At 66.6% G+C, this 57,211-nt stretch carries 50 protein-coding genes and 1 tRNA gene (2 of these 51 only partly in view); 25 read left to right on the forward strand and 26 right to left on the reverse strand.

All coding sequences use genetic code 11. The features are described from left to right. Nucleotides 1-325: the start of a TlyA family RNA methyltransferase gene (locus tag LRA87_RS09445; protein WP_230631101.1), read on the reverse strand. Its footprint begins 428 nt before the window's first position; the window shows 325 of its 753 coding nt (coding positions 1-325); its start codon is at nt 323-325; its stop codon lies beyond the left edge, outside the window. A 183-nt stretch (nt 326-508) separates the two neighbouring features. Between LRA87_RS09445 and LRA87_RS09450 the strand changes: the two genes are divergently transcribed. Further along, complete coding sequence (locus LRA87_RS09450; RefSeq protein ID WP_230631102.1) at nt 509-1,180, forward strand: RBBP9/YdeN family alpha/beta hydrolase; 672 nt, start codon at nt 509-511, stop codon at nt 1,178-1,180. 4 nt (nt 1,181-1,184) lie between these two features. Here the strand turns inward: LRA87_RS09450 and LRA87_RS09455 are convergent, their stop codons facing one another. The 6 genes from LRA87_RS09455 to LRA87_RS09475 form a co-directional block, all read right to left on the reverse strand. Then, nucleotides 1,185-1,376: a hypothetical protein gene (locus LRA87_RS09455; protein ID WP_230631103.1), complete on the reverse strand. Its 192-nt coding sequence runs from the start codon at nt 1,374-1,376 to the stop codon at nt 1,185-1,187. Between the two features lie 211 nt (nt 1,377-1,587). Further along, on the reverse strand, nt 1,588-1,815 hold the full coding sequence (locus LRA87_RS09460) for a hypothetical protein (RefSeq protein WP_230631104.1): 228 nt from the start codon (nt 1,813-1,815) through the stop codon (nt 1,588-1,590). Nucleotides 1,816-1,859: 44 nt separating this feature from the next. Next, a complete protein-coding gene (locus LRA87_RS18380; protein WP_268934845.1) occupies nt 1,860-1,988 on the reverse strand; it encodes a hypothetical protein in 129 nt (42 codons plus the stop codon). Next, nucleotides 1,985-3,910 (reverse strand): 1-deoxy-D-xylulose-5-phosphate synthase, encoded by a 1,926-nt coding sequence (gene dxs, locus LRA87_RS09465; RefSeq protein WP_230631105.1) that lies wholly within the window; start codon nt 3,908-3,910, stop codon nt 1,985-1,987. Before dxs ends, LRA87_RS18380 begins: the two co-directional genes overlap by 4 nt. 53 nt (nt 3,911-3,963) lie before the next feature. Continuing rightward, the gene (locus LRA87_RS09470; protein WP_230631106.1) at nt 3,964-4,428 is read right to left on the reverse strand and encodes a Fur family transcriptional regulator; all 465 of its coding nucleotides are present in this window, start codon (nt 4,426-4,428) and stop codon (nt 3,964-3,966) included. Between the two features lie 43 nt (nt 4,429-4,471). Further along, nucleotides 4,472-4,864 carry a MerC domain-containing protein gene (locus LRA87_RS09475; protein ID WP_230631107.1) on the reverse strand — a complete coding sequence of 131 codons (393 nt, stop codon included), beginning with the start codon at nt 4,862-4,864 and terminating at the stop codon, nt 4,472-4,474. 197 nt (nt 4,865-5,061) lie between these two features. On the opposite strand from LRA87_RS09475, the gene LRA87_RS09480 reads away from it, so the two are divergent. From LRA87_RS09480 to rpsI, 4 genes are all read left to right on the forward strand, one after another. Next, a complete protein-coding gene (locus LRA87_RS09480; RefSeq protein WP_230631108.1) occupies nt 5,062-5,454 on the forward strand; it encodes a hypothetical protein in 393 nt (130 codons plus the stop codon). A 52-nt stretch (nt 5,455-5,506) separates the two neighbouring features. Beyond that, nucleotides 5,507-6,547 carry a COX15/CtaA family protein gene (locus LRA87_RS09485; RefSeq protein WP_230631109.1) on the forward strand — a complete coding sequence of 347 codons (1,041 nt, stop codon included), beginning with the start codon at nt 5,507-5,509 and terminating at the stop codon, nt 6,545-6,547. A 135-nt stretch (nt 6,548-6,682) separates the two neighbouring features. Further along, a complete protein-coding gene (gene rplM, locus LRA87_RS09490) occupies nt 6,683-7,162 on the forward strand; it encodes a 50S ribosomal protein L13 (RefSeq protein ID WP_230631110.1) in 480 nt (159 codons plus the stop codon). Continuing rightward, nucleotides 7,162-7,710 carry a 30S ribosomal protein S9 gene (gene rpsI, locus LRA87_RS09495; RefSeq protein WP_230631111.1) on the forward strand — a complete coding sequence of 183 codons (549 nt, stop codon included), beginning with the start codon at nt 7,162-7,164 and terminating at the stop codon, nt 7,708-7,710. Before rplM ends, rpsI begins: the two co-directional genes overlap by 1 nt. Before the next feature lie 308 nt (nt 7,711-8,018). On the opposite strand, the gene LRA87_RS09500 is transcribed toward rpsI, so the two are convergent. Then, entirely contained in the window at nt 8,019-10,574 is a 2,556-nt protein-coding gene (locus LRA87_RS09500; RefSeq protein WP_230631112.1) for a TonB-dependent receptor domain-containing protein, read from the reverse strand. Between the two features lie 211 nt (nt 10,575-10,785). On the opposite strand from LRA87_RS09500, the gene LRA87_RS09505 reads away from it, so the two are divergent. Further along, nucleotides 10,786-13,011: a glycoside hydrolase family 3 N-terminal domain-containing protein gene (locus LRA87_RS09505; protein ID WP_230631113.1), complete on the forward strand. Its 2,226-nt coding sequence runs from the start codon at nt 10,786-10,788 to the stop codon at nt 13,009-13,011. Between the two features lie 105 nt (nt 13,012-13,116). Here the strand turns inward: LRA87_RS09505 and LRA87_RS09510 are convergent, their stop codons facing one another. From LRA87_RS09510 to LRA87_RS09535, 6 genes are all read right to left on the reverse strand, one after another. After that, nucleotides 13,117-13,719, reverse strand: a complete 603-nt coding sequence (locus LRA87_RS09510) for an ATP-binding cassette domain-containing protein (protein ID WP_230631114.1) — start codon at nt 13,717-13,719, stop codon at nt 13,117-13,119. Then, the gene (gene modB / locus LRA87_RS09515) at nt 13,709-14,398 is read right to left on the reverse strand and encodes a molybdate ABC transporter permease subunit (RefSeq protein WP_230631115.1); all 690 of its coding nucleotides are present in this window, start codon (nt 14,396-14,398) and stop codon (nt 13,709-13,711) included. The genes LRA87_RS09510 and modB overlap by 11 nt, the downstream gene beginning before the upstream one ends. Further along, nucleotides 14,398-15,150, reverse strand: a complete 753-nt coding sequence (gene modA / locus LRA87_RS09520) for a molybdate ABC transporter substrate-binding protein (RefSeq protein WP_230631116.1) — start codon at nt 15,148-15,150, stop codon at nt 14,398-14,400. The genes modB and modA overlap by 1 nt, the downstream gene beginning before the upstream one ends. A 125-nt stretch (nt 15,151-15,275) precedes the next feature. Further along, a complete protein-coding gene (locus LRA87_RS09525; protein WP_230631117.1) occupies nt 15,276-15,635 on the reverse strand; it encodes an excalibur calcium-binding domain-containing protein in 360 nt (119 codons plus the stop codon). Nucleotides 15,636-15,675: 40 nt separating this feature from the next. Next, nucleotides 15,676-19,050, reverse strand: a complete 3,375-nt coding sequence (locus LRA87_RS09530) for a glycosyltransferase (RefSeq protein ID WP_230631118.1) — start codon at nt 19,048-19,050, stop codon at nt 15,676-15,678. A 95-nt stretch (nt 19,051-19,145) separates the two neighbouring features. Then, nucleotides 19,146-20,123 (reverse strand): quinone oxidoreductase family protein, encoded by a 978-nt coding sequence (locus LRA87_RS09535; protein WP_230631119.1) that lies wholly within the window; start codon nt 20,121-20,123, stop codon nt 19,146-19,148. A 112-nt stretch (nt 20,124-20,235) separates the two neighbouring features. Between LRA87_RS09535 and LRA87_RS09540 the strand changes: the two genes are divergently transcribed. After that, entirely contained in the window at nt 20,236-21,660 is a 1,425-nt protein-coding gene (locus tag LRA87_RS09540) for an aldehyde dehydrogenase family protein (RefSeq protein WP_230631120.1), read from the forward strand. A 38-nt stretch (nt 21,661-21,698) separates the two neighbouring features. Here LRA87_RS09540 and LRA87_RS09545 read toward each other — a convergent pair whose 3' ends face one another. Continuing rightward, complete coding sequence (locus LRA87_RS09545) at nt 21,699-22,367, reverse strand: spermidine synthase (RefSeq protein WP_230631121.1); 669 nt, start codon at nt 22,365-22,367, stop codon at nt 21,699-21,701. 177 nt (nt 22,368-22,544) lie between these two features. On the opposite strand from LRA87_RS09545, the gene LRA87_RS09550 reads away from it, so the two are divergent. Next, nucleotides 22,545-22,895 carry a DUF6481 family protein gene (locus LRA87_RS09550; protein ID WP_230631122.1) on the forward strand — a complete coding sequence of 117 codons (351 nt, stop codon included), beginning with the start codon at nt 22,545-22,547 and terminating at the stop codon, nt 22,893-22,895. Nucleotides 22,896-23,180: 285 nt separating this feature from the next. On the opposite strand, the gene LRA87_RS09555 is transcribed toward LRA87_RS09550, so the two are convergent. From LRA87_RS09555 to LRA87_RS09565, 3 genes are all read right to left on the reverse strand, one after another. Then, nucleotides 23,181-27,299, reverse strand: coding sequence for a translocation/assembly module TamB domain-containing protein (locus LRA87_RS09555; protein WP_230631123.1), 4,119 nt, complete (start codon nt 27,297-27,299; stop codon nt 23,181-23,183). Then, on the reverse strand, nt 27,296-29,227 hold the full coding sequence (locus LRA87_RS09560; protein WP_230631124.1) for an autotransporter assembly complex protein TamA: 1,932 nt from the start codon (nt 29,225-29,227) through the stop codon (nt 27,296-27,298). The genes LRA87_RS09555 and LRA87_RS09560 overlap by 4 nt, the downstream gene beginning before the upstream one ends. 93 nt (nt 29,228-29,320) lie before the next feature. Further along, nucleotides 29,321-29,530, reverse strand: coding sequence for a hypothetical protein (locus tag LRA87_RS09565; protein WP_230631125.1), 210 nt, complete (start codon nt 29,528-29,530; stop codon nt 29,321-29,323). A gap of 178 nt (nt 29,531-29,708) precedes the next feature. Between LRA87_RS09565 and LRA87_RS09570 the strand changes: the two genes are divergently transcribed. Continuing rightward, the gene (locus LRA87_RS09570; RefSeq protein ID WP_230631126.1) at nt 29,709-29,879 is read left to right on the forward strand and encodes a hypothetical protein; all 171 of its coding nucleotides are present in this window, start codon (nt 29,709-29,711) and stop codon (nt 29,877-29,879) included. Here the strand turns inward: LRA87_RS09570 and LRA87_RS09575 are convergent, their stop codons facing one another. Further along, nucleotides 29,880-30,497: a S24 family peptidase gene (locus tag LRA87_RS09575; protein WP_230631127.1), complete on the reverse strand. Its 618-nt coding sequence runs from the start codon at nt 30,495-30,497 to the stop codon at nt 29,880-29,882. It abuts the gene before it with no gap. Between the two features lie 90 nt (nt 30,498-30,587). Here LRA87_RS09575 and LRA87_RS09580 point away from each other — a divergent pair, with 90 nt between their 5' ends. From LRA87_RS09580 to LRA87_RS09605, 6 genes are all read left to right on the forward strand, one after another. Further along, nucleotides 30,588-30,764: a hypothetical protein gene (locus LRA87_RS09580; protein WP_230631128.1), complete on the forward strand. Its 177-nt coding sequence runs from the start codon at nt 30,588-30,590 to the stop codon at nt 30,762-30,764. Beyond that, nucleotides 30,761-31,069: a hypothetical protein gene (locus tag LRA87_RS09585; protein ID WP_230631129.1), complete on the forward strand. Its 309-nt coding sequence runs from the start codon at nt 30,761-30,763 to the stop codon at nt 31,067-31,069. Before LRA87_RS09580 ends, LRA87_RS09585 begins: the two co-directional genes overlap by 4 nt. 24 nt (nt 31,070-31,093) lie before the next feature. Continuing rightward, the gene (locus tag LRA87_RS09590; RefSeq protein ID WP_230631130.1) at nt 31,094-31,876 is read left to right on the forward strand and encodes a tryptophan 2,3-dioxygenase; all 783 of its coding nucleotides are present in this window, start codon (nt 31,094-31,096) and stop codon (nt 31,874-31,876) included. A gap of 60 nt (nt 31,877-31,936) precedes the next feature. After that, complete coding sequence (locus LRA87_RS09595; protein ID WP_230631227.1) at nt 31,937-33,121, forward strand: acyl-CoA dehydrogenase; 1,185 nt, start codon at nt 31,937-31,939, stop codon at nt 33,119-33,121. Nucleotides 33,122-33,132: 11 nt separating this feature from the next. After that, entirely contained in the window at nt 33,133-34,242 is a 1,110-nt protein-coding gene (locus tag LRA87_RS09600) for a CaiB/BaiF CoA transferase family protein (RefSeq protein ID WP_230631131.1), read from the forward strand. Between the two features lie 90 nt (nt 34,243-34,332). Beyond that, the gene (locus tag LRA87_RS09605; protein WP_268934846.1) at nt 34,333-35,451 is read left to right on the forward strand and encodes a CaiB/BaiF CoA transferase family protein; all 1,119 of its coding nucleotides are present in this window, start codon (nt 34,333-34,335) and stop codon (nt 35,449-35,451) included. Nucleotides 35,452-35,467: 16 nt separating this feature from the next. On the opposite strand, the gene LRA87_RS09610 is transcribed toward LRA87_RS09605, so the two are convergent. Beyond that, nucleotides 35,468-36,772 (reverse strand): sugar MFS transporter, encoded by a 1,305-nt coding sequence (locus tag LRA87_RS09610; RefSeq protein WP_230631132.1) that lies wholly within the window; start codon nt 36,770-36,772, stop codon nt 35,468-35,470. Nucleotides 36,773-36,837: 65 nt separating this feature from the next. Further along, nucleotides 36,838-37,638, reverse strand: coding sequence for a DODA-type extradiol aromatic ring-opening family dioxygenase (locus LRA87_RS09615; protein ID WP_230631133.1), 801 nt, complete (start codon nt 37,636-37,638; stop codon nt 36,838-36,840). Nucleotides 37,639-37,714: 76 nt separating this feature from the next. On the opposite strand from LRA87_RS09615, the gene LRA87_RS09620 reads away from it, so the two are divergent. The 10 genes from LRA87_RS09620 (at nt 37,715) to LRA87_RS09665 (ending at nt 50,709) form a co-directional block, all read left to right on the forward strand. Continuing rightward, nucleotides 37,715-38,275 carry a (2Fe-2S)-binding protein gene (locus LRA87_RS09620; protein WP_230631134.1) on the forward strand — a complete coding sequence of 187 codons (561 nt, stop codon included), beginning with the start codon at nt 37,715-37,717 and terminating at the stop codon, nt 38,273-38,275. Between the two features lie 94 nt (nt 38,276-38,369). Next, nucleotides 38,370-39,320, forward strand: a complete 951-nt coding sequence (locus tag LRA87_RS09625) for an RcnB family protein (protein WP_230631135.1) — start codon at nt 38,370-38,372, stop codon at nt 39,318-39,320. Between the two features lie 99 nt (nt 39,321-39,419). After that, nucleotides 39,420-40,097: a 2OG-Fe(II) oxygenase gene (locus LRA87_RS09630; RefSeq protein WP_230631136.1), complete on the forward strand. Its 678-nt coding sequence runs from the start codon at nt 39,420-39,422 to the stop codon at nt 40,095-40,097. A gap of 108 nt (nt 40,098-40,205) precedes the next feature. Further along, nucleotides 40,206-41,960 carry a single-stranded-DNA-specific exonuclease RecJ gene (gene recJ, locus LRA87_RS09635; protein WP_230631137.1) on the forward strand — a complete coding sequence of 585 codons (1,755 nt, stop codon included), beginning with the start codon at nt 40,206-40,208 and terminating at the stop codon, nt 41,958-41,960. A 51-nt stretch (nt 41,961-42,011) separates the two neighbouring features. Continuing rightward, a tRNA-Glu gene (locus tag LRA87_RS09640) sits at nt 42,012-42,086 on the forward strand. Nucleotides 42,087-42,540: 454 nt separating this feature from the next. Next, nucleotides 42,541-43,701: a hypothetical protein gene (locus tag LRA87_RS09645; protein ID WP_230631138.1), complete on the forward strand. Its 1,161-nt coding sequence runs from the start codon at nt 42,541-42,543 to the stop codon at nt 43,699-43,701. Nucleotides 43,702-45,011: 1,310 nt separating this feature from the next. After that, nucleotides 45,012-45,323 carry a hypothetical protein gene (locus tag LRA87_RS09650; protein ID WP_230631139.1) on the forward strand — a complete coding sequence of 104 codons (312 nt, stop codon included), beginning with the start codon at nt 45,012-45,014 and terminating at the stop codon, nt 45,321-45,323. 96 nt (nt 45,324-45,419) lie between these two features. Beyond that, nucleotides 45,420-47,882, forward strand: a complete 2,463-nt coding sequence (locus LRA87_RS09655; RefSeq protein ID WP_230631140.1) for a beta-galactosidase — start codon at nt 45,420-45,422, stop codon at nt 47,880-47,882. 240 nt (nt 47,883-48,122) lie between these two features. Further along, the gene (locus LRA87_RS09660) at nt 48,123-49,376 is read left to right on the forward strand and encodes an MFS transporter (protein ID WP_230631141.1); all 1,254 of its coding nucleotides are present in this window, start codon (nt 48,123-48,125) and stop codon (nt 49,374-49,376) included. Nucleotides 49,377-49,458: 82 nt separating this feature from the next. Continuing rightward, nucleotides 49,459-50,709, forward strand: coding sequence for an arsenic transporter (locus LRA87_RS09665; protein ID WP_230631142.1), 1,251 nt, complete (start codon nt 49,459-49,461; stop codon nt 50,707-50,709). A 110-nt stretch (nt 50,710-50,819) separates the two neighbouring features. Here LRA87_RS09665 and LRA87_RS09670 read toward each other — a convergent pair whose 3' ends face one another. The 5 genes from LRA87_RS09670 to LRA87_RS09690 form a co-directional block, all read right to left on the reverse strand. Then, the gene (locus tag LRA87_RS09670; protein WP_230631143.1) at nt 50,820-54,644 is read right to left on the reverse strand and encodes a PAS domain-containing protein; all 3,825 of its coding nucleotides are present in this window, start codon (nt 54,642-54,644) and stop codon (nt 50,820-50,822) included. A gap of 54 nt (nt 54,645-54,698) precedes the next feature. After that, complete coding sequence (locus tag LRA87_RS09675; protein ID WP_230631144.1) at nt 54,699-55,163, reverse strand: DUF4126 domain-containing protein; 465 nt, start codon at nt 55,161-55,163, stop codon at nt 54,699-54,701. Nucleotides 55,164-55,234: 71 nt separating this feature from the next. Then, on the reverse strand, nt 55,235-55,825 hold the full coding sequence (locus LRA87_RS09680; RefSeq protein ID WP_230631145.1) for a nodulation S family protein: 591 nt from the start codon (nt 55,823-55,825) through the stop codon (nt 55,235-55,237). Beyond that, nucleotides 55,822-56,472, reverse strand: a complete 651-nt coding sequence (locus LRA87_RS09685; RefSeq protein ID WP_230631146.1) for a PIG-L deacetylase family protein — start codon at nt 56,470-56,472, stop codon at nt 55,822-55,824. Before LRA87_RS09685 ends, LRA87_RS09680 begins: the two co-directional genes overlap by 4 nt. Beyond that, on the reverse strand, nt 56,469-57,211 hold the 3' portion of the coding sequence (locus tag LRA87_RS09690) for an acyl-CoA dehydrogenase (RefSeq protein ID WP_230631231.1). It continues 238 nt past the right edge of the window; only the last 743 of its 981 coding nucleotides appear in the window; its start codon lies off the right edge, out of view — the gene reads right to left on this strand; it ends in the stop codon at nt 56,469-56,471. Before LRA87_RS09690 ends, LRA87_RS09685 begins: the two co-directional genes overlap by 4 nt.

Here is a 57,211-nt window from a genome sequence, read left to right on the forward strand (position 1 = left end):
CCGCATAGACCCGCGTCGCGCCGCGCGTCAGCAACACGTCGGTGAAGCCGCCGGTCGACGATCCCACGTCGATCGCCACCGCGCCGGTTACGTCCCAACCGAAATAGTCGAGGCCATGCGCCAGCTTGATGCCGCCACGCGACACCCAGGGGTGATCGCGACCCCGCACGTCGAGCACGACGTCATCGGCCAGCGCCTGCCCGGGCTTGTCGACCTTTTTCGTGCCGGCGAAGACCAGCCCTGCCATGATCAGTGCCTGCGCCCGCGTCCTCGATTCGGCGAGGCCACGGTCGACGAGCATCTGGTCAGCACGGATCTTGGCCATGCCGCCCCCTACCCCCAATCCGGTCTCCGCGTCACCCCGTTCGCTCCGCCGCCCGCGATCATCGCTTGGCCGCATCGCTATTGCCCATCATGTTGGTAGGATTATCTCGATGGGCATGGGGGCGTATCGAACGGTGTGCCTGAAGCACCGGTCGTCCCGCCTTCCCTGGAGGGAGATGCAGCCATGACCGGATTTTCCAGTTTCGACGCCGCGCAACCGACCATCCTGACCGTGCCGGGCCTCGGCGGGTCAGGCCCGTCGCATTGGCAGACGCTGTGGGAAGATGCGCGGCCCGATACCGTACGCGTCGAACTCGGCATGTGGAACACGCCGCACCGCAACGCCTGGGTGACCAAGCTCGATCAGGCGATCGCCCGCGCCGAGGCGCCGGTGATCCTCGCCGCGCACAGCCTTGGCTGCCTCGCGGTGGCGTGGTGGGCGGAACTCAGCCCGCAACCCTATGGCTGGCCGGTCGCCGGCGCGCTGCTGGTCGCGCCGGCGGACGTCGATCGGCCCGGCGCGCCGGACGAATTGCGCGCGTTCGCGCCGACGCCGAAGACGCCGCTGCCCTTCCCGTCGATCGTCGTGGCATCCAGCGACGATCCCTGGATCGGCATCGACCGCGCGCACAGCCTCGCGGCGCAATGGGGCAGCCATTTCGTCGATGCCGGACCGCAGGGGCATCTGAACGCGGCGAGCGGGATCGGCTGGTGGCACGAGGGGCAGGAACTGCTCGGCCGCGTCATCAGCGCCGGCACCGACGGCCACGGCCATCCGCGCCCACCCGGCGACGCCCGATCGATCCTGGCGATCAACGCGACCGACGCCGCACAGGCGCATTACATGGGGCGGTGACCGCTCACGTCGCGGGCGCGAACGGATTGACGATCCGCAAGCGCCCGTCGACGACGAGGCCGTCGTGCATGTCCTCCGAATAGAGGATGTCGCATTCTGCGATCAGCGCAGCGGCGACGATCATGCCATCGTAGACCGAGAGTTTCTGGCGTTCCGCGATGCGAACACCCAGCCGATGAAGGTCGAGGTCGAGCACGACGATCGAAGGGCATTGCTCAAGAACGAGATCGACGGCCGCCGTGTTTCAGGCCAACTCATCTTCTGCTTGCGCCGAAGGACGGTGGTCAGTTCGTTGAGCGACTGCGTACTGACCACGCCGCCCCGCTCGAGCAATGCATAAGCAACCGGGCTGCGCGCGTCGGAGGAAAATGCATAGACGAGAATGTTCGAATCGAAGAAAGCCCGGCTTACCGGGCGTTGGCTTCTTCGCGATCGAACTTGTAATCCGCGGGTAGAGGTCGTGCGAGACGCTTCTTTTCTGCGATCGCGTTATCGCGATCGTACTGAGAAACCACCAATTCGATGATGTTCGGCTTCGAGACCCGCACGACATCACCGTCACTCAGCCCCAGCGCCGCAACGACATCGTCGGGCACCTGCACCACATAACCGTCGGGGGTCCTAGTCAGCTTCATGACGCAAGCATACCACGTCGCCGCTACTCGGGCGAAAGTGGACGTCAACTGTCCCCGTTCTCCCGCCCCTTCGCCGTCGCCGCCTTCATCGCCCGGTACATCCGGATGTTCAGCGCGACGAGCACCACCACGGCGAGGCCGATGATGATCGCCGCCTTGACCGGCCCGCTCACGCGCGGGCGCCCTCGCTCACTCCGGCGCTATTGTGGCGCAGCGTCGTCAGCACGGTCTGCACGATGTGCTCGGCATCCAGCCCCGCCTCGGCATATTGCTTTTCGGGCTTGTCCTGATCCTGGAACGTGTCGGGCAGGCGCATCGTGCGGAGCTTCAGCCCGCCGTCGATCAGCCCCTCGTCGCTCGCCAGCGTCAGCACGTGCGCGCCGAAGCCGCCGACCGCGCCCTCCTCGATCGTCACCGCGACCTCGTGCGTGGTCAGCAGGCGGCGGATCATCGCCTCGTCCAGCGGCTTGGCGAAGCGCAGGTCGGCGACGGTGGTCGACAGGCCCTTCGCTTCGAGGACTTCGGCCGCCTTCAGCGCCTCTTCCAGACGCGTGCCGAGCGACAGGATCGCCACCGTCTTGCCTTCGCGGACGATGCGGCCCTTGCCGATCTCCAGCCGTTGCGCGACCTCGGGCAGCGGGACGCCGACGCCGTTGCCGCGGGGGTAGCGCACCGCGATCGGGCCGCTGTCGTGAACCGCGCAGGTGTGGGTCATGTGGACCAGCTCTGCCTCGTCCGCCGCCGCCATCACGACGAAATTCGGCAGCGTCGCCAGATAGGTGACGTCGAACGAGCCGGCATGGGTCGCGCCATCGGCGCCGACGAGTCCGGCACGGTCGATCGCAAAGCGGACCGGCAGGTTCTGGATCGCGACGTCATGGACGACCTGGTCGTAGGCGCGCTGGAGGAAGGTCGAATAGATCGCGCAGAACGGTCGCATGCCCTGTGCTGCCAGACCCGCGGCGAAGGTGACGCCATGCTGTTCGGCGATGCCGACGTCGAACGCGCGATCGGGAAACGCTTTCGCGAAGCGATCGACGCCGGTGCCGGACGGCATCGCCGCGGTGATCGCGACGATGGTCGGGTCGCGCTGGCCTTCCTTGACCAGCTGGTCACCGAAGACGTTCTGATATTGCGGCGGCCCCGGAGGCGCCTTGGCCTGCGTGCCGGTGATGACATCGAACTTCTGGACGCCGTGATACTTGTCCGCCGCCGCCTCGGCCGGGGCATAGCCCTTGCCCTTCTTGGTGACGACATGGACGAGAATCGGGCCTTCCTCGGCGTCGCGGACGTTTTCCAGCACCGGGATCAGATGGTCGAGGTTGTGGCCGTCGATCGGGCCGACGTAATAGAAGCCGAGCTCCTCGAACAGGGTGCCGCCCATCGTCATGCCGCGGGCGAATTCGTCGGTCTTGCGCGCCGCCTGATGGAAGGGACGCGGCAGGCGCCGGGCGAATTTCTTGAGGATTTCGCGCACCCCGAGGAATTCGCGGCTCGACACCATGCGCGAGAGGTAGGCGGACAGGCCACCGACGGGCGGGGCGATCGACATGTCGTTGTCGTTGAGGATCACGACCAGCCGGTTGCCCGCCTGTTCGGCATTGTTCATCGCCTCATAGGCCATGCCAGCCGACATCGACCCGTCGCCGATCACCGCGATGCCGCGCCCCGGCGTCCCCGCCAGCTTGTTCGCCACCGCGAAGCCCAGCGCCGCCGAGATCGAGGTCGAGCTGTGCGCGGCGCCGAACGGGTCGTATTCGCTCTCGCTACGCTTGGTGAAGCCGCTGAGGCCACCGCCCTGCCTGAGGGTACGGATACGATCGCGACGGCCGGTGAGGATCTTGTGGGGATAGCATTGATGGCCGACGTCCCAGACCAGCCGGTCGCGCGGGGTATCGAATACATAGTGGATCGCGGTGGTCAGTTCGACGACGCCCAGCCCCGAACCGAGATGCCCGCCGGTGGTGCCGACCGCCGAGATGGTTTCCTGCCGCAGTTCATCCGCGAGCTGCCGGAGCTGTTCGGGCTTGAGTTTTCGTAGCTCTTCCGGCGTCTTGACGGTATCGAGCAACGGCGTGTCGGGTAGTTCGGACATCCGCCGCGTCTACGCCCTTCGCGACAGACTGTCGATTGCCGGCATGCGTTCGATCAATCGCAGTCGGCGCACTTGCCCCGCACTTCGATGACGGGACGAACGGGTGAGAAACCAGCGGCTTGCGCGGCATTCCGTACACCATTCGTTACGACGTCATCGTCGAGGTGCACCGTCTGCCCACAGGAATCGCACACCAGAAAGATGCAATCGTGCAGGCAATCGGGGTGCGCGTTGGCAACATAGGCGTTCGAGCTCTCGACCTTGCGGGCAAGGTTCGACGCGACGAACACATCCAGGATCCGGTACACGCTGTTGGCGGCGACACGGCGCCCCTCACTCTTGGACAGCGCCTCTGCAATGTCATAGGCGCTCGCGGGCTTGGCGAAGCCGGCCAGCGCGGCGAACACGTTGGCCCGCATCTGCGTCCATTGTTCACCCGATTTCTCCAACGTCGCCTGGGCGGCTTTGGTCAGGTCGTCACCCTGCGGTTCGTTATGATCGTGATGCGCATGGGCCATGATCTTGATTTAGGATGCAGCGCCTTCGACGACAAGCCGCATGTCAGATCACAGCGCGCCGGTTCAGGTCATGGCCGAATGCCAGCAGGCCGACGCCGATCACCGTCCACAAGGTCTCCGCGCCATGCCCGCCCTCGTGCGGCAGCGACATCGCCCCCGCCATGATCCCGAGACCGAACGCACCCATTGCGGCCGGCATGACATAGCCATGCTCCATCACGCCACGCCCGAGCGCGATGGCGCCCAGCACGATCGCGATCGTCAGCCCCACTTCATGGAAGATCGGATTGAGCAGCAAACCGCCCGCCGCCGACAGCATCGCCAGCAATACCGCACTCGCGAGACAATGGACGACGCACAACCCCGACAACGCGATCGCCGCGCGATCGAGTCCGGCACCGCCGAAGCGGCCGATAAGGCGAGTCGTGTCGTTCATCCGTCGCCACCATCTAGGCCCGCCCGAGGCAGGTTACAACATCACATGATCGCCATCGGGCATTTATTCCTGCCGCTGCGCCATCCGAACCTCCGTTGCGTTCGAAGCGTCGTTCACCGACCGCTGGTATCGGCGGTTGTCGGCAACGACCCGGAATGCAATACATTGGCAACGCTGATTTCTTTTGGAGAGTCGACATGTCCGGATCGATCGCCGCGGCCCTGCTCATGACCATCGGGGCGGTCGCTACGGCGCCTGTTCAACCGACCGCGGACACCCCGCTCCAGTTGCGGACGGCCGACGTCGGCCGACTGATCGCCGCCCGCGTCGGTCAGGAAGTCCGGATCGTGCTGCCCCCCGAGCTGGGCACAGGCTATTACTGGCGCGTACGGCCCGACGCCGCTTACACGGTCGTCGATCAGGTCGACGCCCGCGCCGATCCCGATCAGCCGACGCGGGACGCCGCCATCATCCGCATCGCATTCGCCAGGCCCGGCGATTCGGTCGTCGTGCTTGATAACGTACCGCAGGGCGGCGGGGGTGGGCGCTCGTCGAACCAGCTGAAATACCGCTTCACCGTCGCGCCATGATGTAGGGCGCGGACGCTGGCCACCCCCGGCCGACGCGCGTATGATGCGAAACATGCTTCAGCCCAGTGCCGCCTTCCTCTCGCGTGCCCGGCCACGCAACGTCGCCCGGTGGTTGTTCGTCGTCGCCGGCATGATCGTGGCGATGGTCATCATCGGCGGCATCACCCGCCTGACCGAATCCGGGCTGTCGATCACGCAGTGGAAACCGATCAGCGGAATCGTGCCCCCGCTCAATGAGGCGCAATGGCAGGCCGAGTTCGCGAACTATCGGCGCATCCCCGAATATGCCGCGTTCAACCAGGGCATGACGCTCGGCGGATTCAAGAGCATCTTCTTCTGGGAATATGCGCATCGCCTGCTCGGCCGGATCATCGGACTGGCGTTCGCGCTGCCCCTGATCTGGTTCGCCGTTCGCAAGCAGATCCCGGCCGGCTATGGCTGGCGGCTGGTTGCGCTGCTGGCGCTCGGCGGTTTGCAGGGCGCGATCGGCTGGTGGATGGTCGCGTCCGGCCTGTCGGTGCGGACCGACGTCAGCCATGTCCGCCTTGCCGTTCACCTGTTGACCGCGCTGACCATCCTGGCCGGCATCGTCTGGACCGCGCTCGACCTCCTTGCGCTGCACCGGAACACATTGGCGCACCCCGCCCGCCTGACCGGAGTGGCGATCGCCGCGCTTGCGCTGCTGTTCGTCCAGCTCGTCTATGGTGCATTCACCGCCGGGCTGGATGCGGGCTACGTCTTCGCAAGCTGGCCGCTGATGGGCGATGCGATCTTCCCGTCCGGCGTACCGATGGTCGATCCGTCCTGGCGTAACGCTATCGACAATCCCGTCGTCGTCCAGTTCATCCATCGTTGGTGGGCGTTCGCCGCCGGCGTCGGACTGACGTGGCTCGCCGTCCGCGCCACCCGGACGGGACCGAAGGCCGGGTTCTGGGTGATCGCCTTGCTGACGCTGCAGATCGTCCTCGGCATCGCCACGCTGATGAGCGGCGTGCAGATCGACGTCGCCGTCGCTCATCAGGGCAATGCCGCGCTGCTGCTGATCGCAACGGTGTTCGCCGCCCACGCCTGCGGACGCCCGCAGCACCAATAGCCCGCATGGTATTATTTTACCCGTCAGCAAACCCGCCGTTTGCTTGACTTGGCGCCCCCTTTCGATCATTGGCCACGTCAATCACGCCGTCCCTCGGGGCGGCGTGCATCGTTTCAAACCGAAAGGTCTACGCCCATGAAGGCGCTCATGAAGACCACCAAGTCGGCCAAGCCGCACGAGGTGGAGAAGAAGTGGCACATTATCGACGCCACCGACCTGGTGGTCGGCCGCACCGCGTCGATCATCGCCAACGTCCTGCGCGGCAAGCACAAGACGTCGTTCACCCCGCACGTCGATTGCGGTGACAACGTCATCGTCATCAACGCCGACAAGATCCGCTTCACGTCGAACAAGGCGCAGAAGAAGATCTATTACAAGCACACCGGTTATGCCGGCGGCATCAAGGGCATCACCGCCGCCAAGGTTCTCGAAGGCCGCTTCCCGGAGCGCGTTCTCGAAAAGGCCGTCGAGCGCATGATTCCGCGCGGCCCGCTGGGTCGCGAGCAGATGCGCAATCTGCGCATCTTCAAGGGCACCGAGCATCCGCACGAGGCCCAGAACCCGGAAGTTCTCGATATTGCGGGCATGAACCGCAAGAACAAGGTGGGCGCATAATGACCGACAATCGCCAGTCCCTTTCCGACCTCGCGTCGCTGACGCAGCAGCCGGCACCGACCGCGAACGCCGCTCCGGCGATCACCACGGACGGTGAAGCGCCCGCCGCCCCGACGCAGGTCCTGCCGACGATGCCGCTGCGCGAGCAGATCCTCGACAAGTTCGGCCGCGCCTATGCAACCGGCCGTCGCAAGGACGCCGTCGCCCGTGTCTGGATCAAGCCGGGTTCGGGCAAGATCACGATCAACGGTCGCGATCAGGAAGTTTATTTCGCACGTCCGACGCTACGCCTCGTCATCAACCAGGTGTTCGGCATCACCGAGCGCGAAGGCCAGTATGACGTCGTCTGCACCGTCAAGGGCGGCGGCCTCTCGGGCCAGGCCGGCGCGGTCAAGCATGGCATCAGCCAGGCGTTGACCAAGTTCGAACCGATCCTGCGTGCGCCGGTCAAGGCCGCCGGGTTCCTGACCCGCGACAGCCGTACCGTCGAGCGCAAGAAGTACGGCCGTGCGAAGGCACGTCGCAGCTTCCAGTTCTCGAAGCGCTAAGCGTCTCTTTCAGTATTGCGTGTCGAAGGGGCGGTCCGGCAACGGGCCGCCCTTTTCGTGTGCGTGGTCGACGACCATGTCAGTCATCGTCGCACAGGCGGGTATCCGAATTCGCTGAAATTGGCCCTCTTCACGGTCGCGCAGCCATGAACGGATGCGCTGCCCCGAGCCCGCCCCCCGGTGTCACGTCCAACGTTCGGCGCTGCCCTCGCGCCCCGTCGTCACATCCCGCATCATAACGACCGTCATCCGCAAAAGGCAGGCGTTTGGGTACGGAGCGATGCCGGCTGATCGCCAGCACGCGATCGTCAGAACAGCTTCCGCACCGACAGCCGCACGATCCGTCCGTAGGGATCGAGAAACGCCGGCTGGAATCGGTACGGCACCGTCCCGTTGCGGTCGCGCACGGCGATCCGGTCGTTGAAGATGTTCTGCACGTTGAGCTGGAACGTCATCTTCTTCGCCCAGCCGGCACGCGGGGCCAATCGCGCGGCGTCGATCGTCGAATACAGCCCGACGAACATCTTGGCCGAAAAACGCAGGTCGGATGCCGCGATGTCGCTACGGATCCGCGTCGGGCCCTGCCATTGCGCATAGAACCCGCCCTGCACCGGCCCGTAGGACCCGCCGAGATTGCCCTGCGCCTCATAGCGGGAGCGTCCGCCGCTGCCATCCAGCGTATCGCCATCGAGCAGATCGAGTTCGGGCTGCCCCGGCCGCAACACCAGCCGGTCGTCCAGCCTGGCGGTCACCGAACCGAAACCATAGATCATCGGGCGCGGCTTCGGTGGCGGCGGCGGCGGCGCGTCCCTGGCGGGCGCACCGGCGGCGGGCTTGGGCGCCGGACCCACCGGCAGCCACAGCGATACCCTGCCCTGCACCTTGCGATCGGTCTCGCGCGTCAGGTTGACCGGCCGCAGATCGACCGACTGCAACCGCCCTGCCGCGTCCCGGACGAAGCGATCGGGAAACGCCGCCTGCAACGTCGGCGTCACAGCTTGCAGATAGGCGGTCTGCCCCTCGATCCGCGTTTCCGTATAGTCCAGGTTGAAGCGGACTTCCTTGGTCTTCATCGGCTTCCACGATGCACCGACCGTGCTGGTCCGCCGGCGCTCGGGGATCAGGTCTGCATTACCACCGGTCACCACCGTCACCAGCGCGCTGTCGCCGGTCACGAAGTCGAAATACGGGGCATTGGGTACCGTCACGACCGGTGTGGTGAGAATACCGATCGCGGGCGGCAGCTGCGTGACCGTGACCGACGCGGTGATCTGAACGGGGCCGCGCGGCGTCCACGTGACGCCGGCGTTGCCGCTCACCAGACTGCCGTAATCCGATACCGAAGATAACCCGATCGTGCCGTTCGCCGACAGCGATCCGATCCGGTCGAGCACGCCCCTGTCGGCCGAAGCGAGCGGTATGTCGAGATTGACGCTCGCGCCCCGCACGGCGCGCGCGAAATCGCGTGCCGGCCCGCTGGCGCCGACCAGCGATCCGCGGCTGGCCGAGCGGGCATAATCGCCCGTCACCGTCATCCGGGCGTCGCCTGCGGGCAATGCGAAGGCCTTGCCGTTCGCATTGGCCTTTACGGAATAGGTGTTCGTCACGGTTCGGCTGCGATCGACGATACGGTTCGTGATCTCGGCAGGCGTGAATGGCGCGAACGGATCGCCGCCGGCAGCGATCGCCGCCTGCCTCGCATCCGCCACCAGCCCCTGATCCACTGCGGCATCGGACCGCGACCGATCGTAATTGCCCGTGACCGACCATTCCCAGCGTTTGAGGCGGCCCTGAAACGTGCTGCCGGCATGCAGATCGAGATTGCGCGTCCGCTGCAACAGCGGGCCGGCCTCCTCGACATAGCGGTAGAGCAACACGTCACGTCCGAACGGCGATGCCGGATTGCCCGCCGGCACGCGCAGCAGCATGCGTGGCAGCCCGCTCAGCCCCAATCCCCGCTTCGCCTCCATCGTCAGGTTGAGCGATGCCGTCACCGACCGGCCGATCGGCATCGCATGCGTTCCGTCGACCTTCAGGGTATCCCGGCCGGGGATGGACTGGAACGGTGCGAGGTCGGTGACGCGCGGCGTGTTGGCGCCGGATGCATACCCGGCGAGCGTTCCCCTAATCGCACGGTCGACGGGCACCGCTGCGCTCGTCACCGCGCGCCCGGCCAGCGCGTCCAGCGCCGGGTCGATGCTGCCGCCGCCGGCCGGACCGATGTTGCCGACGATATCGAACAGGCTGCCGGCATCCGGAAAGACCGGCCGCCGCGAGGCGAGCAGCGGGTCCTGCCGATCGTAGGCGATCGTCAACGACTGGCGTGCCGGCCCCTCGATCCGGGTCGATCCGAATTGCAGCAACGCGATGCCGCCGCCGCCGTCCGTCGTCGTCCCCGCCCCCTCCTCCAGCGTCAGGGCGGAGAAATGCTTTTTCGTGATGAAGTTGACGACGCGCACCGTGGACGGAAAGCCGAGCCGTGCCGCTTCGACCTCCGGCAATATCTCGGTGCGCTCCATCGCTTCGGGGGGCAGCGACTGGATTTCACCATAGCCCGAGACGCGCCGCCCGTTGAGCAGGAACACCGGTTCGCTACCGTTCGCCGACGTGGTCAACGGTTTCAGCAGGCGCAGCATGTCCGTCAGGTTGGTGACGCCCATCGCCTGCATCGCAGCCGCATCCAGCACCGCCACCGGTTCGGCATCACCGATCACCGACCCGGGCAGTCGCTTGCCGGTGATGACGATATCGTCCCGCGTCGACGATGGCGGGGTATCCGGGGTCGGCGCCATGTCCTGCGCCGCGCCGCCGGCCGGCAAGGCCAGTGCGGCCGCTCCCGCGAGCCAATGCCATCGTTTCAGCATCGTCCCGCTCCCCAACCCCCATGCCACCGGTCGATCTACCGGGCGACATTCGCAACCTGACGTCACATTCGGGCGGAAACTTGGCGAAGCGTTGGTCGGGCGAAGATTCGGTCGCAATTCCGCCGTCCGGACACGCGGCAGGATGGTTGCCCTCGGCTGGCGCGGGGTATAGCCGCTTCGGGCAAGACAGATACGTGCAGGAGACACCGACATGCCCGCCATCCTCGATCGTCGTCAGATCCTCAGCGGCGGCGCGACCATTGCCGGGCTGACGCTCGGCGCACCGGTGTTCGCGCAAAGCGACAGGATCGAGAGCCTGATCGCGACGATGACTCCGCAGGAAAAGGCCGGGCAGCTGTCCTGCTTCTCCGACCAGATCCGCCCGATCGGCGTGCCGTTCAACCCGGGTCTCGCCAGCGGCGGCGCGAACGAACAGCTCGCGCGGATCAAGACCGGCGCGATCGGCATGCTGTTCAATGGTGTCGGCTATGCGGGGGCAAAGGCGGCGCAGGACGCGGCGATGCAGACGCGGCTGAAGATCCCGCTGATCTTCGCCGGCGACGTCATCCACGGCCTGCGCACCGCATACCCGCTGCCGATCGCCGAAGCCTGCGCCTTCGATCCCGATCTCGCGATGCGTACGGCGCGGGCGGCGGCGCTGGAAAGCACGGCGCTGGGCATCCACTGGACCTTCGCACCGATGGTCGACGTGGCGCGCGACCAACGCTGGGGCCGCGTCGCGGAAGGGTCGGGCGAGGACCCCTATCTCGGCACGCTGCTGGGCGTCGCACGCGTTCGCGGTTTCCAGGGTGAAAACCTGAAGGATGCGACCCGTGTCGCCGCCTGCGCCAAGCATTTCGCCGCTTATGGCGCGGTGTCGGGGGGCATGGAGTATAATTTTACCGAGATCAGCCCGTCGACGCTGCATGAGGTGCATCTCGCGCCGTTCAGGGCGGCGGTGGACGCCGGTGTCGCGACGCTGATGAGCGCATTCAACGACATCGACGGCGTTCCGGCATCGGGCAATCGCTGGCTGATGACCGACCTGCTGCGGGGCGAATGGAAGTTCGGCGGCATGGTCGTCGGCGACTATACCGCGGACGAGGAACTGATCGCGCACGGCTACGCCAAGGACGGCCGCGATGCCGCCAGGAAGGCGTTCATGGCCGGCATGGACATGGCGATGCAGTCCGACCTGTTCAACAAATGGCTCCCCGATCTGGTCGAGAAGGGGGAGGTGCCAGTCGCAAGGCTCGACGAGGGCGTCCGGCGGGTGCTGCACCTGAAGGAGCAGATCGGGCTGTTCGACAATCCCTATCGTTCGGTCAGCCAGAAGGCGGAGCGGACCAGCGTCTCCACGCCGGCAATGCTCAAGCTCAGCCGGGAGGCCGGCGCGCGATCGATCGTGTTGCTGAAGAACGAGGGCGACGTGCTGCCGCTGGCGAAGACGGCGAAGATCGCGCTGGTCGGGCCGTTTGCCGAGGATGTCGAGAATGTCGTCGGCACCTGGGCATTCATGGCGGACGCCAAGCTCAACGTCTCGATCGCCGCCGGCCTGCGCAACCGCAAGGCGAACGTGACGGTGGTGAAGGGATCGGACGTCGAGGCCGCGATCCCCGGCGGGATCGAGGCTGCGGTCGCCGCGGCGCAGGGCGCCGACGTCGTGCTGCTCGCAGTCGGCGAGACGCAGTTGATGTCGGGCGAGGCGCAGGCGCGGGTGGAGATCACCGTGCCGGACGCGCAGATGGCGCTGGCCGAGGCGATCGCAGCCACCGGCAAGCCGGTCGTGGTATTGCTCCGCCACGGTCGCGCAATGGCGCTGGAGGGCGCGGTGAAGACCGCGCCGGCGATCCTCGCGACCTGGTTCCTCGGCTCGGAAAGCGGCAACGCCATCGCCGACGTGCTGTTCGGCGACGTCAATCCGTCCGCCAAATTATCGGCAAGCTTCCCGGTCTACAGCGGGCAGGAGCCGTATTTCTACAATCACAAGGTCACCGGCCGGCCGCAGCCCGATGGTCCGTTGTCCGAATACAAGGCGCGCTATCGCGAAACACGGAACGAGGCGCTGTACCCGTTCGGTCACGGCCTCAGCTACACGCGTTTCGCCGTGTCGAACATCGTCGTGCCGACGCAGATGACCGATCGCATCGCGGTAACGGCAACCGTCGCCAACACCGGGCAGCGCGCCGGTGACGAGGTGGTGCAGCTCTACATCCACGACGTCGTCGCCAGCCACACGCGACCGATCCGGGAGTTGAAGGGGTTCCAGCGGGTTGCGCTGGCGCCCGGCCAGTCGAAACAGGTGCAGTTCACGCTGGCGCGGGATGACCTGCGCTTCTGGATAGACGGCAAGTGGGTGGTCGAGCCGGGGACGTTCCACGTGTGGGTGGCGACGAGTTCCGCGGGAGGCGAGCGCAAGGAATTCGAGCTGCTTTGAATTCCTGACCCGTATTCCGTGATGAAGTGCGCTGCTTACCTCCCCCTCCGTCACGCTCTGGCGAGCGCGCCACCTCCCCCTTGCGGGGGAGGAATTAGGTAGATTTCAGACCTGTACGATGCGGGTTGCCAGTCGTTCCGCTTCTTCGGGGTCGTGCGTTACCATCAGGATCGGAAGTCCGGCCTCGTCGCGGACGCGCTCGATCGCGGTCATGATCTCGCCACGTCGCGCGCGATCCAGCGAGGACAGGGGTTCGTCGAGCAGCAGGAACGCAGGGTCGCTCAGCAGCGCACGCCCGATCGCCACCCGCCGCGCCTCGCCACCCGACAGCGTCCGCGGCCAGCGATCGAGCAGGTGACCGATGCCCAGCATCGCAACCACCCCGGCCAGCCCCGCGCCGTCGGACGCACCGTACAGCAGGTTCGCCCGGACCCGCCGATGCGGGAAGAGGCGCGGTTCCTGAAAAACATAGCCCGCTCGCCGCCGCTGCGGTGGCACGTTCACACCGGTCGCGGCATCGAACAGCTCCCGCCCGGCCACCGCAATCCGCCCGGTATCGGGGCACAGCAATCCGGCGACCATGTTCAGTATGCTCGTCTTGCCGATCCCGGAAGGCCCGAACAACACGGTCAGCCCCTCGCCCGCCGTCAGGTCGAGCGACACCGAGGCCTCGCCCAGCCGCTTGTCGACGCGGATATCAAAGGACATGCAGCCCCCGTCGTACCCGCCGCGTCAGCAATTCCGACGCGATCAGCGCAAACAGACTGAGCGCCACGGAAATCGCCGACAACCGCCAGACCATCGCCTCCGCCCCGGGCTGCTGCAACGCGGAATAGATCGCCAGCGGCAGCGTCTGCGTCTGGCCCGGCACGTTGGAAACGAAGGTGATCGTCGCGCCGAACTCCCCGATCGACCGCGCGAAGCCCAGCACCATGCCTGCCAGGAGGCCGGGCAGGCTGAGCGGCAGCGTCAGCGTCCAGAACACCCGCCATGGCCCTGCACCCAGCGTCCGGGCGGCGTTCTCCAGTCGGCGGTCCACCGCTTCGATCGACAGCCGCATCGCGCGCACCATCAGTGGCAGCGCCATGATCCCCGCTGCGATCGCCGCGCCGGTCCAGCGGAACAGGACGGTGACACCGAACCAGCGATCCAGCAGGTTGCCGATCGGTCCGGCGGGTCCGAATGCCAGCAGCAGCACCCAGCCGGTCACCACCGGTGGCACCACCAGCGGCAGGTGCACGATCGCATCCAGCAACAGCTTGCCCGGGAAGCGCACCCGCGCCAGCGCCCACGCGAGCGCGAAGGCGATCGGCAGCACCACCAGCATCGCCACGCCACCGATCTTCAGCGACAGCGCGACGATCGTCCATTCGTCCGGGGTGAGCATCAGCGGGCGGTGAACCCGTAGCGGGCGAAGACCGCCTTGCCCCTCGCGCTGATCAGGAAGCGGCGGAACGCCTCACCCTCGGGATTGCGCGAACTCGCCAGCCGCGCGACCGGATAGGTGATCGGCGGATGGCTCGCCGCGGGGAACACACCGGCGATGCGTACCATCCGCGATGCCCTGGCGTCGGTGGCGTAGACGATCCCGAGCGGCGCGGCACCGCGCTCGACCAGAGTCAGCGCCGCCCGCACGCTATCGCCGCGCACCACCTTGGGCGCGACCGCAGCCCAGACGCCGAGCGTGCGCAGCGCCGCCTCCGCATAGCGACCCGCCGGCACCGGGGCGTCCGCCATCGCCAGCGGACCCGCGGCCAGCACCCGCGCCAGCGCGGCGGGAGGACGGACGGGGATGCGCACCGGATTGCCCTTCGCCGCGACCACCACCAGCCGGTTGCCGAGGAAGGTCACGCGCGTGTTCGCGACGATCAACCGCCTGGCGGCGAGCGCATCCATCCACTCCTGATCCGCCGAGACGAACAGGTCGGCATCGCCCCCGGCCTCTACCTGACGCGCCAGCGCGGACGAGGCGGCGAACGAGATGACCGGTTTGGGATGTCCCTGCTTCGCCCACGCATCGGCGGCGGCAGTCATCGATTCCTGCAGGCTGGCGGCGGCGAGCACCAGCGGAGGCTTGCTCTGCGCCAAGGCGGGCGTGGCAACCAGCAGTACGAGGATCGACAGCAGCGGACGGATCATGACGGCTCCAGGGCGAGCAAGCGGCTCCAGCGCGCCGTATACAACGTCAGGTCGATAAATCGATCCGGGTTTCCCCCGGACGTCACTTCATTCGAAGGATTGCCAGCCTCGGCGAGACGTCGCCGTCAATGTGACCGGCGCCGCCGGAACCCGCCCGTCATTCCACCCCCTGACGAACCGCCGCTGTAATTCTCGCACGCGATACCGTCGCCATCGCCGTCCATCTCCGATCGAAAGCCGGGCTCTCCGCTATATAACGGCGCCGTTCCTGCTGCCCGCGCATCGTTGCAGCCGCCCCATTGGTCGCCCGGCTGCGGATCGCGGGCGCGCTTGACCCCGGCCGCCACTGCTGCGGTACTGACCACGGCCGTCACCGCTTCGACGGGTGAAGCACTGCCGGGAGTGGTGGGGGCCGTACCCACGCCGACCAAGATCCCGACGACACCAGCGCCAGCCAGAACGGCGATCGTTGATTTCTCCACCATGCATGGTTGCTAGCAAGCCGTGGGTAAAGAAATCGTGCGCTCACGCGCTCGTCACACGCCCGGTGCGTTGCAGCTTTCCCCAGCCCACCATCGGCCCGCGCAGCGCCTGCGCGATCGCCTTCAGCACGACGTGATACATCACCTGCCGATAGCCGATCCGCTGCGGGATGAGCAGCCAGAGCAGTCGCCAGCGCTCGCGGCGTTCCAGTGCGAAGGCGATCGTCGCCGCGAGCAGGTCGATCGCGGTGAAGACCAGCCAGAATGCCAGCATCGTGTAGACGTCGTGGCTCGTCTGCGCCCAGCCGTGGGCTTGCACGTCGAGATAGGTGACGACGAAGCTGACCAGCAGCGCGAGGTCGATGATCGGGCTGATCGCCGCGAGCAGGATCTGGAATACGATCGCCTGCGGCAATCCGACCCAGCCGAGCCCACGCGGGGCACTGCGGCCGATCGCGGAGCGGTGCTTCCACAGGCATTGCAGCGTACCGAATGCCCAGCGAAAACGCTGCTTGGCGAGCGCACGCATCGTTTCGGGTGCCTCGGTCCACGCGACCGCATATTGATCGTATTGCACCCGCCAGCCGGCCCGCTGGATGGCGATGGTGAGGTCCTGATCCTCGGCCAGCGTGTCGTGCGGATAGCCGCCGACCGCCGCCACCGCCGCACGGCGCCAGGCGCCGACTGCGCCGGGAACCACGGTGATCGCGTTCAGCCGGGCGAAGGCGCGGCGCTCCAGATTCTGCGCGGTGATGTATTCCAGCGCCTGCCAGCGGGTGACGAGATTGACGCGGTTGCCGACCTTCGCGTTGCCGGCCACCGCGCCCAGTTGCGGATCGTCGAACCAGCGCGCCAGCCGCGCGATCGTCGTCGGTTCGAACTGCGTGTCGGCGTCGAGGGCGATGACGATCTCGCCCTTGGCCAGCGCCAGCCCGGTGTTGAGCGCCCGCGCCTTGCCGCCATTCTCCAGCGTCAGCAGCCGCACGCGTGGATCGTCGGAGAAGGCGGCGGCGACGACGGCGGACGTCGCATCCTTTGACCCGTCGTCGATCACGATCACTTCGATCTGCACCTCGGTGCTGGCGAGCACGCCACGCACCGCCCGCTCGATCACGCGTTCCTCGTTATAGGCGGGGATCATCACCGTTACGAACCGGTCGGGATCGATCGCGGGGAACACCGTCCGCCCCTCCCGCCGCGCCTGCACCAGTGCCAGCGCGGACAAAGCGAGCGCGCGCAGGATGCCGACGGTGATCGCGATGCCGAACAGCCAGTGCAGCGCCACCACCAGCCCGCCGAGCGTGATGAACAGCGCGAGGTCGGCCCGCGCGGCGAGCTGGTCGCTCGACGAGATCACCGGCATCGCCTGATCGCGCGAAATGCCCGCAAGCGTCGAAACCGGCACGAAGCTGTAGCCCATCGCGCGGAGCCGATCGATGATCACCGGCAGCGCGGCGACGGTCTGCGCGCGATTGCCACCGGCGTCGTGCAGCAGGATGACGTTGCGGCTGCAATCCGCATCGGCCGAATCATCGCAGGTCGCGGGAGCATTGGTGACCCGCGCGATCGTGGTGTCGATGATCGCCTGCACGCCCGGCCGCTTCCAGTCGCCCGGATCGACGTGCAGCCCGACCGAGACGTAGCCGCGCTGCTGCGCCTGCAACGCCGGCCCGATCTCGTCCGCAGTCGTCGGTTCGGCATCGCCGAAGTAGGGCGCACGGAATAGCCGCAACGATCGGCCGGTGAACGCCTGGAACAGCCGCTGGTTGGCGTTGAGTTCGAACCGCACCTGCCCCGCCGACACGTTCGCCAGATTGGGATGCGTATAGGTATGGCTGCCGATCTCATGCCCCTCCGCGACCATCCGTTGCAGCAGCGAGCGCTGGGTCAGCGCATTTTCGCCGACGATGAAGAAGGTCGCCTTCACCCCCTCGCGCTTCAGCACCTCGAGCACCTGCGGCGTCCACGTCGGGTCGGGTCCGTCGTCGAAGGTCAGCGCCAGTTGCTTGTGCCGATAGCCGGTCCGATCGACCTCATACGGCGATGGCAGGCGATCGAAGCGGATATCGACGATACCGCCGTGCGGCCCGGCGACCGCGCGCCGTGCCCCGACGACGGACGTCGCGCCGATCTTGAGGATTTCGCCCGCTCCCTCGATATCGACGTCGGTACCGGCGGGAATTGCGTCGATCGCCGCCACCGGCGGCAGTACGCGATGATCGCGGCCGAAGATCGACCACAATCCCGGGTCTTCCGATCCAAGCCGCCACAATGCCACGCTGCCTACGCCGGCGCGGTGCAGGACATCGATCTGGTTGTAGGCCGATGCCGCGTCGAGCAGCCAGACGACGTGGCGCACGCCGCCTTCGGCATAGGCGAACCCGCTGTTGCCGCTGTCCCGGTCGAACACCGGAACGGTGCCGGATTCCCGCGCGGCCTGCCATGCCTCCTCGACGCCCAGCGCATCGCCGCCCCGCCCGTGCCAGTCATAGGCGTAGGAGCCGATCGCCACGACCAGCTTCGCCGCCGGGATGCCGCGGGCGGCGTTCGCCACCTGCCCGGCGAACCAGCGTTGCGAGGCAATCGGCCCCGCTGGCCCGGCGGTCTCATGCTCGTCATAGGCCATCAGGAAGATCTTGTCGGTCACGCGGGCGTAGGCGGCCATGTCCCAATCGGGGTTGCCGACCGGCGCGGCGATCGACACCGACCAGCGACGCGGGCCGAACCGTCGCCGCGCCTCGCTGAGGAACAGGCGGTAATGCCCCTGAGCGGAGGCTGGCAGGTCTTCGAAATCGAAGAAGGCGCCGCCCGCATGATTCGCCGCAAGCCACGGCACCAGCCGATCTAGGAACGCGCCGCGCGCACGCGGATCGGCCAGCAGCGCCGCCGTGCCCTTCCCGTCCCAGTCGCCGCCGATCGCGTTCTGGATCATCGGAACGATCACCGGGCGATGCGCCGCGCGGTTCAGGATCGCCCGGCCGGCCGGATCGCGGAACACCGTGATACGATGATCGGCGCCGGTCACGGATACCCAGCCGGGGATCACCCAGTCGAGCTGCTCGACATGCCGGCCGAGGCTGGCGGCGCTCGACGGATCCCATGGCGTATGAAAGGCGATCGCAAGTGCCGGGTTGCCGCTTGCCGCAGCCTTTGACGTGCCGTGGCCGCCGAACAGCCGTGCGGCATAGTCATCCAGATTGCGCCGGGCACGCCGGATCACCCCGTGCGGCGCGGAGAGGCGATGGAATACGGGGCGTTCGGCCTCCACCGGCAACAAAGGCGCCGCGGGCACCCCGCCGATCGACACCACGAACACCGCGATCGACAGCGACACCAGCAACGCGAAAGCGACGATGCCGAAGGTGAAGCGCCGCTTTCGCCGGCCGCTGACGTCGTAGAATACGGGATGCTGGGACATTGGCGACACTCCAGCCCCGCCATTGCGACGGGATGGATGGCAGCATCGCGTCGCCGCCATGACAAAGGCGTCATCTGCCGCCAATATGCCTCAGCTCACACGTCGAACACGCTGCTCCCATGCGTCTCGCCAGCCTCCAGCGCGCGGTGCGCTGCCTCGGCATCCTCCAGCGCGAACGTGCGGCCGATCGTCGGCCTGATCGCATCGTTGCGCAGCATCGAAAACACCCGCTCGACGCCGGCCGTCCGCTCCTCCGCGGTCACATAATAGTCGAACAGCGTCGGGCGCGTGACGAACAGCGATCCCTTGGCCGCCAGCGTGCCGAGGTTGATGCCGTTAACCGGTCCCCCGGCATTGCCGTAACTGACGACAAGGCCGCGGCGTGCGGTGGCTGCCAGCGTCGCCTCCCATGTCGCCATGCCGACGCCGTCGAACACCGTGGCGACGCCGCGCCCGCCGGTGATCTCCCGTACCCGGACTGCGACATCTTCGTCGCGGTGAAGGATGACATGATCCGCGCCGGCCGCACGGGCGTGGTCGGCCTTGTCCGCATGGCCTGCCGTACCGATCACCGTCGCGCCGATCGCCTTCAGCCAGCCGACCAGCAACTGCCCCACGCCGCCCGCTGCGGCCCATACCAGCACCGTCTGCCCCGCCTGCACACGCGCGCATCGCTCGACCAGCGCCTCGGTCGTGCAGCCTTTCAACAGCAAGGCGGCGGCGGTCCGGTCGTCGACATCGTCGGGCAGGCGCAGCAACTGGTTCGCCGCGACGTTGCGCGCAGTCGCATAGGCGCCGCGCGACGGCCCGAACGTACCGACCCGATCGCCGATCGCGACATCGGTAACGCCCGCCCCCACCGCCTCGACGACACCGGCCGCCTCGCTGCCGAGGCCGGCGGGCAAATCCACCGGATAGACGCCACTGCGATGATAGGTGTCGATGTAGTTCAGTCCGACCGCACGATGGCGCATCCGCACCTCGCCGGGTCCCGGCGGCGGCAGGTCCACGTCGACCCACTCGATCACTTCCGGCCCGCCGGTCCGCGCGATCCGCGCCACCCGTTCACCCATCGCCCGTCACTCCATCGAAACCGCCGATCCAACGCCGACACGCGTTTCGGGTTGCAACCTTTCGGTCGCCGTCGCACATCGGGTGCAAAGCATAACGACGGAGAGCGACGCGATGAACAGTCACCTCACATTCTACATCGATGGCGCATGGGTGGAGAGCGAAGGCGGCACCGCGCATCAGGTGATCGATCCCTCGACCGAACAGCCGGTGACGGAAATCACACTCGGTACGCGGGCCGATGTCGACAAGGCCGTCGCCGCGGCGCGGACCGCCTTCGAAACCTTCTCACAGACCAGCCCCGAAGAACGCGCCGACCTGCTCGACCGCGTGATAGAGGCCTACAAGTCGCGCATCCCCGATCTCGCCAAAGCGGTCAGCCAGGAAATGGGCGCCCCGATCGGCTTCGCACAGGCGGCGCAGGCACCCGCCGGACTCGGCTACATCATGGGGACGGCCAAGGCCCTGCGTGAATTCACCTTCTCCGAACAGGTCGGCAAGGCACGCGTCGTCCATGAACCCGTCGGCGTCGTCGCGATGATCACCCCATGGAACTGGCCGCTCAACCAGATTTGCGCGAAGGTTGCACCCGCCATCGCCGGCGGCAATACGATGATCCTGAAGCCGTCGGAGGAAGCACCGCGTTGTGCGATGATCCTCGCCGAAATCCTTCATGAAGCGGGAGTGCCGGCGGGCGTCTTCAACCTCGTCAACGGCGACGGGCCGACCGTCGGCGCGGCGCTCTCCAGCCATCGCGACGTCGACATGGTCAGCTTTACCGGATCGACCCGCGCCGGCATCGCGGTCGCACAGGCCGCCGCCGCCACCGTCAAGCGCGTGCATCAGGAACTTGGCGGCAAGGCTCCCAATCTCGTGCTGGAGGGCGCCGACCTCGCCAGCGTCCTGCCGCCGACGTTGCAGGGCGTGCTGGCCAATTCGGGCCAGAGCTGCATCGCCCCCACCCGCCTGCTCGTCCACGACAGCCAGATCGACGAGGCGAAGCACGTCGCCAAGGCGATATTCGAAGCGACACCGGTGGGCGATCCGGCCGAGATGGGTGCGCACATCGGACCGGTGGTCAACAAGGCCCAGTTCGACAAGATACAGGCGTTGATCCAGTCTGCGATCGACGAAGGCGCGACCCTCGTCACGGGCGGGCCCGGACGCCCCGACGGGCGCAACGCCGGCTATTACATCCGCCCGACGGTTTTCGCCGACGTCACGCCAGACATGCGCATCGCGCGCGAGGAGACGTTCGGCCCGGTCGCGACGATCACCCGCTACACGACGCAGGACGAGGCGATCCGCCTCGCCAACGCAACCGAATACGGCTTGTCCGCCGCCATCTCCGGCGACCCCGCCGCCGCGGCGAAGATCGCACCACGACTGCGCGCCGGACTGGTGACGATCAACGCCTGGAGCGGCACGATCGGCACGCCCTTCGGAGGCTACAAGCAGTCCGGCAACGGTCGCGAAGGCGGCAAATACGGTATCGCCGATTTCATGGAGCTGAAGACGATCGTTGGGGAGCCGGGGTAAGGTAGCAATAAGAAGCCCCTCCCCTGAAGGGGTGGGACTTAACGCCCTGTCGCGAACCAGATCGTATGCATCGGCCCCTTGCCGTTGCTGCGCGCCCGCACCGTCACTTCGTCGACATCGAACCCGCCCTCGCGCAGCCGCCGGGCGAACGCGGCATCCTTCGCAGCCGACCACACCGCCAGCACACCGCCCGGCCGCAACGCCGCCCGTGCCATGGACAGGCCCCGCGCCGAATACAGCCGGTCGTTCACCGGCCGCACCAGCCCGTCGGGGCCGTTGTCGACATCCAGCAGAATCGCGTCATACGTCCCCCGCCCCGCCGCGATCACGTCCGCGACATCGCCGAACTCCACCGCCACCCGGGAATCGTCGAGGCAACCCGCGGTCAGCTCCACCATCGGCCCTCGCGCCCAGTCGACGATCTCGGGCACCAGTTCGGCCACAGTCACCCGCCCTTGCGGCCCCAGCTTCGCCAACGCCGCCCGCAGTGTGAACCCCATGCCGTAACCGCCGACCAGCAGATGCGGGGCGGAACTGCGCAAGCGATCGATCGTCATCGTCGCCAGCGCCTCTTCCGACCCGCTCATCCGGCTGTTCATCAGCTCGTTGCGTTCCAGCACGATCATGAAGTCCGCGCCCCGCCGGAACAGCCGCAGCGGCTCGCCACCCGGCACCTCGGCAGTCCCCAGCAATTCCCGCGGCGTCATGGCAGCGTCACTCCCGTATGCATAAAGCTCGCCCGTACAGCCGCCCGCGCCGCAAGGCGAGGCGCGTCGTCCGGGCACGTTTTTGGCAATTCGGGCGTTCTGCTGTAACGGACCCTTACGAGCCGGCCCGCACTTCGCGAGTCACTCGCCCGAACCGACAGGATCATCACGACCCACATGCCAGCCTACAAGCCCCAGACGTTCCAGGAGCGCGCCGCCCTTTCCGCCCAGGCCAAGCAGGCCGCGCTCGACAAATTGCGTGCCAAGCCCCCCATGGACCCGGCGATCGTCGCCGAGCGCAAGGCCGCCGCCGAAGCCAAGGAAGCCGCGCTCGCGCAGGCGCGTGCGGACAAGCAGGCCGCCCGCGAACAGGCGATCGCCGAGAAGAAGGCCGCCGCCGAGGCGGCAGCCCTCGCCGCTGCCGAAGCCGCCGCCAAGGCCAAACCCAAGATTCCGACCGAAGCCGAGATGAAGGCAGCGCGCGATGCCCGCTACGCCGCTCGCAAGCAGCGCGTCGGCAAGCGCTGACATGGCGCGCAAGCCGCTCGCCACCCGGCGAGCGGCTTCGGACCACGATCCGGTTACAGGCTGCGCTTATGGCGGCTAGCCGATGCTTGAAGATCGATAAGCATTCGATCACGGTTCGCCTTTGCTGGTGCGGGGCACCGGGCGTCGCCTGATCCTGTCATCCGCACGCAGGCGGGAATACTGCACAGCTGCACTGCACTACGGCGTGAGGCATATGCCTATATAGCTGCCAGCTTCCGCCGCGACACCGGGTGTAGAGTAGAGCGACCTGCGATCGCCTCGCCTTCAATAGTCCTTCGACACCCGGACGTTGGCGCTCTGCCGCCCCAGCGTCGAGATGCTCGACAATAGCGACAGCCACCGCGTCACCTGGAACTCCACCTGGGTCGCGGAATAGCCCTGCCCGTCGGTCACGATCTCGGCATACAGCCGCCGCGTCACGAACTTGCCCGCCGCGATCGATGTGCCCTGCCCGGTCTGCGGATCGGCAGGCAGGATGCGGAGCCGGTCCAGCCCCGCCGCGCGCCGCACCGCATTGATCGGATTCAGACCGTTGCCGCCATCCTGCAACGCCGCCACCGCCGCCGCCAGTTGTAACGCCTCCGGGGCCGACAGCCGCGTGATGGAGGTGCCGAACAGCAACCGCGACAGCAACTCGTCCTCGGGCAATGCCGGCACGCTGGAAAAGCCGATTTCGGGCTTCAGCGCGGTACCGGTCACCCGGATCGACGCGCTGAGACCGGTCGAATCGGCATTCGCCTCGATATCCAGCGCCGGATTGGCGGGCACTTCCCCGGCGAACCGGATCACGCCGCGGGTCAGACCGAACTTGCGACCGGCGAATTCATAATCGCCGCGCACCAATGTCGCCTGCCCGGTGATCGCCGGGTTCGCCGGCTGGCCGGCGATGGCAAGATCGGCGGACCATTCACTGGACAGGCCCAATCCGCTGACGATCACCTTGTCCGCCGCTCTCGCCTTGATCGCCAGCGTCCATGGAGCGATGGGCGTCTCATCCTCCTCGCCGCCATCGGGGAGGTTGATCTCGCGGATATTGAGTCGCGGCACCGCACTCGCTGCGGTCGCCTGCCCCAACCGGTAACGGCTGCGGTTGAGCACCAGTTCGCCTGCGATCCTTCCGCCGCTGCCGTCGGAGGTAAAGGTCAACGGCCCCGTCACGGTCGCACCGATGTCATCGCGATTGATCATCACCGCACGGTCGGCGGCCAGCCGGATATCGATGCCGATGCCATGCGCCGCCGCGAAGTCGAACCCGCCGCTGCCGGTCACCCGCCCACCCTTGCCTGCATCGGCGGCGAAGCGATCGATCTGCAGACGCGATCCGCCGAACCGCCCGCTCGCCTGCACGTTGGTGAGGACGGTGCCGGTGTTGGCACTCTCGATGCGCGCGTTGCTGGCCTGCAACACACCGCGGATCACCGGTGCACCGATCCGACCGCTGACGTCCGCACCGATCGCGACCGGCCCTGACAGGTCGAACAATTCCACTCCGGTCAGACGCCATAGCGTGTCTGCCGGCCCTTGATAGCGCAGTTGCGCGAACAGTGGCGCCGCCGCGATCCGGTTGGCGAGATCGCCCGTACCCAGCGGTCGCAACAACGCCTGCCCACGCCCGATCGTCTTGCCGCCCGATGCCATCACCGCCCGTACGCCCAGCCGATCTGCCGATAGCGCCGCCGCCAACCCCACGTCGATCGGGCGCGACGACAGCACCAGCCCCGCCCGGCTCAGCCCCCGCACGGTCAGGTTCGCTTTTCCGGTCGGTGCCTGCCCGTCGGCGGTGGCGTAATCGAAGGTGCCGGACGCGGTGCCGCTCAGTCCGAGACGTGGAAAGCCGATGTCGAGGATCGCCAGCGGCATCCGCGTCAGCGACGCTTGCAGCGCGAGTCGCCCGCCGCCGAACCGTCCACTCACCGCACCCTCGCCGCCCGCAAACGACAGCTTGGTCGATTCCAGCCGCCAGCCGTCGCCATCGCGCCCGATCTCGGCCGGGGTCAACAGCTTGAGCGGCCGGCGGTCCAGCGTTCCCTGCGCCGATACGACGTAGCGATCGGGCGAAACCTGCACGACCGTCTGGATATCGAACGCCCGTCCGCGCGATCCCGCGATCGACACGCGCATTTCGCCCACGCCTCCGCGGAGCCGCGCATTGCCGGCGAACCGTGCCAGGTTGAGGCGGCCTTGTCGTAATCCGGTGCCTGTCGCGGTCGCGTCGATCGACGTTCCCGCCGGATCCAGCAGCATCACCGCATCCAGATGCCCGCGGCGCAGCGTCGTCGCGTCCAGTTGGGCATTGGCGGCATCCAGATGCGTCTCGATCCGCTGCACGCTACCAACCGGCCGGAACAGCAACTCGCCGGACAACCCGCCGCCGGCGACACCGAGCCGTCCGGTGAAGCCACCGGTCACGATCGCCAGCCGCCCGGACGCGGTCGTGCCGCTGACGGCGAGCCGGTCGATCTGGATGATATCGTCCACGCCCGGCGGAAGGAGCAGGATCGATCCCGTCGCCCCGAACGGCCCCAGGCGAGATCCCCCCTCGGCACGCCACTGGAATCCTTGCGCCGTCGGGTCCAGATGCGCCCGCACCTGCGACAGGCCGAGCGTATCGTTCGGTCGCGCGAACACCAGGTCCAGCGTCGGGCGGTCGATCCTGCCGTCCAGCCTGACCGTCACCGGCCCGTATTTCGCGTGTCGCCCGGCCGCCTCGATATGAAACGTGCCGTCCTGCCGCCGCAGACCAGCACCGCGCAGGCTCAGCAGCGGCGATGTCAGCACCATGTCGGCGAAGTGCAGCACGCCGTCGGGTGTCCGCTCCAGCCCGGTGACGATCCGCGGCAATCCGCCGGTTAGCCCGCGCAGGAAACCATTGTCGAGCCGAACCACCTGCACCGTGCCGCGCCCGACGATCCGTGTGCCCCATCCGCCGGTCCCCGGCACCACGCGAAGCTCGCTGCGCAGGTCGACGACGCCGAGCCCCTTAATGTACAGCCGGTTGAGCGTGCCGTTCAGCCCGACCTCGTAACGGCCGCTGGCGAAATCGACGGACAGCATGATCCGGCCCGCCAGTTTGTCCGATCGCAGCCGCAGGGCGTCGCCGGTCAACAGCGATCCTCGCAACGTCAGCGGTCCGTCGAGGCGGAGGTTGCGCAGGATACCGCCGGCAACGGCCCCGACGCCGGTCACCTCCGCCGCCGCGAAGCGCACCGGCATTGCCAGCACCCGCTGGCCCAGCCGCCCGCTGCCCGCCAGCCGGACCGCGGTCATGCCGGCTCTATCGATCGTCAGTCGGTCCGCGCGCAGCCGATAATCGAATCGCGCCGTCGCGATATCGCCATCCAGCACGCCGCGCAGCTCGACGCCACTGCCGCTCATCGTGGGGATGACCGCCGCCGGCCGCAGCAACCGCGCTCGCACCCGCATATTGCGGAACGTGCTCGTCCCCATATCGACGGCGCCCGATACCTCCGCCACGAGCGCCGGGCTGCGTAGCGACAGGGTCCCGGCCAGCCGCCGTTCGAAAAACGTCGCGCTGCCGTTCACCAGCAGCTGCGGGCTTGCCAGGCGTCGCGCCAATCCGCCGATAAGCCGGCCCGGCGCCAGCTGTCCCGACAGCGTGTAGCGCCCGGCCTCCGCCGCGAGCGCGAGGTCGATCGCCCGTACGCCGCCGGCACGCCCGATCGCCTTCCCGCGCCACCTGGACCAGCTGCCGTCGCCGCCGACCTCCAGCGTCAGTGCGCGGTTGATCCCGAAACTGCGGGCCAGCACGCCACCTGCCGAGCCCGCCGCACGCACGTCCACGTCGAATGTGTCGCGATCCGGCTCGGCATCGATCCGCAACGCCAGCCGGTCGGAACCCGCAACCAGCGCATCGAGCCGCACCAGCGCGCGCCCGTGCCGGATATCGGCATATCCCGCGATCCGCCCGACGCGCCCGGTCCCCAGAACAGGCTTCGCCAGCACCAGCCGATCGATCGCCAGTCGCCCGATGCGGATGTCCACATCGGGCAGGATCGGACCTCGCTTCGCGGTCTTGCGCGTGTGCGGCGCATGGAACATCGTCGCCTGCGGGATCGTCACTGCGTCGATCTCCAGCCTGTTCCGCAGCCACAGCCACGGCGTCCAGTCGAGCGTCACCGCCGGCGCCTGAACGAGCACGCCATCGAGATCGTAGACGCGGACGTCCTTCAATACCGTCCGGTCGTACAACGACCCGTCGATCCGCCCCACGGTGAAGCGCAGCCCGTTACCGGTCCGGATCGCCCCGATGCGTTCCGCGACCCAGCGATGACCGATGTCGGTGTCTACGATCAGCAGCGCGCCCGCGAACACCGCGAGCAAGGCGGCGAGAGCGATCGCGATGCGCCGCAGCCAGCGCGTCAAAACGCCTGTCCAAGCGACACGTACACGGCGATCCGGCTATCCCCCGGCTGCGGATTGAGCGGCGTGCCGACGTCCAGACGGATCGGGCCGAAATTGGAATAATAGCGCACACCCACGCCCGCGCCGTACTGGAAGTCGCTCAGTCGCGGCAGTGCGCTGGTATAGATCGTGCCGCCATCCAGAAACGGCACGATCCCGAAATTGCCGAACGTCTTTACCCGCGCCTCGATCGAGAATTCGGCGAGGCTCCGCCCACCGATCGGGTCGTTGTTGATGTCGCGCGGCCCGATCGCCTGAAAACCATAGCCGCGCACGGATGCGCCACCACCAGCATAGAAACGCCGCGACGGTGCGATCCGGTCACGCGAGGCGCCCAGGATCGATCCGAGCCGCACCCGCTCCGCCAGCACCAGCCCACTCCTGACGGACTGGTAAGCGCTGCCGTCGACCTGCACCCGTCCATAGCCGAATGCGGCGCCCTGCAACGAAAATTCCGGACTGATCCGCCCGCCGAGCCGGAATCCGCGCGTCGGGTTGAGCAGATCGTCCGATCCGTCATAATTGAGGCTGGTCGGCGTCGCGGCGATATAGAAGGTCCGCCGGCGCGGATCGCCCGTCGCGGCGATCACGTCCCTTTCGTCGGACGTCAGCAGTTCGCCACCCAGCGACCATGTCCACTTCTTCTGGAAGAAGATCGTCGTCTGTCGCTCGAGCGTCGCAGACAGGGTGAATGTCTTCGCCTCATAGGCGTCGCGCCGGACGTGCGCGGCGGCGACTTGCCCGGTCAGCACCCGGTCGCGCCCGCCGAAGTTGTTGCGGCGGAATACCAGACTGCCGAGCTGCTCGCGCGTTCCCGCCACGCCGCGCACGGTCAAAGCCCCCTCCGGCGGAAACAGATTGCGGTGCGTCCAGCTCAGCTCCGCGCGCGCGCCTTCACCAGTGCCATAGCCCAGTTCGCCGGCGATCGTGCGCGGTGGTGCGGGTTCCAGCCTGACACCGATATCGACCGTCCCGGGCGCGCGACCCTCGATCGGCTTGACCACCACGGTCGACACCAGACTGGTCTGGATCAACGCCCGCCGCAGATCATCCAGCGACGATGCGTCGTAGCGATCGCCCGGCGCGAACCGGGCGATCTCCTGCACGTGACGCGCATCAAACACGCGATTGCCGGGCAGAGCCACCACCTGCCCGAACCGTCGCTCCGATCCCGGCGCGACGGCCAAATCGAGCGTCGCGGTCTTTGTCGCATGATCGACGACGATCTGTGGATCACCGACATCGGCGAACGGAAAGCCCTCCTGCCCGATCCGCGTTGTCAGTCGGGCCTCTCCGGCGACGATCGCATCGGCGTTGACCGGGTCTTGCGCCTTCACGCCGAAGGCCTCGCGCAGAACCGGTGCCTTGTCCCCCGCTGCGGCAATCCCGCCCAGCGTCACGTCTTTAAACCGGTACAACGTCCCGGGTTCCGCCTGCAGCACCACCTGCGGTTTGGCGCCCGGTTCGACCCGCGTGGTCACCCGCGCCTCGTAATAGCCTTCGCCACGCAGGAGCGTCTGGAGCAGGTCCGCATCCTCACGCGCCCGCCGGTCCAGCTGCGCAGCATTCGCTGCTCCGTCATCATTGGCATTCAGGGTGGACAGATCGTCGAACCGCTGGCGTAGCAGCGCCGTCTCCGCGGCGTCGATACCCTCGATCCGCCAGCCGTAGCGCGTCTCGGCGATGCCATCGATCGCCTGCGTTACCGCTTCCGTTCCGGCGTCGGCACCCAGATCGGGCCAGGCGACCCCGATATCCGGCAGTGGCGCCAGTGGTGCGTTGGGGTCGAGCGGCACCGACTCCGCGGGCAAGGTCTGCGCCGTGGCCTGTCCGCAGAAAAGAAGCACAGCGGTCGCGCCAAGCCCGAACCACCCCACACGCGATACCATCGGCGCGTGTTAGCGTGGCCGTGTCGCGTGCGACAGTCCCCTAACCGGGAACCTGACCGAACATCCGGGCGGACGGAGTGATCCGGACGCGCATCAGTGGATCGTTCCGATCGCTTCTTCCGACGCCAGCACCTCGATCAATCGCTCGGTTTGCCGCCAACGGCAAAAACGCAGATAATTGCCGATATCGCGCATATGCCCGGCGCGGATCGCCGCTTCCACCGGTGCATGATCGCCGAATGCAGCGATCAGGTCCGCGGCCTCTGCCACCTGTTCGGCGTCGGCGAGATACATCGGGACCATGCGTTACTCCTGAACCACTGCACCACTGTCTTTTACAAAGTTCGTGCCACGGCGCCGCATCTACGCACCTGCGGGGGGATCGATGGTAAACGCATCGGCCCGGCAGCTATTCGAGCCGTCCCGATTGTGCCATTCGGGGACGCTGGCGTCCCGCTGCGGGACGTGGCAGGGGCGTGGCATGGCTGACACTCCCCCCTCCGCCGCGGGCGGCATCCTCATCGCGATCTGTTGCATCGGCGGCGCCGTCATCGGTTTGATGCAGGGGCAGGTGACCATCGGCTTTCTCGGCGGACTGGTGATAGGCAGCCTTGCTGCGGTCGCAATCTGGCTTCGGGACAGCCGCCGCTGATCAGCGCGGCTGACGCATCAGCCAGACGACCTTCCCGACGATTTCGACGCGACCCGACGGAACCGGTGACGCCGCGGGATTATCGCTCATGACCTTCAGTTCTTGCGGCGTTCGCATCACGCGTTTGACCATAACCGTGTCGTCGATCCGCACCACGAACACAGCTCCGCGAGCATCGGGCGATCGGCGTGCGCGGTCGACGACGATCAGATCGCCGTCAACAAGCCCGGGCTCCATCGAATCGCCCCGCACCCGTACGATCGCGGCCTCCCCCTCACGCAGCCCGAGCCTCGTTGCCAGCGCGGGGTCGAGCTCCGCCGCGCCGAGCACGATCTCGCCATCGACGTATGCACCGGGACCCGCGGACACCGCGATGTCGAGCCGCGGCAGACTGAACGAAGGTCGGCCGGCATCCGCCCCCAATGCGACTTCGTCGACCCCAAAATAATCCGCCAGCCGCCGTCGATCGTCCGCCGCCAGCCGCCGCGGCGACCCGCGCGTTACGAATTGCTGAAGATAGGCGGCATTGCGCCCCAGCATCGCCGACAGCGCGGCCAGGCTGTCCCCCCGCCCTGCAGCCAGATCCCGCAAACGGGCACGCGGATCCACCGTCTCCATACCGGATCGATAGCCTAGGAAATTTTCCTAGACAAGTTGGAGATGTGGGAACAGATCGTGAACGAGGTTCTGAGGAGTCGGAGGGAAACGATGTCACTGCTGATCAAGATCGACCGCTATCTGCGCCACACCAAGATGTCGCGTAGCCAGTTCGGCCGGCTTGCCATCAACGATCCGCGGCTGGTCACCGACATGATGAACGGCCGGACGATCGGCGCCACCACCGCAGCCCGAATCGAACGCTTCATCGACGGAGAAACCGCATGATCCACCAGCGCGATCCATTCGCCCGTTTCAAGCGTGCACTTGCCGGCAGTGCAAACCGGTTCGGCCTGTCCTTGCAGCATATCGTCTTCACCGATCGACCGTGGTCCAGTGCCACCTTTACCGGGCATCGGCTGTCCGGCACGCTGACGGTCGAAGGCGCTGCGATCGACGGCTGGCTGGCCGCGTTACCTGAAGAGGAACTGGCGGTTTCCGGCCTGATCGTCGCGGACATCGTGGCCTCACACTGCCACCGCGGAGCGGATGGCGACGGAATCGTGCTGGAGGCGCTGTTGCTGGAAGCCTGATGCGCGATCCGCTACGCTCGGGAAATGACGGTAACCTATCGCAGCTACCTGCGCCTGCCCGAACTGCTCGTTTTGCAGAGCCCGCTCAGCGACGTGCACGACGAACTGCTGTTCGTGACGATCCATCAGGCGTCCGAATTGTGGATGAAGCTGTGCCTGCACGAACTGCATGCCGCACGTGATCGTATCGCCGCGGACGACCTGCCGCCCGCGCTCAAGATGATGGCGCGGGTGAGCCGGATCCAGACGCAGTTGATCCAGTCCTGGGAGGTGCTGGCGACGATGACACCCGCCGATTATGCCGCCATGCGCGGTAGCCTCGGCAAAAGTTCGGGTTTCCAGTCGGATCAATATCGCCAGCTGGAATTCATCATGGGCAATCGTAACGCGGCCATGATCGACGTGTTCGAAGAGGCCGACGTTCGGCAGCGGCTGCTCGACGAACTCGCCCGCCCCAGCATCTACGATGAGGCGCTGCGACTGCTACACCGGCGCGGACTGCCGGTGTCGGCGGACCGGCTGGAACGAGATTTCACGCGCACCGCGGCGGCATCGCCGTCGATCGAGGCGTGCTGGGCGACGGTGTACGGCAACCCCGCGGCCTATTGGGACCTGTACGAACTCGCCGAAAAGCTCGTCGACCTCGAATATCACGTCCAGCTGTGGCGGTTCGGCCATCTGAAGACGGTCGAGCGGGTGATCGGTTTCAAGACCGGCACCGGAGGCACCGCGGGCGTGCCGTACCTCGCCCGCGTCGTCGAACAGCGCTTCTTCCCCGAATTGCTCGGCGTCCGGACCAGCCTGTAGCGTCGGCGCCCTTGCCGGATGCACGGATCATCCGTACCGCACCTTCAAAAGGAGACGATGATGGCCGGCATGGGCAAGTTCGACTGGGCGGATCCGTTCCTGCTCGACGATCAGCTGAGCGAAGACGAACGGATGATCCGCGACACCGCGCGCGCCTATGCGCAGGATCGGCTGGCGCCGCGCATCGTGGAGGCGTTCCAGCACGAGCACACCGATCCGGCAATCTTTCGCGAGATGGGCGAACTGGGCCTGCTGGGGCCGACGATTCCCGAGGAGTTCGGCGGCGTCGGCGCCAATTACGTGGCATATGGCCTGGTTGCGCGTGAGGTGGAACGCATCGATTCGGGCTATCGTTCGATGATGAGCGTGCAGTCCAGCCTCGTGATGTATCCGATCTACGCCTATGGATCGGACGCGCAAAGGCAGGGCTTTCTGCCCAAGCTGGCGAGCGGCGAATATATCGGGTGCTTCGGCCTGACCGAGCCCGATGCAGGCTCGGATCCCGGCGCCATGACCACCCGCGCCCGCAAGGTCGAGGGCGGTTATGTCCTGTCCGGCACCAAGACCTGGATTTCGAATGCCCCGATTGCCGACGTATTTGTCGTTTGGGCCAAGTCCGACGCGCACGGGGGCGCAATCCGCGGCTTCGTGCTCACCAAGGGGCTGAAGGGACTGTCGGCGCCCAAGATTGAGGGCAAGCTATCGCTGCGTGCATCGATCACCGGCATGATCGTGATGGAGGACGTCGAACTGGGCGAAGACGCGTTGTTGCCGGACGTTGAGGGGCTGAAAGGACCCTTCGGCTGCCTCAACCGCGCCCGCTACGGCATCAGCTGGGGCGCGCTGGGCGCGGCGGAATTCTGCTTCCACGCCGCGCGCCAATATGGCCTCGATCGCAAGCAGTTCGGCACGCCGCTCGCCGGACGCCAGCTCTACCAGAAGAAGCTCGCGGACATGGAAACCGACATCGCGCTCGGACTGCAGGCGGCGCTACGCGTCGGCCGGCTGATGGACGAGGGGCGGTTCGCGCCGGAAATGGTGTCGATGATCAAGCGCAACAACGTCGGCAAGGCGCTGGATATCGCCCGCACCAGCCGCGACATGCACGGTGGCAACGGCATTTCGGGCGAATATCAGGTCATGCGCCACGTCATGAATCTCGAGACGGTCAATACCTATGAAGGCGCGCATGACGTGCATGCGTTGATCCTCGGTCGCGCGATTACCGGCATCGCGGCGTTCTGAAACCCGCTGCGATGCCGCACCCCCTCGCCGGCCTGAAGGTTCTGGAACTCGCGCGTATTCTCGCCGGTCCGTGGGCGGGACAGGTGCTCGCCGATCTCGGTGCGGAGGTTATCAAGGTCGAAAGTCCGGCCGGGGACGACACCCGGACGTGGGGACCGCCGTTCGTCTACAATGACGACGGTACGCGCGACGCCGCCTATTTCCATGCGTGCAACCGGGGCAAGACCTCGCTGGTGATCGATTTCACCACGCCGGAAGGGCAGGCCCGCGTCCGCGCGCTCGCCGCCGACGCCGATGTCCTGATCGAGAACTTCAAGGTCGGCGGTCTCGCCAAATACGGACTGGATTACGCCAGCCTTGCGGGTGTCAATCCGCGCCTCGTCTATTGCTCGATCACCGGTTTCGGGCAGGACGGCCCCTATGCCCCGCGGGCCGGTTACGACTTCATCGTTCAGGGCATGAGCGGGATGATGGACCTGACCGGCGATCCCGACGGCGCGCCGCAGAAGATCGGCGTCGCGATGGCCGATATCACGACCGGACTGTATGCGGTGATCGCCATCCAGGCAGCGCTGGCAATGCGCGAGCGGACGGGACGCGGACAGCAGATCGACATGGCGCTGCTCGACACCATGACCGGGGTTCTGGCCAATCAGGCGGCGAATTACTTCGCCAGCGGGGTATCGCCGGCCCGCGTCGGCAATTCGCATGTCAACGTCTGCCCCTATGCCGTGTTCGAGACTGCCGATGGCTGGTTTATCCTTGCGGTGGGTAACGACGGCCAGTTCCGCCGCTTCTGCGCGGTCGTCGATCTGGACGCATCCGACCCACGTTACGCGACCAATGCCCTGCGTCTGGAACATCGCGAGCCGCTGTTCGCTGCGATCACACAGGCCACCCGGCGCTTCCGGCGCGACGATCTGCTTGCCCGGCTGGACGCGGCAGGTGTGCCTGCCGGTCCGATCAATTCGGTAGCGCAGGCGTTGAACGATCCGCATATCGCCGCCCGCGCGATGGTGCTGGACAACGTACCTATCAAAGGACTGCGCACACCGATCCGCTTCTCGGATGCCGATTTGGCGACGGATCGTTCCGCGCCGCGCCTCGGTTCGGGCGATTGACGGCGCGGCGCGGCAAGCTGCACGCGCACCATAACCTTTGTTGTGTTCGACGGATCGCCTGCTAGCTTCAGGCGAAACGGGAGAGATCGCTTGGCACCACCGCCCCTCGCCGGCCTGCGCATCGTCGAAATGGCGGGCATCGGGCCCGGACCGTTCTGTGGCATGATGTTGGCCGATCATGGTGCGGAGGTGATCCGCATCGATCGCGGCGTGCAGCCTGGTTTCAGCGATCCCGCCAGAGACCCCCTGCTGCGCTCCCGCAGGTCGATCGCGCTCGACCTCAAAACGCCGCAAGGTATCGCTGCGGTCCGCCGCATCGCCGCCGATGCGGACGGTCTGATCGAGGGGTTTCGTCCCGGCGTCATGGAACGGCTGGGTCTGGGTCCCGACCTGCTGATCGGCGACAATCCGCGCCTTGTCTACGGTCGCATGACCGGCTGGGGACAGGACGGTCCGATGGCACAGGATCCGGGCCACGATATCAATTATATCGCTCTGTCGGGCACCCTTCATGCGCTTGGCACGGCAGATGGAAAGCCTGCGCCGCCGATCAACCTGATCGGCGATTTCGGCGGTGGCGGCATGCTGCTGGCATTCGGCATGCTGGCCGCGCTGCTGCACGCGCAGCGGACCGGCGAGGGTCAGGTGGTCGACGCCGCAATGGCCGAAGGCTCCGCATTGCTGGCGAGCATGATCTGGGGTTTTCGCGCTATGGGCCGGTGGAGCGATGCGCGCGGCACCAACCTGCTCGACGGCGGCGCCCCCTTCTACGACACCTATACGACGCAGGACGGGCGATGGCTTGCGGTCGGCGCGATCGAGCCGGCGTTCTATGCGTCGCTCCGCCGGGTGATGGGACTGGACGATCCGCTATGGGACCACCAGTTCGATCCCGCCGCATGGCCGGAGATGCGCGATGCGCTGGCGGCCCGCTTCCTGACCCGGTCGCGCGACGCCTGGGTCGCGGCCTTCGCGGGGAGCGACGCATGCGTTACGCCGGTGCTGGGCTTCGACGAAGCCGCCGTCCACCCTCAGAACGATCATCGCCGCTCGATGACGATAGCGAACGGGGTGACCCAGCCCGCCCCCTCCCCACGCTATTCGGTCAGCGGCACAACGCCACCCGCGATGGAGAACGTGAGAAACGATGCGGCATCCCTCGCCGATCTGGGTTTCTCGGCCGCGGAGATCGGCGGCTTGGGGCACTGATCCCTACGCGGACCGATCAGGCCGCGCGCTCGACCTCCACCGCCGAACGGCGCGCATACAGACCATAGGCAAGAATGATCGCATAGCAGATCGCCGGTACCAGCAGCGAAAACTGCATCGATCCTGTCTTGTCGGCGATCATGCCGGTCAGCGGCGGCACGATCGCACCACCGACGATCGCGGTGGCAATCACACCCGAACCCTCCGCGGCGCGCTTGCCGAGGCCTTCGCTCGCCAGCGTGAAGATCGTCGGGAACATGACCGCGTTCATCAGGCCGATCGCCAACAGGGCGTATCCGGACAGCGCGCCGGTCGAGTTGGCGGATATCAGGATCAGCGCGATTGCGCCCGTTGCCACTGCCGCCAGCACCTTGCCCGGTGCGATACGGGTCAGCACGTACGATCCGACGAAGCGTCCGATCAGCGCGCCGCCCCAGTAATAGGCGACGTAGTTGCCCGCTGCCTGATCGCTGATCCCGAATACGGAAGACTGCATCAGGTACAGCACGATGACGGAGCCGATCGCCACCTCGGCACCGACGTACAGGAAGATGCAGGCCGCCCCCATCGCGAACCGGGGGCGCTTCAGCAGAGAGAATGCGTGGAAGATATTGCCGCTGCGATCCTGTTCTTCCTTCAGGCGGTTGCGGCGGGTCCAGACCACTGCGGCGATCACCCCCAGCGCGACGGCGAGGCCGAGATAGGTGTGGACGATGACCTGCGATGCTTCCTGCCGATAGGCGACCAGCGCGGCGCCGCTCAGGGAGGCCGCACTAACACTGGCAAGCCCGCCAAGGATCAGCGTCGACCCGACGCGCGGGAAGATCGTCGTGCCGAGCGAATTGAACGCCTGCGCGAAGGTCAGCCGGCTGGACGCGGTCTCCGGCTTGCCAAGCAGCGAGATCAGCGGATTGGCTACCACCTGCACGATGGTGATGCCCGCGCCCAGCACGAACAGCGCGACCAGGAACATTTCGAACCGCGCACTCTGCGCCGCCGGAATGAACAACAGGCAGCCGACCATCATCGTGACGAGGCCGATCGACGCGGTCCGCATGTACCCGGCGCGGCGCACGATCGCGGCGGCCGGCAGCGAGAACAGCGCATAGGCGAGGAAAAAGGCTGACTGGACCAGCATCGATGTCGCATGGTCGAGCGTGAACAGCTCCTTCAGCTTCGGGATGATGATGTCGTTGAGGCTGGTGATGCCGCCGAAGATGAAGAACAGCGCTATGACGAAGATACGCAGATCGGGCGCATCATAGCCGTGCGATGCGTCGCCGGACGCGGCGCTGTTATTGGTATCGACGTGCATTGCCATGTCGGCAGCCTCTCAGGATCGTTTGCCCGCCGCATAGGCGGGCGCGGGCCACGCTGGCAAGCGGTTCAGCCGAAACGGAAACCGGATACGGCCCAGCCCATCACGACGTCCCGATAGTCGCAAATTGCCAGCGCGTCCCCGCCTGCCCCGAGCGCCACCATCAGCGGCAGCAGATGCTCCGCCTCCGGATGCGCGAAACGGGCGTGGGGCAGCTGGTCCCATGCCGCCACGCGCGTCCTGCGCCGCGCGGGGTCCGCATCGGTCACGGCCGCTATCAGTGCCGCGTCCCATTCCGCGGCGACCGGCGTCACTTGCGGTCCCCGAGCACGCAAGTTGTGGAAGCTCATGCCGGATCCGACGATCAGCACGCCCTCGTCGCGGAGCGGTGCCAGTGCCGCACCGACGGCGATATGCGCGGTGGGGTCAAGGTCGGCGCGCAGCGACATCTGCACCAACGGAACATCCGCTGCCGGATTTGCGACCATCATCGGGATGAAGATGCCGTGATCCCAGCCTCGCGCGGCCTCTTCGCCGACGCGATGCCCGGCATCCTGCAGCAGCCGCGCTGCACGGCGCGCGACGTCCGGCGCACCAGGGGCATTCCAATGCAACCGGTAAGTGTGCTCGGGAAAGCCATGATAATCAAACAGCAGGTCGGGACGCTCGCCGACGTGCACGGTCAGGTCCGCCGCCTCCCAATGGCCCGAGATCATCAGGATCGCTCGCGGTCGTTCGGGCAGACCTGCGATCAGACCGGCAAGATAGGCCTGCATCGGCCGCCACATCCGATCGGGCGGCCCGCCGGCGGGGTCCATGAAGAAACAGGGGCCACCGCCATGCGGCACGAATAGCGTAGGAAGCGTCATGACCGCCAACGTCGGATCATCGCAGCGTCGTCGCAATCGTCTGGATCGAAACGGCGCGTTTCGCCTAAGAGGCATCATGTCGCGCCTTACGGTCAACAACCAGCCCGTCGAATACCGGCTGGATCCCGCAACGCCACTGCTGTGGGCATTACGCGACGCATCCAACCTGACAGGCACCAAATATGGTTGCGGCACCGGCCATTGCGGCGCCTGCATCGTGGAGATCGACGGCCATGCCCGCCTGTCGTGCCAGACACCGATCGGCAGCGTCGAGGGTAGTTACGTCACCACGATCGAGGGGCTGTCGCGCGAACGCAACCATCCGCTGCAACTCGCATTCATCGCAGCGAACGTGCCGCAATGCGGGTTCTGTATCCCCGGCATCGTCATGGCGGCGGCCGTCCTGCTGAAGCGCAATCCCGACCCGTCCGAGGCCGATATCCGCTCAGCGATCCGCAACATCTGCCGCTGCGGTATCTATCCGCGGATGGTCGAAGCGATCCAGCGGGCAGGTCGGGCGGCACGCGGGGAAGAGACGATTCCAGCTGGCGTTCGGCCCGGCATCGATCCGGACGACGCCGCGCGACTCGTACCCGCACTTGTGCCGCCGCCGCGCGACAAGCTTTCGGAACGCTGACGAACCAATTCAGCTTCGGCACACCGCCAGAGCTGCAAGGAGGTCCCATCATCGGAGCCGGCTCGTGCGCCGGCGGATTGAGGACGAAGGCGTCATGAAGAGCGTGATCAAGGCCCTGCTGGCGGCATCGATGCTGATGCCGATCGCCGCGCAGGCGCAGGAGCAGGACGGCCGCGAGCGCGGTCAGGGCCGCCGCGGCGAATCGGGCGAGCGCGCCGCCCGCCCCGACCGGTCGGCCGAGGTTGGCGTGCAGGGCCAGGTTCGAACCGAACGCCCGCAGGCCCGCGACTTCGGTGGGCAGCGCAGCGAGCGCGACCAGAACCGGCCGCGTCCGGACATGTCCGGTGGCGGCGGCGACGGCCGCCGGGAGGGATGGACCGGTCAGGCCCGAAACGCGGATGGCGGCAATCGCTGGCGCGAACGCCGAGGTGCCGATACGCCGCAGATCGTCCAGCCCCGTGCGGAACAGGACCGCTACGACCGTCGCCGCTTCGATCAGGGCCGAGCGGATCAGGGCCGCCCCGACCGGCAGGACCAGCGCCGCTTAGATCGTCGCGACGACTCCCGCGGATTGGGCGACCGGGATCGCGATGGCTCGCGACAGTGGAGCGATCGTGACGGCGCGCGGCAGTGGAGCGACCGGACCCGGAAGGGCTACGATCAGCGCCAGGCTTTTGGGCAGCCCCGCAGCGATTGGCGTGGCAACGCCGGTCGGCTCGACAACCGCGGGAGTAACTGGAACCGTAGCTGGCGTAACGACACCCGCTACGACTGGAACCGGTATCGGCAGGCGAACCGCAGCGCCTATCGCCTGCCGCGCTATTACGCGCCTTCGGGCTGGGGTTACGGCTATCGCCGTTTCTCCGTCGGGGTGTCGCTGTCGTCGATCCTGTTCAGCCAGAATTACTGGATCGACGATCCCTACGACTATCGTCTGCCGGAGGCGTACGGCCCCTTTCGCTGGATACGCTATTACGACGATGCGCTGCTGGTCGACATTCGCAGTGGCCAGGTCGTCGACAGCGTCTACGGCATCTTTGACTGATTTCAGACGGAAGAGGCTCGACGGAAACGTCGGGCCTCGTCTCGTAACCACGCGGTATAATGTCTTGTCTTTAACGACGCGGATTGGCATCTCCCCGTCATGTTCGCTCGCAAGAAGGCGCCCGCTCCCTCCCTCCGTCGCCAGCAGATGGGCTTGGATGTCGGCCGCCGGCTCGACGCCAATCCCGACATGGTCCGCGCCGAGGTTTCGGGCATCCAGATTTATTACCAGCTCGATTTTCTGAATTTCGCACAATGCGACACGCTCATCGCGACGATCGATGCGAACCGGCGCCCTTCGTCGCTGCTCTCCGATCGCAACGATCCCGACTTCCGCACCAGCGACAGTTGCGACATGAACCGCTACGCGCCGGAAGTGCAGCCGACCGACGAGGCAATCGCCGCACTGCTCGGCCTGCCGCCGGAACACGGCGAAACGCTACAAGGCCAGCGCTACGCCCCTGGGCAGCGGTTTCGGGCGCATCATGACTATTTTCACGAGACGGAGAGCTATTGGCAGCAGATGCAGGCTTCCGGCGGCCAGCGCACGTGGACGACGATGATCTACCTGAACGATGTCGCGGAGGGCGGCGCGACGTGGTTTCCGCAAGCGGGGTTCAAGGTCGCGCCGCGGCGGGGCCTGTTGCTGGCGTGGAACAACATGAACCCGGACGGCACTCCCAACGTCCAGACGCTGCACGAAGGCACGGCGGTGGTTGAGGGCACGAAGTACATCGTCACCAAATGGTTTCGTGAGAATGCGTGGCTGAAACGCTAAGACGCCGACACGCCGACCCACCGACACACCGACCCGCCGTCCGGCCCTTACCCCGCTCGCCCGGCCATCCTAAGGGGGCATCGAGACCTTATCGGACGAACTGACCGCATGCCCCCCGTTCTCGGCGTATCCCATTCGATCCTCGGCCAGCCATGGCGATGGCGCGCGCTTGCCGCCGATGCGCGCGACGGCTTCGGCGCGGACGACCTCGTCACCCAGCTGCTGCTCGCCCGCGGCGCCCCGCGCGAGGCGCTGGACCAGCACCGCCTGCCCTCGATCCGCGCGTTCATGCCGGACCCCTCGATCTTCCGCGACATGGATCGCGCCGCGGCAAGGCTGGCGGACGCGGTACAATCCGGCGAGCGCGTCGCCGTCTTCGGCGATTACGACGTCGACGGCGCCACATCGGCGGCGCTGCTGATCCTGATCCTGCGCGATCTGGGGATCGAGGCGCGCGCCTACATCCCCGATCGCCTGCTGGAGGGCTATGGCCCGTCGGGCGAGGCGCTGGTCCGGCTGGCGAGCGAGGGCGCATCGCTGATCGTCACCGTCGATTGCGGCGCACAGGCGTTCGACGCGCTGGCGGCGGCGAGCGCGCATCCCGTCGACGTAGTCGTCGTCGACCATCACAAATGCGCCGCCACCCTGCCGATCGCGCACGCGCTGGTGAATCCCAACCGGCTGGACGAGGACGAGGGCGCGGCGCACGGCCACCTCGCCGCGGTCGGCGTCTGCTTCCTGCTCGCCGCCGCGCTGATCCGCACGCTGCGTGCCCGCGGTTTCTTCGCCGGGCGGCCCGAGCCCCGGCTGATCGATCACCTCGATATCGTCGCGCTCGGCACCGTCGCCGACGTCGCGCAATTGCGCGGCCTCAACCGCGCTTTTGTCGCGCAGGGGCTGAAGGTGATGGCGCAGCGTCGCAACCCCGGCCTCGCCGCGCTGATCACCGCATCCCGCCTGACGCGCGCACCGACATGCAGCGACCTCGGCTTCGCGCTCGGCCCGCGCATCAACGCCGGCGGGCGGGTCGGCCGCGCCGATCTGGGCGTCCGCCTGCTCACCACCCGCGATCCCGACGAGGCGCGCACGATCGCCGAGGAGCTCGACCGCCTGAACGAGGATCGCCGCATGATCGAGGGCGATGTGCAACAGGCGGCCGAAGCCAGCGCCCCGAACGACCGCCGCGTCGTGGTGGTGGCGGGCGACGGATGGCATCCCGGCGTCATCGGCATCGTCGCCGGGCGGCTGAAGGAGAAACTGGGCCGCCCCGCGATCGTCATCGCGATCGACGCGCATGGCATCGGCAAGGGATCGGGCCGGTCGATCGCCGGCGTCGACCTGGGCGCGGCGGTGCTCGCCGCGAAGGAACACGGCCTGCTGATCGCCGGCGGCGGCCATGCGATGGCCGCGGGCCTGACGATCGCCGCCGATCAGGTGCAGGCCTTCGCCGCCTTTCTGGAGGAACGGCTCGCGGCCGGCATCGATCGCGCGATGGGGGATCGCGCCCTGCTGGTCGATGCGGTGCTGGCGCCCGGCGGGATCACTCCCGCGCTGGTCGAATCGCTCGATGTCGGCGGCCCCTATGGCATGGGCTGGCCGGCACCGCGCATCGCGGTCGGCCCCGCGCGGATCATCAAGTCGGACATCGTCGGCAACGGCCACGTCCGCGCGATCGTGGCGGGCGACGATGGCCGCAGCTTCAAGGCCGTCGCCTTTCGCGCCGCCGATAGCGCGCTCGGCCAGGCGCTGCTGGGCGCCGCGCCGCACCGCAAGCTGTGGCTCGCGGGACGCGCGAAGATCGACGATTGGGGCAGCCGCCCCGCCGCCGAATTGCATCTGGAGGACGCCGCATGGGCAAATTGATGCGAACGCCCCTTGACCGATCGCCGACCCTCTTCTAGCAGCACCCCCGCTGGCCCCTTCGTCTAGCGGTTAGGACGCGGCCCTTTCACGGCTGAAGCACGGGTTCGATTCCCGTAGGGGTCACCACGCTGTAGTTTTCGATAACTTGGCGTGGTGACTGACAGCAAAATCTCACAGTATTATCTCATACCCTTTCGAGGTGGAAACGTTACCCGACGCCGGCCCGAAGCGGTCGCGTGTCTACCGGTAGCGGGCTATTATTCGTTGATGGATAAGCCCCCACGCAATCCGGTCTGGTCTAGAGACGAGCTAACCCTTGCACTCGATCTGCACGTAAACACGAGTGGGAATCCGACTGCCAAGGACGACGCTGCGTTAGAGCGACCGTCTACTGTTTTCTACACGAGGCATCGTGTACGCCGATTGCATCTTCGAACTCGTTGAACCGCGAAGTCGCTATGCCTTGCGGCGTGTGAACGTCTCCAGCCCTGTCGCGTCGGTGAAATGGACCAGAATGCCATTGCCACTGCAATAGTTCTGATTATGGTGCGGCTACTACCCTAATTAAGGAAAGACAAAAGTGGACTTACCGCTCTTCCGGTTTATCGAACCAGATGTTGGTGTCTATCTTTATTATGCCGGTCGCGACCGTAAATACATGCGAATAAGTCAGGCAGAGTCCGCAATTTTCTTGGACTTGCCCGGCCTAGCTACTGATCCCGACACATTTTCAACGGAAGGAACAATGACCCGCGCTTTAAATCGTGCTGATGCCACGAAACGGTATTTACGCGATCCGACCAGTAATCCACGTCCTCTCGCAACGACAAGTTATAGCGAAAACGTACCGGAGGTCGATGGTCGACTCAATCAGTCTTTTATAGCAGATTTGAGCAACCTGCGAACCATGTTCGTGGACATGAAGGTCGGCGACGTTGTTATAATGACGCCGAGTAACCATTATGATCCGCTTTTGATCGGGGAGGTAAAAACTCGGTGGAACGATAACGAAGTCCTTCACCTTCCGGAACAGGGAGAGAATGCTGTTCCATACCGCTCCGTTAATTGGCTTTCGCATAGCCTTAGTCGGAGAGATTTTCCTGTTCAAGTAGCTAGACGACTTCAGAACAGGAAAGCAATCACGCGAATTGATGAAACTTACTACGAAAGTATATTTAGGTTCCTATACCATGCCTATGTATGGGGAAATATATCGAAATTAGATATATTCGGACCACAGTACAACTCTAACGATCCTACTGCCACAGCGGAAGCATCGTTTATAGTTAAGTATGCAATTGCATACTACTCTGCATTTGCAAAAGGTGAAGTCGATCTCTTTAACGATTTGAGCCTAGAAGATGCGGCTGATGCATACTTCGATCCAGAAATTGCGCTTCAGGTTGCGCAGGCATTTGGATCACCGGGCGGATATGTTGCTAAATTGATAGGATCGGGCGCTGCCATAGCTGTAGCAATGGTAATTGCGACTACCCTTAGCAGTGAAGCCAACGACCCCGCAGCGGTTCATCAGCAAGTCACCGCACAAGCGACAGAGGTTACAAGCGGGCACAGGTTTGATGTGGGAATCGATCTTTCCGCACTCGGAAATTCATTTCGCGCAGGTAAGACCGCGGAAATACGGGTCAAATATGGACGGCCAGCCCGTGCAAAGCTAGGAATGACGCTTCATGGCAACCGTGCCCCGGAACTGTCAGCTACTCAACGAGTCGTGCGCTAATGATGAAGCCAACAATCGCGATATGTAGTTTTGTCTTATTAGCAATTATAGTTTTATTTGTGGCACGACCCTCAGTTAGGTCGTCCTTTTTTAGATATATATCCCGCGACAATATGCCAATTTGGCTCTCTGTACTGCTCGCGGCAAGTGCTGCGGTCGGCACTTATATTGTGGCCCCGATCTTAAACCAAGATTTTGAATTTCAAAAAAACAGGTCCGCGCACCTACTACAGACCGTATCAGAACTAAATAAGCTTAGCGTCGATTTGGCTGTCGATGTTCGACAGTATAATGAAAGCTTATTCTATGGCAAAGAATCGCTAACTGAAAGACGAGGCGCTTTGCTCGATAAAATTACTGAGTTACAGTGGCGGCTTATGGACGTAAACGTGATTATTGATAGGGCAGGTGGAAACGTAAAGTCAGTATCTACATTGACCGTTAAGTTAGACAGGCTTCGATCTGTCGTCATGGAAGCAAAGAGTCCCGAGGATCAGGAGCTTGTAATAGCGTCCTCGATCGAAGTGGCATCGGCGAGCAGGTCATGCGTGATAGAACTGTATAAAGCAGCTAATCTTGACGTTAATTAGGTGCGTCGATTGAGTATCTGATTCTGGGTTTGTCTGACCGGGGTTAGATTCATCAGGGGAAGGTCGGTGGGCAGCAAGGAAACTGACTAGAAGGGGCGCTGTGGGCCGAAAACAGCGGTCGGCTAGTTTGACTAGTTTCGGACGCGGAATCGTTCAGGCAGACCGTTATAGCGGCTTTGGCCCCATAAGCTGAATGCTAGCGACAGGGATATGCATTTGAAGCCTTCTCCGGTTCTGACAGCGGATTCAGATCGACCAAAACCGGTCGGTTTGGATACGCCGCCGATATGAAGCCGCTATCGAGCGCTGCGCCCTATCGCTAGGTCAATGTCGCAACTGACCGGTCTTCGATACCGGCGCGCGCGGCATCGCGTCACAATCCGTCATTTGCGATCTAGTATCGTGCGGTTTGACATGATCCACTGCTTGAGACGGAAATCCCCTTGTCAGGCTACTCGGTGCATTCTCGGCTGAGTGTCGTCGTAGTGCACAATGCTGGACCGAACGCGACAGGTCTGATGCAACGTATCGGGATACCGGCACCCGGCTTACCAGCAGGAATGCCTCCAGCGCCTGGTGGCGGATTCCGCTTCGCGACAGTGATACAAAAGTATCGGATCGGCCGCTCTGAAGCCAAGCGCCTGGCGGATCGTTGGCCTCTCTGGAACGAACGCCCCTGCGCGATGACGCGGCGATGGCGATCGGCGAGAGGAGAGATCGATGACCCTGTCGATGGAGAAGCAGAAGCGCCTGCACTTCGATGTGATGAACGTGGGCCTGCGCGCGCAGGCGACTGCGATCGGGCTGGTGCAATTGTGCATCGAGCTGCGCAACGCGAACGTGCTGGACGAACCGGCGCTGGAGCGGATCAAGGATGCGATCGCCAACGAAGTCTCGGTCGCGGCGCCGCGGCGGACATCGCTGCAAACGTATCGTGACGAGATCAAGGTCAGGCTGGACCAGCTGTTCGGCGGCGAGCAGCAGGTCGGGTCGGCCGAGGCGCTGTCGTTCGGCGCACAGCCGGACCCGTAGGCTCGCGTCCGCGATCAGGCACTTGCGCGTTCGGTCCTGCTGGTTATTGTCGGACATAACAGGTAATTACGCCGCACAGGAGCAGGATCGCACATCATGGTGGATACCCGACGCTGGACCATCATCGCGGCGCTGTCGGCAGCGGTCGCGCAGCCCTCCGCTGCGGATACGTTGCATGTCGATGCGCGCGGCAAGGTGCCGACGCCGGAGACGGGTTATCTGAAGCTCGGCACCGCCCGCGCGCCCGATGGCGCCACGATCGGCATCAACAGCCAGTATCTGACGCTGGACGGCAAGCCGTGGTTGCCGGTGATGGGCGAGTTCCACTACGTCCGCACGCCGGCGGACGAATGGGATGCCGAGCTGGCGAAGATCAAGGCATCGGGGGTCGACATCGTCGCGACCTATCTGATGTGGAACTACCACGAGGAAACGGAGGGGCGTTTCGACTGGTCCGGCGATCGCGATCTGCGCGCCTTCGTCGCGGCGGCGGGGCGGCACGGGCTGAAGGTGTTCCTGAGACTGGGGCCGTGGGTGCATGCCGAGGTGCGCTATGGCGGCATTCCGGACTGGGTGGTCCGGTCGATGCCGACGCGGAGCGACGACCCGGCCTATCTGCGCCACGTCGAGCGGTTCTGGGCACAGGCGCGGGCGCAGGTCGGCGGCCTGCTGTGGAAGGATGGCGGCCCGGTGATCGGCATCCAGATCGAGAACGAATACAATCTGCGCGGGCCCCGGCAGGGCGCCGGGCATATCGCCACGCTGAAGGCGATGGCGGTCCGGCTCGGCTTCGACGTGCCGCTGTATACGGTGACCGGCTGGGATGCGACGGTGTACCCGCGTCGCGAGGTGGCGCCGGTGTTCGGCGGCTATCCGGACGAACCGTGGGCGAAGACGGCGAAGGTGCTGGCGCCGAAGGAGACCTATGCGTTTCGCTTCGGCAGCCGGGTGAGCGGCGATCTCGGCGCGCAGACGCGCGGGGGGCGGACCGGCGATGCGGACGGCGACCTCGCGCACACGCCGTTCCTGGGGGCCGAATACGGCGGCGGCATCCCGACGATGTACCGGCGGCGGCCGGTGATGCAGCCGGACGACATCGCCGCGATGCTGCCGGTGCAGCTCGGTTCCGGCGTCAACCTGTACGGTTATTACATGTATCACGGCGGCCGCAACGCGATCGGCGCCACCACGTTGCAGGAACAGACCGCGATCGGCGGATACAACGACCTGCCGATCGTGGATTACGACTTTCAGGCGCCGTTCGGGCAATATGGCGCGGCCAATCCGGTGCTGCCGGCGATCCGGCCGTTTCACCTGTTCCTGCAGGAATGGGGTGGCGCGCTGGCGCCGATGGCGGTGCGCAAGCCCGATGTGGTGCCGGCCGGGCCCGGCGATCTCGCCACGCCGCGGTTCGCGGTGCGCAGCGCGGGGGACCAGGCGTTCCTGTTCTACAACAGTCACATCCGTCAGTATCCCGCCGCCGTGCAGCGCGGCGTCCGCTTCGCGGTGGATTTGCCGCGGGGGCGGGTGACATTTCCCGCGACCCCGATCGACATTCCGGCGGGGCGCTATTTCATCTGGCCGATCGACCTGCCGCTGGGCGAGACGGGGGCGCGTGTCGCGTGGGCGACGGCGCAGCCGCTGACCGGCATCGCCACGCCGCAGGGCCATGTCACCGTGCTGCACGCGGTGCCGGGGATTCCGGTCAGCCTGGCCATCACCGCGGCGCGGGTGCGTGCCGGCGGTGCGCGTGTCCGGCAGGAAGGCGAAACCTTCATCGTCGAGGGGCTTACGCCCGGAACGCGTGCGATCGTCGAGGTCGTCGACCGGCAGGGCCGCAGCGAACGGATCCTGATCCTGACGCAGGATCAGGCGCGGCAGGTGAGCAAGGTCGGGATCGCCGGTGCCGAACGGCTGGTCATGACCGGTCACGAGATCGCGCCGACCGCGGACGGCCTTCATCTCGTGTCGCGGGGCAGTCCGGCCTTCTCGTTCGCGATGCTCCCCGCGGCGGCGGGCACGACCGCCAGCCTGCCCTTGAGCCGGGGCGATGCCGATGGCCTGTTCGTCCGCTACCGCGCGACGGCGCGTGCCCGGCGGGACACGGTGACCGTCACGCCGCTGCGCGATGCGGGCACCGCGCCGCCCGTCCGCATCGGCGGCCCGGCACAGGCGGCGGTCGAACCCTATCCGGAAAGCTTCGCGGCATCGGCGGCATGGTCGCTGGCGGTGCCCCCCGCCCCGCCCGCAACCGAGGACCGGCGACTGGTCGTGCGCTGGACGGGCGATATCGGCCGGTTGTTCGTCGGCAGCACGCTGATCGACGACCGCTATTACGACAGCCGCGCCTGGCAGGTGAACCTGCGCCGCTTCGACGCCTCTCTGCGCCAGCCGTTGACCCTGTCGATCCTGCCGTTGCGCAAGGATGCGCCGGTCTATCTCGATACGCCGGCGACCGTCGTCGTCGGGAATGCGGAGCAGCGCGCAACGCTGGATTCGGTTCGGGTCGAGACCGATTACGGTCTGGACGTCCGGTTCGGGGGGCCGACGCAGCGCTGAGCGCGGTGCCCGGCGGGACGGCACAGTCGGCCCGGTTCGGAACCAACGCACGATCCGCGCGGTTGTGCGCCGCCATCGCCGGAGTTGATCATGACACTCGACGTATAGACGTCCCGGCGATGACCCCGGCGACACGCATCGTAAACCGGACCTGAACGGCCCGGTTCAGGTTGCCGGCGCCGGCGTACCGTATCGCACCGCCGCGCCACGTCGTGCGCGCCCCCAAGCTGGAGAGACGTCATGGCATCAGCGGCGATCACGCCCGATACGACCGGGCCGTCCGGCAAACGACATACGCCGGCCAAAACGCTGGATGCCCTCAACTTCTTCCTGGCCGATGTCCGCGACGGTCTTGGACCGTATCTCGCGATCTATCTGCTGGTCGTGCGCGGTCCGTCGCACGGCTGGAACGAGGCGACGGTAGGACTGGTCCTGACCATCGCCGGCATCGTCGGCCTGCTGTCGCAAACGCCGGCAGGCGGCCTGATCGATCGTGCGGGGAACAAGCCGCGGATCGTCATCGCCGCCGCCTTGCTGGTCACGCTGGGCAGCCTGTCGCTGCCGCTCGTCTCCGGCTTCACGATGGTGACGATCACCCAGTCGATCGCCGCGGCGGCCGGCGCCATCTTCGCGCCCGCGATCTCCGCCATCACGCTGGGACTGGTCGGGCCGAAGCTGTTCGCGAAGCGGGTCGGCCGGAACGAGGCGTTCAACCATGCCGGTAACGCGGTATCGGCCGGACTGGCCGGCGTGCTCGCCTGGTCGTTCGGACCCGTGGTCGTGTTCTGGCTAATGGCCGCGCTGACCGTCGCCAGCATCGTCGTCTCGATGCGGCTGAACAACGACGACATCGACAATGCCGTCGCCCGCGGCCTCGACTGCGAACCGGACGAAGGCTGCGAGGAACCGAGCGGCTGGAAGACGTTGATCGAGAACCGGCCGCTGATGATCTTCGCGGCAGCAGCCTTCACATTCCATCTGGCGAATGCGGCGATGCTGACCTCGGTCAGCCAGCTGCTCGGCCGCACCGTCGGCACGGACAAGGCGACGTCGCTGACCGCAGCCTGCATCGTCGCGGCGCAGCTGGTGATGGTGCCGGTCGCGATCGTCGTCGGCCGCAACACCGAACGTTGGGGCACCAAGCCGATCTTCCTCGTGGCATTCGGCTTCCTCGCCGCACGCGGCGCGCTCTATACGGTGTCGAACGATCCATGGTGGCTGGTCGGCGTACAGGCGCTCGACGGCATCGGCGCCGGGATCTTCGGTGCGTTGTTCCCGGTGATCGTCGCCGATCTCACCCGAGGGACCGGCCGGTTCAACGTCAGCCAGGGCGTCGTGTCCAGCGTCTTCGGCCTCGGTGCGGCGCTGTCCGCGACGCTGGCGGGATCGATCATCGTCTGGGCGGGATACAGCGCCGGCTTCCTGACGCTTGCCGGCATCGCCGCCGCCGGTTTCGTCCTGTACCTCGTCGCCATGCCGGACACACACGCTTGAGCCGGTCGGCGACACCGATGCCGGCGCTTGCCGGCGTCGAGCCCCCGCACCGCGCGCAGCCCCGCCCGGACGGGACGCCGCGATGATCCTCGCCACCGGGGCGACATGGGCGATCTGCGCCGCCTCGACCGCCGCCGTGATCGCGCGGCCGTTCCGCTGGCCGGAAGCGATCTGGGCGGTCGCGGGTGCGGCGGCGCTGCTGCTGTCCGGCCTGATCCCCGTGTCTGCCGCGGCCGGTGCGATCGCCAAGGGGCTGGACGTCTATCTGTTCCTCATCGGCATGATGCTGTTGAGCGAGGTGGCCCGTGCCGAAGGCCTGTTCGACTGGATCGCGGCAAGCGCGGCGATCCACGCGCGGGGATCGACCGCACGTCTGTTCGCACTGGTCTACGTCACCGGCATCGTCACCACGACGTTCCTGTCGAACGATGCCACCGCGGTGGTGCTGACACCGGCCGTATATGCGGCGGCGAAGAAGGCGAAGGCAGACCCCCTGCCCCTGCTGTTCGCCTGCGCATTGATCGCCAACGCGGCGAGTTTCGTCCTGCCGATCTCCAACCCCGCCAATCTGGTCCTGTACGGCGGCAGGATGCCCCCGCTCGGGCAGTGGTTCGCCTCGTTCGCGCTGCCGTCGCTGGCATCGATCGCCGTCACCTTTCTCGTGCTGCGCCGGCTCGAGCGCAAACGGCTGGCGGGGAATTGCATCAGCGAGGTCGAACGGACACCGCTGACCAGAGGGGGCAAGGCCGCCTTCATCGGCATCGTCGCCACCGCTATCGTCCTGCTGGTGGCGTCCGCATGCGACATCCAGCTCGGGCTGCCCACCGCGATCGCGGGTGTCGTCACGGCGCTGACGGTCTGCGCCATCGCCCGCTCGTCGCCGGTGTCGCTGCTGCGCGACGTCTCGTGGAGCGTCCTGCCGCTCGTCGCCGGGCTGTTCGTTCTGGTCGAGGCGCTGAACATCACCGGCGTGATCGGTGGGATCGCCGATGCGATCCGCATCGCGTCGGCCGACCCGGTACAGGCATCGGCGGTTTCGGGCACGATCCTGGCGTTCGCATCGAACCTGATGAACAACCTGCCCGCCGGCCTCGTCGCCAGTACCGCGGTTGCGCAGGCGCAGCCGCCGCAACTGGTGGTCGACGGCCTGCTGATCGGCGTCGATCTCGGCCCCAATCTGTCGATCACCGGGTCGCTTGCGACGATCCTGTGGCTGCAGGCGATCCGGCGCGAGGGGCAGGATATCGACTTCAGGCAGTTCCTGCGGGTCGGCGCCGTCGCGATGCCGCTGGCGCTGATCGCAGCCCTTGGCGTGCGCATCGCGCTCGGCTGACGGTGAGTACGACCAGGACTGCACCATGGCCGATATCATGGGCGTCGGCGCTTGCCGGCTCCGCCAGGGCGAGGGCTAGGGCCAGGGCCGCCGGTGGTCTCGTCACGACGTCAAGCGTCGGCGGGACGGCTGACCTCCATCAGGCCCGCCGACAGGTCCGATAGCCGGAACGGCTTGACCAGCCGCGGCAGGTCCGGTGCGATTCCCTCCACTTCGGCATATCCCGACACGATCAACACACGGCAGCGCGGTAGCCGCGCCACAATGACCCGCGCCAGTTCCGTACCGTTCATTCCCGGCATCAGATGATCGGTGACCAGCAGATCGGGCACCAGCCCATCGTCAAGCCGCCGGATCGCGTCTTCGGCAGATACTGCCTCGACCACCGTATAGCCAAGATCGGACAGCATGTCGGCGGTGCTGTTGCGCACCAGATCCTCGTCGTCGACGACCAGCACACACCCGGCGCGACGTTCGGGCGGGCGTCCGGTCGTGGCGGCGTCCGTCGTCTCCGGTCCGCGTGGCACCTCTTGCGTGCTCGGCAGCCATAGCTCGACGGTCGTCCCCGATCCGACGCTGCTGTCGACGGTCAGCGCGCCGCCGAGCTGCGCGGCCAGTCCATGCACCATCGACAGCCCCAGACCGGTGCCCTTGCCGATGCCCTTGGTCGAGAAGAACGGCTCGACTGCGCGTCGCAGCGTGTCCGCGTCCATCCCAATGCCGGTATCGGATACCGACAGCACCACGTACCGGCCGGGCGTGACGCCCGTGCGATGCGCGCCGGCCACGTCCGCCGTCCGCGCGGCGATACGCAGCCGCCCGCCGTCCGGCATGGCATCGCGCGCGTTCACGCTGAGATTCAGCAGCGCCATTTCGAGCTGGTTCTGATCGGCGAGCGCCGCCGGCAGGCCGTCGGCGACATCCCATTCGACCCGGACCCTTGGCCCCGACGTACTCGCAACCAGATCTGCCATCCCCGTCACCAGCAGCCCGATATCGACCGCATGGGGGCGGAGCGGCTGGCGTCGGGCGAACGCCAGCAGCCGCTGCACCAGCGTCCGGGCACGCTCGGCCGACTGGATCGCGCCGGCGATCAGCCGCTGTTCGCGCTCGCCGCCCAGCCCCTTGCGCTGGAGGAGATCGAGGCTGCCGACGATCGGCGTCAGGAGATTGTTGAAATCATGTGCGACGCCGCCGGTCAGGCTGCCCATCGCCTCCATCTTCTGGCTTTGCCGCAGGGCCTCATGCGTCGCTGCGAGGTCCTGCTCGGCCCGCAGCCGGTCGGTGATGTCCGTCGCCATGTGAAACGCGCCGATGATCCGGCCGCTCTCGTCGCGCAGCGGCGTGTAGGTGATTTCCCACGACGGCTGGCCCAGTTCGGGGCGGCCGAATGCCGCAATCACGGTAAACCGCTCCCCCGTCAGGGCCCGTGCCATCAATGCCCGCATGGTGACCCGCTGTTCGGGGATGAACAGATCGGGGAACACGTCGCCGATCTTCGAATCGAAGCCGTTTACGCGCCGGAATTCGACATTGTGCGCCGTGTTGAAGGCGATCATCCGGTATTCGGTGTCGAAGGCGCAGATCGGCGATGCCGTCGCCTCGACGATGTCGTGATAGCGGCGGATTTCCGTCGTCCGCTCCGACACCTGCTGTTCCAGCGTTTCGTTGAGGCCGCGCAACGCATCCTCCGCCGCCTTGCGCGCGCTGATGTCGTTGAACAGGAGGGCGACGCGATTGCTGCCCGCGGCGCCGACGCGGAAGGCATGGACGTCGAACCAGCGTCCCATCGCCGCCGATCCGTTTTCGAACCGGATCGCCTCGCCGGTGGCAGCGACCCTGCCGTAGGTATCGAACCAGTGTTGTTCGAGATCGGGGACGAGCGATCCGACCCAGCGGCCGGCGGCGCCGACCAGACCGGTCTGGCGTTCGAAGGCGGGATTGACCTCCTCGAAGCGATAATCGACCGGGCGGTCACCGTCGAACTTCATCTCGATCACGCAGAAGCCGACATCCACCGCCTCGAACAATGTCCGATAGCGGGCCTCGCTTTCGCGCAGCCGCGCCTCTGCGCCGACACGCTGGACGTGCGCCCAGCAGCGTTCGACCACGGTTTCGACCAGCTCGATCTCGCCCGTGCGCCACTGGCGGGGACGATCCTGATGCACCGCCATCATCGCGACCAGTCGCCCGTCCTTCACCAGCGGACAGCAGACGATCGCGCCGATGCCGATCGACAGGAACATGTCGCGGCCATCGGCGACGGCAAGCTCGCCCGCGACGTCCCGCACCACCAGTGTGCGCCCGTTGTGCATATCCGCGACCGCGCGCGAGCCGAAGAGGTCGAGGCTGTAGATGCCCGCCGAACTCTCGATCCCGGGGGCGACATAATCGTCGCGGATGATGAAGCGGTCGTTGTCGGCGTCCACATCCGCATAGGCGCAGCGGGAGGCGCCGAGATCCCGCGCCAGCAGTCCGGCGGCGGCGAGCATCGCGTCCGGCGCGTCGCTCGCCGCCTGCAACACCTCGTCGAGCGCCCGGGTGAAGCGCAACCGCTTTTCGCTCGCACGCAGCGCCTCGTCCCGTCGCCGGCGTTCGGACACGTCGATGGCGGTGCCGATTACCCGGATACAGGTGCCGTCGGCATCGAACATGCCCCGCCCCTTCGCGGCGACCCAGCGGACGACGCCGTCCTCGCGCCCGATAGTGCGATATTCGACGTCATATTGCGAGCGACGGCCGGGATCGCAGGCGGCCGCGAACGCCGCCATGGTCGCGTCGCGATCCTCGGGATGCACGCCCTCGTAATAATCCTGCATCGACACCGGCGCATCGTCCGAAATGCCGAACATGCGCTTTACGATCGGTGGCCAGATCAGGATGTCGTTCACCACGTCGACATCCCAGAAGCCGACCTCTGCCGCCTGCGTCGCGAGCCGCAGCCGTTCCTCGCTCATCGCCAGTGCGGCTCGACCCGCCTGCCGCTCCGACATATCGAGCATCGCGCCGATCATGCGGAGCGGGCGGCCGGCATCGTCGCGGATGACATGCCCGCGATCGAGCACCGTCGCGTAACTGCCATCGGCGCGGCGGAACCGGTATTCGTCGCTCCAGCTGGCGGCGACGCCGTCGATCGCCGCATGAATGCCGGCATCGATACGACTGCGGTCGTCGGGGTGGATATGGTCCAGCCACCAGTCGCCGTTCGGCCGGACATCCGCCAGCGCATGCCCGTAGCTGACCGCCAGCGCCTCGTTCCACGTCACGTGACCGGTCGCGAAATTCCAGTCCCAGATCGCATCGTTGGTGGCCTGGGCGACCAGTCGGTAGCGTTCCTCGACCTGGTGCAATGCCGTCTCGACCGCCTCGCGGTCGGCGACCGCCTGCGCGATCTCGTCTGCACGGAACGCCGCCTCGCGCAGCGCCTTGCGCAGTTCGAGCTGGGTCATCACCTGTCGGGCGAGGACGTCGAGCACGCGCCGCTGATGGTCGGTGATACCCGCAGGTCGCGGCGCGCGATCGAGCACGCAGACCGTGCCGATGGGCAGTCCCGACGCGCTGCGCAACAAGGCACCGGCGTAAAAGCGCAGTCCGTCGTCCGGGATCACCAGCGGATTGGCGGCGAACCGTTCGTCCGCGCGCAGATCGGGCACCACCAGCATGTCGCCCTGCAGGATCGCATGGACGCAGATCGACACGTCGAGCGGCAGTTCCCGTGCGCCGATCCCGATTTCCGCCTTGAACCACTGGCGATCGGCCGCGACGAAATTGACGACGGCGATCGGCGCGTCGAACGTCTCGCTCAGCAGGCAGGCGATATCGTCGAAGTCCGCCTCGGCAGGCGTGTCGAGGATCGCGTAGGATTCGAGCGCGGCGATCCGGGGGTCGGCCGCCGACGGCGGCGTGTCGGCGTTGGGGCGATCGTTCGCGTTCATAGAGCCGGGATAGCAGCGATGGCGTGGGGAGCCAGCCGAAATCCGGCGCGTCCGTCAGGTCCTGCCGGTGATCAACTTCGGGTTGGCGAGGGCGAGGCCGCTGCCGAATACGAGCGCATCCTCGACGAAGCCGCTGGCGGTCTGGCCGAAACGCCGCATCGCCCATTTTCGGGCGGCGAGGCCGGCGTAGGACGATGCCAGCGCCGCGCCGACCGCGAGCGTCGCGCCCAGCACCCGCTGGTCGCGTGGCGCCAGCGCGGCGCCGGCGTAGGCGGCGGTGACGCCGCGCACGACCAGTCCGATCGGGACGGTGCGGTCGGGCGCGGTCTTCATCTTGTCGCCCGCCATCTCCGCCGCGGCGAACGCCGCGGTCCCGGCGGCGACCAGCGGATGCAGCATGAGCGTCTGGAGCGGCAGGTCCGCCGCGATCTCCTTGCGGCGCGAGGCCGTTGCGATCACCGCCAGCGGCGTGATCCCCCGTTGCCCGGCGACCAGCCCGATGAGAAGCGAACGTAACATGATGATATCCTTCGATGCGGCATCATGAATGCATCACGCCCGCCTTCGATCCTCCGGATGCGGCGCTTTCTTTATTCGACGGCCGGGCGCGCGAGCCGGGCGGAGACGACTTCCCAGCGTGCCGTGGAGCGCACGACGCGGGCATGCCAGCGCGATCCGGACCGGTCGAGAAACCGGCGGTTGATGCCGCGGGCATGCTGCGCGAAATCGTAGAAGTCGATCTTGTGATGCGCGAGGATCAGGCATCCGCCGGGACGCAGGGCCGTCGCCGCCATCCGTGCGACCGAGGCCATCACGCGAGGCGACAGGTAATACAGGATCTCCGCCACCACGATGGCGTCGTAGACCGGACGCGGCGGCAGCGCCGGCAGGGCGAGAACGGATGCCTGCGCACGCGGCCATCGCACGAGCGCCCCGGCAGTGAGCCGCGTCCCCTCCGGCGTGCCCTCGGTGGCGTCGAGACGCAGCGCGCGCGGTGCGATGGCGACGCTGTTGGAGCCATTGCCGCTGGCGAGTTCGAGAACACGGCCGATCGGCCCCGGGCCCAGACCATGGAGGATCGCCGCGCGCTTCACCGCCTCGTCGTGGCTGGTGAACGTGCGCCAAGGGTCCGCATCGGCGGCGAATTTGTCGTCGAAACCGACGAGATCGATCGCCGTCATCGCATCGCCTCGACGAATGCCTCGACCGGATGGGCGAACGCCGCCAGTTCGTGCGGTGCGATCGAAAAGCCGGCGGGATCGTCGCGGATCGCGCCCAGCTGCGTCCGGTGAACCGCGATCAGCGATCGCTTCGCCATGCAGCCGCCCGGCACACGGACATACCGGGTCCTTGCCCGTTCACGGCCACGGGCGGGCCAGACCTGATAACTCAGCCTGCGCGACGCGGACCGCACCGTCCGCAGCGCACGCGCGACCGCCCGATGATCGGGATGCGCATCCGTCATCGCCGGACCGACGATCAGATCGGCCCGCATGGCGAGGGCGATATTCCGGAGCCGACGTCGACAGGTCGTGGCATGATCATGCACCGCGCCGTCCGGCAGTCCCAAGAACCGGACGCCACCGGCGAACACCCCGAGACGGCGCAGCGCGCGCAGGCTTTCGCGCCGCCGTTCCGCGATCAGCCTGCCACGCGGCCAGCGGCGGCTGCCGGGATGCGAGGCGGCGCCGTCGGACACGATCACGACGGCGACGTGGCTGCCCCTCGCCTTCAGCACCGCGATCAGGGCGGCGGCGGCGATGACCTCGTCGTCGGGATGCGGCGCCACGATCAGCGCGTGCCGGACACCGGCGAGCGGCAATCTCACAGCGCCGGCACCAGAAGTCCGTCGCGAACCGCCCGTCCGACGCGCAGCCGCTGCGCATCCGGTGCCGGCTGCCGCAGGTAGACGGCGAGATCGGCCAGCATCGCGGACAGCGGATGCGCGACGAACTGTCCGGCCAGCCCGACCGCATTCTGCGCCACCGCCATCGCGCGTTCCGCCATGTCGCTTACCGCCAGCCGCGCCGCCGCCACGCGCGCCAGACGCGCCTCCCCTTCGAGGTCGAACCCGTCGATCGCCGTGTGTCGCACCACCCCGGCCGCCGCATCCGCAAGCCAGAACAATTCGGCAAGTCGCGCGGCCTGAAAAGGATCGTCGGCACGGCCGGTCGCGACGAGATGGTCCCGGGTGCGATCGAACAGCCCGGCGATCCCGCCGGCATGAACCGCGACGAAGCGCAAGGCACCACCGCTGAAGAACGGTTCGCGCGCGTATACGTCTGGGCCGCCGATACGGGATTCCGGCGACACCATCGCATCGAGCCAGCGTACCTGATGCGTCGCCGATCGCTGCATGCCCGTTGTCCGCCACCAGCCGCGATCGATCGCGGGCGGTGTGGTGCCGAGATCGATCAGCAGCAACCGGGTTCCGTCATCGGCCTGCGCCGTCACGAGCGCATGCGTGAGCACGCCGGCGCCGGAAGCATAGCTCTTGCCGCCATGCAGCCGCCTGCCAGAGAGGATCAGCGGCTCATCAGTCAGACCGGCGTTCCAGACGCCGAGCA

This window comes from Sphingomonas sp. Leaf37, from assembly GCF_920939475.1.
Classification (GTDB): domain Bacteria; phylum Pseudomonadota; class Alphaproteobacteria; order Sphingomonadales; family Sphingomonadaceae; genus Sphingomonas.

What these genes read in the sequence shown, in the direction of transcription:
- modA (WP_230631116.1), bottom strand. Translation starts at nt 15,150, where the DNA reads ATGATCCGTCCGCTGCTGTCGATCCTCGTACTGCTGGTTGCCACGCCC.
- LRA87_RS09565 (WP_230631125.1), bottom strand. Translation starts at nt 29,530, where the DNA reads ATGGTCCCGATGTATCTCGCCGACGCCGAACAGGTGGCAGAGGCCGCG.
- LRA87_RS09660 (WP_230631141.1), top strand. Translation starts at nt 48,123, where the DNA reads ATGGCATCAGCGGCGATCACGCCCGATACGACCGGGCCGTCCGGCAAA.
- LRA87_RS09545 (WP_230631121.1), bottom strand. Translation starts at nt 22,367, where the DNA reads ATGACGCCGCGGGAATTGCTGGGGACTGCCGAGGTGCCGGGTGGCGAG.
- LRA87_RS09615 (WP_230631133.1), bottom strand. Translation starts at nt 37,638, where the DNA reads ATGACGCTTCCTACGCTATTCGTGCCGCATGGCGGTGGCCCCTGTTTC.
- LRA87_RS09460 (WP_230631104.1), bottom strand. Translation starts at nt 1,815, where the DNA reads ATGAAGCTGACTAGGACCCCCGACGGTTATGTGGTGCAGGTGCCCGAC.
- LRA87_RS09670 (WP_230631143.1), bottom strand. Translation starts at nt 54,644, where the DNA reads ATGAACGCGAACGATCGCCCCAACGCCGACACGCCGCCGTCGGCGGCC.
- dxs (WP_230631105.1), bottom strand. Translation starts at nt 3,910, where the DNA reads ATGTCCGAACTACCCGACACGCCGTTGCTCGATACCGTCAAGACGCCG.
- rpsI (WP_230631111.1), top strand. Translation starts at nt 7,162, where the DNA reads ATGACCGACAATCGCCAGTCCCTTTCCGACCTCGCGTCGCTGACGCAG.
- modB (WP_230631115.1), bottom strand. Translation starts at nt 14,398, where the DNA reads ATGCTCACCCCGGACGAATGGACGATCGTCGCGCTGTCGCTGAAGATC.
- LRA87_RS09510 (WP_230631114.1), bottom strand. Translation starts at nt 13,719, where the DNA reads ATGTCCTTTGATATCCGCGTCGACAAGCGGCTGGGCGAGGCCTCGGTG.
- recJ (WP_230631137.1), top strand. Translation starts at nt 40,206, where the DNA reads ATGCCCCCCGTTCTCGGCGTATCCCATTCGATCCTCGGCCAGCCATGG.
- LRA87_RS09625 (WP_230631135.1), top strand. Translation starts at nt 38,370, where the DNA reads ATGAAGAGCGTGATCAAGGCCCTGCTGGCGGCATCGATGCTGATGCCG.
- LRA87_RS09470 (WP_230631106.1), bottom strand. Translation starts at nt 4,428, where the DNA reads ATGGCCCATGCGCATCACGATCATAACGAACCGCAGGGTGACGACCTG.
- LRA87_RS09540 (WP_230631120.1), top strand. Translation starts at nt 20,236, where the DNA reads ATGAACAGTCACCTCACATTCTACATCGATGGCGCATGGGTGGAGAGC.
- LRA87_RS09505 (WP_230631113.1), top strand. Translation starts at nt 10,786, where the DNA reads ATGCCCGCCATCCTCGATCGTCGTCAGATCCTCAGCGGCGGCGCGACC.
- LRA87_RS09650 (WP_230631139.1), top strand. Translation starts at nt 45,012, where the DNA reads ATGACCCTGTCGATGGAGAAGCAGAAGCGCCTGCACTTCGATGTGATG.
- LRA87_RS09485 (WP_230631109.1), top strand. Translation starts at nt 5,507, where the DNA reads ATGCTTCAGCCCAGTGCCGCCTTCCTCTCGCGTGCCCGGCCACGCAAC.
- LRA87_RS09480 (WP_230631108.1), top strand. Translation starts at nt 5,062, where the DNA reads ATGTCCGGATCGATCGCCGCGGCCCTGCTCATGACCATCGGGGCGGTC.
- LRA87_RS09655 (WP_230631140.1), top strand. Translation starts at nt 45,420, where the DNA reads ATGGTGGATACCCGACGCTGGACCATCATCGCGGCGCTGTCGGCAGCG.
- LRA87_RS09590 (WP_230631130.1), top strand. Translation starts at nt 31,094, where the DNA reads ATGACGGTAACCTATCGCAGCTACCTGCGCCTGCCCGAACTGCTCGTT.
- LRA87_RS09595 (WP_230631227.1), top strand. Translation starts at nt 31,937, where the DNA reads ATGGCCGGCATGGGCAAGTTCGACTGGGCGGATCCGTTCCTGCTCGAC.
- LRA87_RS09535 (WP_230631119.1), bottom strand. Translation starts at nt 20,123, where the DNA reads ATGGGTGAACGGGTGGCGCGGATCGCGCGGACCGGCGGGCCGGAAGTG.
- LRA87_RS09530 (WP_230631118.1), bottom strand. Translation starts at nt 19,050, where the DNA reads ATGTCCCAGCATCCCGTATTCTACGACGTCAGCGGCCGGCGAAAGCGG.
- LRA87_RS09570 (WP_230631126.1), top strand. Translation starts at nt 29,709, where the DNA reads ATGGCTGACACTCCCCCCTCCGCCGCGGGCGGCATCCTCATCGCGATC.
- LRA87_RS09585 (WP_230631129.1), top strand. Translation starts at nt 30,761, where the DNA reads ATGATCCACCAGCGCGATCCATTCGCCCGTTTCAAGCGTGCACTTGCC.
- LRA87_RS09450 (WP_230631102.1), top strand. Translation starts at nt 509, where the DNA reads ATGACCGGATTTTCCAGTTTCGACGCCGCGCAACCGACCATCCTGACC.
- LRA87_RS09610 (WP_230631132.1), bottom strand. Translation starts at nt 36,772, where the DNA reads ATGGCAATGCACGTCGATACCAATAACAGCGCCGCGTCCGGCGACGCA.
- LRA87_RS09475 (WP_230631107.1), bottom strand. Translation starts at nt 4,864, where the DNA reads ATGAACGACACGACTCGCCTTATCGGCCGCTTCGGCGGTGCCGGACTC.
- LRA87_RS09580 (WP_230631128.1), top strand. Translation starts at nt 30,588, where the DNA reads ATGTCACTGCTGATCAAGATCGACCGCTATCTGCGCCACACCAAGATG.
- LRA87_RS09500 (WP_230631112.1), bottom strand. Translation starts at nt 10,574, where the DNA reads ATGCTGAAACGATGGCATTGGCTCGCGGGAGCGGCCGCACTGGCCTTG.
- rplM (WP_230631110.1), top strand. Translation starts at nt 6,683, where the DNA reads ATGAAGGCGCTCATGAAGACCACCAAGTCGGCCAAGCCGCACGAGGTG.
- LRA87_RS09525 (WP_230631117.1), bottom strand. Translation starts at nt 15,635, where the DNA reads ATGGTGGAGAAATCAACGATCGCCGTTCTGGCTGGCGCTGGTGTCGTC.
- LRA87_RS09680 (WP_230631145.1), bottom strand. Translation starts at nt 55,825, where the DNA reads ATGACGGCGATCGATCTCGTCGGTTTCGACGACAAATTCGCCGCCGAT.
- LRA87_RS09575 (WP_230631127.1), bottom strand. Translation starts at nt 30,497, where the DNA reads ATGGAGACGGTGGATCCGCGTGCCCGTTTGCGGGATCTGGCTGCAGGG.
- LRA87_RS09600 (WP_230631131.1), top strand. Translation starts at nt 33,133, where the DNA reads ATGCCGCACCCCCTCGCCGGCCTGAAGGTTCTGGAACTCGCGCGTATT.
- LRA87_RS09550 (WP_230631122.1), top strand. Translation starts at nt 22,545, where the DNA reads ATGCCAGCCTACAAGCCCCAGACGTTCCAGGAGCGCGCCGCCCTTTCC.
- LRA87_RS09630 (WP_230631136.1), top strand. Translation starts at nt 39,420, where the DNA reads ATGTTCGCTCGCAAGAAGGCGCCCGCTCCCTCCCTCCGTCGCCAGCAG.
- LRA87_RS09560 (WP_230631124.1), bottom strand. Translation starts at nt 29,227, where the DNA reads ATGGTATCGCGTGTGGGGTGGTTCGGGCTTGGCGCGACCGCTGTGCTT.
- LRA87_RS09620 (WP_230631134.1), top strand. Translation starts at nt 37,715, where the DNA reads ATGTCGCGCCTTACGGTCAACAACCAGCCCGTCGAATACCGGCTGGAT.
- LRA87_RS09675 (WP_230631144.1), bottom strand. Translation starts at nt 55,163, where the DNA reads ATGTTACGTTCGCTTCTCATCGGGCTGGTCGCCGGGCAACGGGGGATC.
- LRA87_RS09665 (WP_230631142.1), top strand. Translation starts at nt 49,459, where the DNA reads ATGATCCTCGCCACCGGGGCGACATGGGCGATCTGCGCCGCCTCGACC.